Source organism: Comamonas composti DSM 21721 (assembly GCF_000429845.1).
GTDB classification, from domain to species: domain Bacteria; phylum Pseudomonadota; class Gammaproteobacteria; order Burkholderiales; family Burkholderiaceae_C; genus Comamonas; species Comamonas composti.
In genome coordinates this window covers 1-55997 of the sequence record NZ_AUCQ01000029.1, presented here as the reverse complement: position 1 = coordinate 55997, position 55997 = coordinate 1, and the positions used below count along the sequence as shown (strand labels likewise).

The window sequence follows — 55997 nt, the reverse complement described above, 5'->3', positions numbered from 1 at the left end:
GTGGGGACAAAGCGGCGCTCGGCCTGCCACAGCGCGGACAGCTCTTGGGTGCTCTGGTAGACGCCGGTGGACAGGCCGGCCAGATAGGCTGCGCCCAGGGCGGTGGTTTCCACGCAGGCCGGGCGCACCACGGGAATGCCCAGCAGATCGGCCTGGAACTGCATCAGCAGATTGTTCACGCAGGCGCCGCCGTCCACACGCAGCTCGCTGACGGCTGCGCCGCCGTTGGCCACGGCGTCGCGGCTCATGGCCAGCAGCAGGGCCGCGCTCTGGTAGGCGATGGATTCCAGCGCCGCGCGGGCGATATGGGCCATGGTGGTGCCACGGGTGAGGCCGGTGATGGTGCCGCGGGCATCGGGCTTCCAGTAAGGGGCGCCCAGACCGGTGAAGGCGGGTACCAGCATCACGCCGCCGCTGTCGGGCACGGATTCCGCCAGCTGCTGCACCTGGCCGCTGTGCTCGATGGCGCGCAGGCCGTCGCGCAGCCACTGCACCACGGCGCCGCCGACGAAGACGCTGCCTTCCAGAGCGAACTGGGGTGTGACTGTGGCCTGGGCGGCGCTGGTGGTCAGCAGGCCATTGGCGGATTGCTGAAAGTTGCCACCGGTATGCATCAACATGAAGCAGCCCGTGCCATAGGTGTTCTTGGCCATGCCGGCGGAGAAACAGGCTTGGCCGAAGAGGGCGCTTTGCTGGTCGCCGGCCACGCCGCCGATGGCGATCTCGCCGCCCAGCACATCGGCTGCGGTGCGACCAAAGTCGGCGGCCGAGGGCAGGACTTCGGGCAGCAGGCTTTGGGGAATGTGCAGGGCGGCCAGCAGCTCCTCGTCCCACTGGTTGGTGTGGACGTTGAACAGCATGGTGCGGCTGGCATTGCTGACATCGGTGACATGGCGACCTGTGCCTGATGCGCCGCCGGTGAGCTGCCAGACCAGCCAGCTGTCCACGGTGCCAAAGGCCAGATCACCAGCCTCGGCCGCGGCGCGGGCGCCGGGCACATGGTCCAGCAGCCACTGCAGCTTGCTGCCGGAGAAATAGGCGTCGATCAGCAGACCGGTTTTTTGCTGAATGCTCTCGGCCATGCCGGCCTCGCGCAGGGCTGCGCAGATGGGCTCGGCGCGTCTGTCCTGCCAGACGATGGCATGGTGGATGGGCTGGCCGGTCTTGCGACTCCACACCACCGTGGTTTCGCGCTGGTTGGTAATGCCCACGGCGCGGATGTCGCGGGCCGTGAGCCCGGCCTTGGCCAGGGCTTCTTTGGCGGTGCTCAGCTGGGTGCGCCAGATTTCGCGCGGGTCATGTTCCACCCAGCCCGGACGCGGATAGATCTGGGGCAGCTCCAGCTGGGCCGAGGCCACCAGGCGGCCCTGGGCGTCAAACACAATGGAGCGGGAGCTGGAAGTGCCCTGGTCCAGGGCAAGCAGATAGGTCGTCATGATGTGGTGGGTTCAAAGCGGTGCCAAAGGCAGTACGAAGCGGGCCATCTGTGCCTGTTCGCTCCAGCCCTGCTTGGTGTAGAAGCCGCGTTCATAGGAGCTGCGCTGGCGGTTGTTGACCAGCCAGATGCGCAGGCAGTCGCGTTCGCGCGCGGCCTGCACGGCTGCGGCCAGCAAGCCGTGGCCCAGTCCCAGGCTGCGTGCGGACTCGGCCACGAACAGCTCGCTCAGGTACGCCTCCCAGCCCTGGATGATGGCGGTGGGTAGCCAGTGCACGGCGCAATAGCCGCAAAGGCCCTGGTCTGCATGCTCTGCAACGAGCAGCAGGCTGCGATCGGCTGCGGATTCGATGAGCGAGCGCACATGGGCGGTTGCCTGCGCGGGCGTGGTGGCCTCGTACACGCCGAACCAGCCTATGCCGGCCAGCAGGGCGGCTATGGCCGGGGCGTCGGCGCTGCGGGCGGGGCGTATCTGGTGCATTCGGGGCAATCGGCGATCAATCGGCAATTACGCACTGCACCTCGGCCTCGCGCAGCAAGGCATCGAAAGGCGCGGGCGGAGCCGCATCCGTGAACAGGCGATGGATCTGGTTGAGGCGCGCGAGCTCGACCATGGCCTGGCGCTGGAACTTGCTGCGATCAGCGGCCAGCCAGACCTCGCGCGACTGGGAGATGATGGTCTGAGCGACCTTGACCTCGCGCATGTCGAAGTCTCGCAGGCTGCCGTCGGGCTCGATCGCCGAGATGCCGATCAAGGCAATGTCCACCTTGAACTGGCGTATGAAGTCCACCGCCGCCTCGCCCACGATGCCACGGTCGCGCGTGCGCACCACGCCGCCGGCGACGATGACCTCGCAGTCGGCATTGCTGCTGAGGATGGCCGCCACATTGAGATTGTTGGTGATCACGCGCAGGCCCCGGTGCTTGAGCAAGGCCTGGGCCACGGCCTCGGTGGTCGTGCCTATGTTCAGGATCAGCGAGCAGCCGTTGGGAATCGCATCGGCGACGGCGCGCGCAATGCGTGCCTTGCCGGCCGCGTGCAGCACCTGGCGCTGGGTGTGGCCCAGGTTTTCCACGGTGGCGCTGGGGACGCGCACGCCGCCATGAAAGCGCACCAGCAGGCCGGCATCGGCCATCTTCTGTATGTCGCGGCGCACGGTTTGCAGCGTGACGCCCAGGATGTCGGCCAGCTGTTCCACGCTCGCGGATTGGCGGTTGCGGACCTCGTCGAGCAGTTGCAGTTGTCGGGGATTGGTGTTCACGGGCATTCCATCAAAACAAGAGCGGTCGGAGCATGAGCACGCCACAGGAACGTGCTGGGCATCAATCTCCTCGGCGCCACGACCGTGCTTGGCAGGATGAGGCGGTATCGGACGACTTTGTGGCGTGAAAGCTTACATGGACCTGAGTCCGGGTTGCGATCCCATTGCTTCAAACTCATCCCGGCGGCTCGGCAAGGCTCGGCGCGAGCGCGCCGAAGGAGATCGTGGGCATGCTCTGGGCGCGTCCGGTTATAGCGCATTTGCCGCATCAGATCGGGCAGCAAACTGGGTTGATGCATGAAATCGAAAGAAAAGGAACTGTTTTTCGGGGTGCAAGCAAGGGCCAGCGCGAAGAAATCGCCTGATTTCGCTCCAACCCTTCGGGCCAGTGCCTTTGCGGGCGCGCCGCGAGGTGATCGTGAACACGCGCTATGGGTGGCTGTCACTCTTCTTTGAGTAGGGGTGCGGCTGCTGCGATGCTCGCAGTCCAGTGGGGCGGAAGTTACTGATCGAAAAATATCGAAGAAAAAAATACAAAAACGAGCGAGAATATGAGGCGCGGCGGTTGCCGCCAAATTTTTTGCTTTTGCTTCAAGATCCATGTCTCAAGCCGCCTGCCCGTTGCCGACTTCCCGCTCCAGCCTGCTGGAGCGCCTGGCCCAGCCCCAAACCTATGATCTGGCCGTGATTGGCGGCGGTGCCACGGGCCTGGGCGTGGCCCTGGATGCTGCGGCACGCGGCTTCAAGGTGGTGCTGGTCGAGTCGCATGACTTTGCCAAGGGCACTTCCTCGCGTGCCACCAAGCTGGTGCATGGCGGGGTGCGCTATCTGGCCCAGGGCAATATCGCCCTGGTGCGCGAGGCCTTGCACGAGCGTACGACCCTGCTGCACAACGCCCCCCACCTGGCCCAGCCCTTGGCGTTTGTGATGCCTTCATACAAGCTGCTGGATACGCCGTTCTATGGCATCGGCCTCAAGATGTACGACGCCCTGGCCGGCAAGGCGGGCCTGGGCGCCACCGAATTCCTGTCGCGCGCGAGGACTGTGGAATGCCTGCCCACGGTGCGCGAGCAGGGCCTGAAGGGCGGCGTCAAATACTGGGATGGTCAGTTCGACGATGCACGCCTTGCGCTGGCGCTGGCGCGCACGGCGGCACAAAAAGGCGCTTTGCTGCTCAATTACTGCCCGGCCCGGGAGCTGATCTATGAAGACGGGCGTGTGGCCGGGCTGTTTTGCGAGGATGCGGAGACCGGCGCACGCTACGAGGTGCGCGCCCAGTGCGTGGTCAATGCCACAGGTCCCTGGGTGGATGTGTTTCGCGAGCAGGATGCCAGGGCCCAGGGGCGGCCGGCCAGGCCCATGGTCGCGCCCAGCCAGGGCGTGCATGTGGTCGTGGATCGGGAGTTTCTGCCCTCCAAGCATGCGCTGCTGGTGCCCAAGACCGCCGATGGCCGTGTGCTGTTTGCCGTGCCCTGGCTGGGCAAGCTCATCCTGGGTACCACGGATACGCCGCGTCACGATCTGGCGCGCGAGCCCCTTCCTTTTCCTGAGGAGCTGGACTTCATCCTCACCGAGGCCGGTCGCTATCTGAGTCGCCAGCCCACGCTGGCCGATGTGCGCAGCATGTGGGTGGGGCTGCGCCCCCTGGTCAAGCCCCAGGACGACGATGGCGAGAACACCAAGAAGATCAGCCGCGAGCACACGGTGATGTCCAGCCGCACGGGGCTGGTTACGGTCACGGGGGGTAAATGGACGACCTATCGCGCCATGGCCGAAGACGTGCTTGCCGAGTGCTTCTCCATCGGCCGCCTGCCGCGCCGCCAGGCAGGGGTGACCGTGCATCTGCCTCTGGTGGGCGCTGGCGGCGGGGTGGCGCGCGGCCTGGACCAGGCCCAGGGCCTGCATTCCTATGGAACGGAAGCTGGCTGCGTTGCAGAGTTGCCAGGCGGCGAGCGGTGGCTGAGCGAAAGCTTGAGTGAGGCCATGGTGCGTTTCGCGGCACGCCATGAATATGCGCGCACCGTGGAGGATGTGCTCGCGCGTCGCAGTCGCCTGCTGTTCCTGGATGCGCGCCTGGCAGCCGAACTTGCGCCGCGTGTGGCCGAGATTCTTGAACAGGAGCTGGGGCACGACGCCAGGCTGGCTGAATTCCAGGCCCTGGCGGTCCAGTATCTGCCGTTGCAGGTTTGAGCGGCACTGGTGGTGCAAAGGCTTTGATAGCTGCCTGCACCCGCTCTGTCTCGAAAAATGATGCCTATCTTATTGAAACCTAAGACAGACAGGCGCTTTTTGCTTGTAAATTGATAGCGCTATCTGCGATGCCTCAGGGTCGAGTCCGGTGCATGCTGGACACGTCTGGAAAAAGAGGGCTAAGCATTTGACATGCAATGGATTTTGCGCGACAATCTTCTGCTTCACGTATAAAAGCGTGAATTTTCTGCCCAGTGGACGCGTTGAAAAATGGTTTTTGACGTGGACGACGGGCCCAAGACTGACTGGCTGCTAGATCAGCCCTTGAGAAGACTCTGGGGCTGTCGAGCGTTGCTGGAGCAAGTTGGGAATATTTGAAATGATCCAAACAGAATCTCGTTTAGAGGTTGCCGACAACACCGGCGCGAAGTCTGTCCAGTGCATCAAGGTGCTGGGCGGCTCTCATCGCCGTTACGCAAGTGTTGGCGACATCATCAAGGTGAGCGTCAAGGAAGCCGCTCCGCGTGGCCGCGTCAAAAAAGGCGAGGTCTACAGCGCTGTGGTGGTGCGCACCGCCAAGGGCATCCGTCGTGCAGACGGTTCGCTCGTGAAGTTCGACGGCAATGCCGCCGTGCTGCTGAACGCCAAGCTGGAGCCTATCGGCACCCGCATCTTTGGCCCCGTGACTCGTGAACTGCGTACCGAAAAGTTCATGAAGATCGTGTCCCTGGCTCCTGAAGTTCTCTAAGGAAAGCACACCATGAACAAGATTCGCAAGGGCGACGAAGTCATCGTGCTGACCGGCCGTGACAAAGGCAAGCGTGGCGTGGTTGCACTGCGCAAGGATGACACCCACGTGGTCGTGGAAGGCATCAACCTGGTGAAGAAGCACGTCAAGCCCAACCCCATGAAGGGTACCACCGGCGGCATCGTGGAAAAGGCCATGCCTATCCACCAGTCCAACGTGGCAGTCTTCAATGCGGCTACCGGCAAGGGCGAGCGCGTGAGCGTCAAGGTGAATGCCGACGGCAAGCGTGTCCGCGTGTTCAAAGACGGCACTGAAGTCAAGAGCGCCTGAGGAGTAACACATGGCACGTCTGCAAAAACTCTATCGTGAAAAGATCGCGGCTGAACTGAAGGAAAAGTTCGGCTACAAGTCCGTCATGGAAGTGCCTCGTCTGAGCAAGATCACCCTGAACATGGGTGTGAGCGAAGCCGTCGCCGACAAGAAGGTGATGGACAACGCCGTGGCTGACCTGACCAAGATCGCAGGTCAGAAGCCCGTGGTGACCAAGGCCAAGAAGGCCATCGCTGGTTTCAAGATCCGCGAAGGTCAGGCCATCGGCTGCATGGTGACCCTGCGTGGCGTTCAGATGTATGAATTCCTGGACCGTTTCGTCACCGTGGCTCTGCCCCGTGTGCGTGACTTCCGTGGTATTTCGGGTCGTTCGTTCGACGGCCGCGGCAACTACAACGTCGGTGTCAAGGAACAGATCATCTTCCCCGAAGTCGAGTACGACAAGGTGGATGCCCTGCGCGGTCTGAACATCAGCATCACAACCACGGCCAAGACTGACGACGAGTGCAAGGCACTGCTCGCAGCCTTCCGTTTCCCCTTCAAGAACTGAGGTGGCACATGGCTAAGAAAGCTTTGATCGAGCGCGAACTCAAGCGCGAAAAGCTGGCAGCTAAGTACGCTGCCAAGTACGCAGAACTGAAGGCTATCGCCGGTGATGCCAAGCGCACCGACGAAGAGCGCGATGCCGCCCGCCTGGGCCTGCAAAAGCTGCCCCGCAACGCCAACCCCACTCGCCAGCGCAACCGCTGCGAGATCACGGGCCGTCCGCGTGGCACCTTCCGTCAATTCGGTCTGGGTCGCGCCAAGATCCGTGAAATGGCCTTTGCTGGTGACATCCCCGGTGTCACCAAGGCCAGCTGGTAAGCAAGCAGGAGAGATGAAACATGAGCATGAGTGATCCCATCGCTGACTTGCTGACCCGCATCCGTAACGCACAAATGGTCGCCAAGGCCACCGTGTCGGCACCTGCCTCCAAGGTCAAGGTTGCCATCGCGCAGGTGCTGAAGGACGAAGGCTACATCGACGGTTTTGAAATCAAGACCGAAGACGGCAAGGCCGAGCTGCAAATCACCCTGAAGTACTACGCCGGTCGTCCCGTGATCGAGCGCATCGAGCGCGTGAGCCGTCCCGGCCTGCGCGTGTACAAGGGCCGCAACGCCATTCCTCAGGTCCAGAACGGCCTGGGCGTGGCCATCGTCACCACTCCCAAGGGCGTGATGACCGATCGCAAGGCGCGTGCTACCGGTGTCGGTGGCGAAGTGCTGTGCTATGTGGCCTAAGACATTGAAGGAGAAATACTGAAATGTCTCGCGTAGCAAAAGCCAATGTGACCATCCCCGCAGGTGTGGATGTGTCCTTCAACGGTAGCCAGGTCAATGTCAAGGGTTCGGGCGGTGCGCTGTCCCTGAACCAGAATGCCCTGGTGAAGATTTCCAACAACGAAGGCAAGCTGTCCTTCGAGCCCGTGAATGATTCGCGCGAAGCCAATGCCATGAGCGGCACCATGCGTCAGCTGGTGAACAACATGGTGGTGGGCGTGAGCAAGGGCTTCGAGAAGAAGCTGAACCTGGTCGGCGTGGGTTTCAAGGCTTCGGCCTCGGGCGCCAAGCTGAACCTGGCCATCGGTTTTTCTCACCCCGTCAACTTCGAGATGCCTGCCGGCATCACGGTGGCCTGCCCCTCCGCGACCGAGATCGTGATCAAGGGTGCCGACCGCCAGGCCGTTGGCCAACTGGCCGCTGAGATCCGCGCCGTTCGTCCTCCCGAGCCCTACAAGGGCAAGGGCATCCGTTACTCGGATGAGAAGGTCGTGATCAAAGAGACCAAGAAGAAGTAAGGAGCTGCATTATGTTGACCAAGAAAGAGCAGCGTCTGCGTCGTGCCCGCCAGACCCGTATCCGCATTGCCCAGCAAGGCGTGGCGCGTCTGAGCGTGAACCGCACCAACCTCCACATCTACGCCAGCGTGTTTTCGGAAGACGGCACCAAGGTGCTGGCTACCGCCTCGACGGCAGAAGCCGAAGTGCGTGCCCAACTGGGCGCTGCAGGCAAGGGCGGCAATGCCGCTGCTGCTGCACTGATCGGCAAGCGCATTGCCGAGAGGGCCAAGGCCGCCGGCGTCGAGAAAGTGGCTTTCGATCGCGCTGGTTTCGCATACCACGGCCGCGTGAAGGCTTTGGCAGAAGCCGCCCGTGAAGCGGGCCTGCAGTTCTAAGCGGAGCGGATAGAAATGGCAAAGTTTTCCCCCAAGGTGCAAGACGAAGGTCGTGACGACGGTCTGCGCGAAAAAATGATCGCGGTCAACCGCGTCACCAAGGTTGTGAAGGGTGGCCGTATCCTCGGCTTCGCTGCACTGACCGTGGTTGGCGACGGTGATGGTCGCGTTGGCATGGGCAAGGGCAAGTCCAAGGAAGTGCCTGCCGCCGTGCAAAAAGCGATGGAAGAATCCCGTCGCAACATGATCAAGGTGTCCCTGAAGAACGGCACGATCCATCACACCGTGATGGGTCAGCACGGTGCAGCATCGGTGATGCTCAACCCCGCTCCCAAGGGTACCGGCATCATCGCTGGCGGCCCCATGCGCGCTGTCTTCGAAGTGCTGGGCATCACCGACATCGTGGCCAAGAGCCATGGCTCGTCGAATCCCTATAACATGGTCCGCGCGACTTTTGACGCCTTGAAGAACTCCACGACCCCTGCGGAAGTGGCGGCCAAGCGTGGCAAGTCGGTCGAAGACATCTTCGCGGCCTGATCGGAGTCAAGCACATGACAACGCAACAAACCGTCAAGGTGCAGCTGGTGCGCAGCCCCATCGGCACCAAGGAATCGCACCGCGCCACCATTCGTGGCCTGGGCCTGCGCAAGCTCAATAGCGTGAGCGAGCTCAAGGACACGCCCGAAGTGCGCGGCATGATCAACAAAATCGCCTACTTGGTGAAGGTTCTCTGAAAGGGTTGATGATGGAACTCAATAGCATCAAGCCTGCCGCAGGTGCCAAGCACGCCAAGCGTCGCGTGGGCCGTGGTATCGGCTCTGGCCTGGGCAAGACCGCTGGTCGTGGCCACAAGGGTCAGAAGTCGCGTTCGGGCGGCTATCACAAGGTGGGTTTCGAAGGCGGTCAAATGCCTTTGCAGCGCCGTCTGCCCAAGCGCGGCTTCAAGTCGCATCTGCTGAAGTTCAATGCAGAAGTGACTCTGACGGCTCTGGACCAACTCGGTCTGGCCGAAGTCGATCTGGCAGCCCTGAAGCAAGCAGGTCTGGTTGGTGAAATCGCCAAGGTGGTCAAGATCATCAAGAGCGGTGAAATCAGCAAGGCTGTGAAGCTCAACGGCATCGGCGCTACCGCCGGCGCCAAGGCCGCAATCGAAGCTGCCGGTGGCAGCATCGCCTGATTAAAGTTCTGAAAGAAGACATCCGTGGCTACTAGCGCAGCTCAAATTGCAAAAACTGGAAAATTCGGCGATTTGCGTCGCCGGCTGGTTTTTCTGTTGCTCGCGCTGGTCGTGTACCGCATCGGGGCGCATATCCCCGTGCCGGGCATCGATCCAGCGCAGCTGCAGCAGCTGTTCAATGGCCAGCAGGGCGGTATTCTCAATCTGTTCAACATGTTCTCGGGTGGGGCGCTGTCGCGCTTCACGGTGTTCGCACTGGGGATCATGCCGTACATCTCGGCATCGATCATCATGCAGCTCATGACCTATGTGGTCCCTACATTCGAGCAGCTGAAAAAAGAAGGTGAATCGGGTCGTCGCAAGATTACCCAGTACACCCGCTACGGCACTTTGGGCCTGGCGATTTTTCAGTCCCTGGGAATTGCCGTGGCACTGGAAAGCTCGGCAGGCCTGGTTCTGAGCCCGGGTTTTGGCTTCCGCCTCACGGCGGTGGTCAGCCTCACGGCCGGCACCATGTTCCTGATGTGGCTGGGTGAGCAGATCACGGAACGTGGTCTGGGCAACGGCATCTCCATTCTGATTTTTGCTGGTATCGCCGCAGGCCTGCCCAGCTCTATCGGTGGGTTGCTGGAGCTGGTACGCACCGGTGCCATGAGCATCGTGGCCGCGATCTTCATTGTTCTCGTGGTGGCAGCCGTGACGTATTTCGTCGTGTTTGTCGAACGCGGGCAGCGAAAGATCCTGGTGAACTATGCGCGTCGTCAGGTGGGTAACAAGGTATATGGTGGTCAGTCCTCGCACTTGCCGCTGAAGCTGAACATGGCCGGGGTCATTCCTCCCATCTTTGCTTCATCCATCATCTTGCTGCCTGCGACCGTGGTGAATTGGTTCAGTGCAGGAGAGTCGATGCGCTGGTTGAAGGACATTGCTGGCACGCTGACACCTGGTCAGCCCATCTATGTAATGCTCTACGCCGCTGCCATCATCTTCTTTTGCTTCTTCTACACGGCCCTGGTGTTCAACAGCCGGGAGACTGCCGACAATCTGAAGAAGAGCGGCGCCTTCATCCCCGGGATTCGTCCTGGCGAGCAGACGGCACGCTACATTGACAAGATTCTGGTTCGCCTGACCCTGGCTGGCGCGGTGTATATCACCTTTGTGTGTCTGCTGCCCGAGTTCCTGATCCTGAAGTACAACGTGCCGTTTTACTTCGGTGGTACATCGCTGCTGATTATTGTGGTGGTGACCATGGACTTCATGGCTCAGGTGCAGAACTACATGATGTCGCAGCAGTACGAGTCGCTCCTCAAAAAGGCGAACTTCAAGGCGACACTGAATTGAGCTTGTAACGATGCCTGGCAGCTTGGCCGCCAGGCGTCGGTGAACAGAAGTTAGTAGATACCATTCGATCTGCACGGGACAAGGTCCAAAGCGCAGATCACAACGGATGTAAGAGTTTTAGGAGAATGAAATGAGAGTTTCGGCTTCGGTCAAAAAAATCTGCCGTAACTGCAAGATCATCCGCCGCAAAGGTGTTGTGCGCGTGATCTGCACGGACCAGCGCCATAAGCAGCGCCAGGGTTGATAGAAAGTTTGAGGACGAATAATGGCACGTATAGCTGGCATTAACATCCCGCCGCATCAGCACGCTGAAATCGGCCTGACCGCAATTTACGGTATTGGTCGTACGACAGCTCGCAAGATCTGCGAAGCATGCGGCATTGCATATTCCAAGAAGGTCAAGGAATTGACCGATGGCGATCTCGAGAAGATCCGCGAACAGCTGTCTTCCCTGACGCTGGAAGGCGATCTGCGTCGTGAAACCACGATGAACATCAAGCGCTTGATGGACATCGGTTGCTACCGCGGCTTCCGCCATCGTCGCGGCCTGCCCATGCGCGGTCAACGCACCCGCACGAATGCCCGTACCCGCAAGGGTCCGCGCAAGGGTGCAGCGACTCTGAAGAAGTAAAGGGATTGAGAGATCACTATGGCTAAGTCTCCTGCAAACAACGCAGCACAGCGCGTGCGCAAGAAGGTCCGCAAGAACATTTCGGACGGTATTGCTCACGTGCATGCTTCGTTCAACAACACGATCATCACCATTACCGACCGTCAAGGTAACTCCTTGTCGTGGGCTTCGTCGGGCGGTCAGGGCTTCAAGGGCTCGCGCAAGTCGACTCCCTTTGCTGCTCAGGTGGCTTCGGAAGTGGCTGGTCGTGCCGCCATGGAACAGGGCATCAAGAACCTGGACGTGGAAATCAAGGGCCCCGGTCCTGGCCGCGAATCCTCGGTTCGCGCCCTGGGTGCCCTGGGCATCCGCATCACCTCCATCTCGGACGTGACGCCGGTTCCCCACAACGGCTGCCGCCCTCAAAAGCGCCGTCGTATTTAATCTCTAATCAAGCCCACCGCCGCCCAGATGTGTAACATCGCGGGCGGCTCCCGTGTTTGTGCACGGTAGATGACATAAAGGAAGATCAAGTGGCACGCTATATCGGCCCCAAGGCCAAACTCTCCCGCCGCGAAGGCACCGACCTGTTCCTGAAGAGCGCTCGCCGCTCGATCGCCGACAAGTCCAAGTTCGACACCAAGCCCGGCCAGCACGGCCGCACTTCGGGCCAGCGTACCTCGGACTACGGTCTGCAACTGCGTGAAAAGCAGAAGGTCAAGCGTATGTACGGCGTGCTGGAGAAGCAATTCCGCCGCTACTTCGAGGAAGCCGAGCGTCGCCGTGGCAACACTGGCGCCAACCTGCTGTCCCTGCTGGAAGCGCGTCTGGACAACGTGGTGTTCCGCATGGGCTTTGGCTCCACGCGCGCCGAGGCTCGTCAGCTGGTGTCCCACAAGGCCATCCTGGTGAATGGCCAGTCGGTGAACATCCCCTCCTACCTGGTGAAGGTGGGCGACGTGGTTGCCGTGCGTGAAAAGTCCAAGAAGCAAGGCCGCATTGTCGAAGCCCTGCAACTGGCTGGTCAGGTCGGCTTCCCTGCATGGGTGGAAGTGGCTGCCGACAAGGCTGAAGGTACCTTCAAGAAGGCTCCTGACCGCGACGAATTTGGCGCCGACATCAACGAATCCCTGATCGTTGAGTTGTACTCGCGTTAATCCTGAGCTGCGGCATTTCTGTAAAAACGTTCCCCGGCTACGAGGCATCGCACCGGGGTGCTTCACCAGCCTTACCGGTGTAACGAGCCGGGGGTATTGAGAGGAAGTCTGCATGCAAACCAATTTGCTAAAGCCCAAGACAATCAATGTCGAGCAGCTTGGCCACAATCGTGCCAAGGTCGTGCTCGAGCCCTTCGAGCGTGGCTATGGCCACACTCTGGGCAACGCCTTGCGCCGCGTTCTGCTCTCGTCGATGGTGGGCTACGCAGCGACGGAAGTGACCATTGCCGGTGTGCTCCATGAGTACTCGTCCATAGACGGTGTTCAGGAAGACGTGGTCAATATCCTGTTGAACCTCAAGGGCGTGGTGTTCAAGCTGCACAACCGTGATGAGGTCACCCTGTCCCTGCGCAAGGATGGTCAAGGCGTGGTCACCGCGCGTGACATCCAGACCCCGCACGATGTGGAAATCATCAACCCCGATCATGTCATCGCCAACCTGTCGCAAGGCGGCAAGCTGGACATGCAGATCAAGGTTGAAAAGGGCCGTGGCTATGTGCCGGGCAATGTGCGCCGCTATGGCGACGAGTCCACGAAGTCCATCGGCCGCATCGTGCTGGATGCTTCGTTCTCGCCCGTCAAGCGCGTGAGCTATGCGGTCGAATCGGCACGCGTGGAACAGCGCACCGACCTCGACAAGCTCGTGGTGGAAATCGAGACCAATGGCTCGATCACGGCCGAAGACGCAGTGCGCGCCTCCGCCAAGATCCTGGTCGAGCAGCTGGCCGTGTTCGCCCAGCTCGACGGTGGCGACATCGCCAGCGTGTTCGATGCACCTTCGGGCAGCCGCGGTGCCGCGACCTCGTTCGACCCCATCTTGCTGCGTCCTGTGGACGAGCTCGAACTCACGGTTCGCTCGGCCAACTGCCTCAAGGCGGAAAACATCTACTACATCGGCGACCTGATCCAGCGTACCGAGAACGAGCTGCTCAAGACCCCCAACCTGGGTCGCAAGTCGCTCAACGAGATCAAGGAAGTTCTGGCTTCCCGTGGTCTCACGCTGGGCATGAAGCTCGAAAACTGGCCACCCGCTGGCCTGGAAAAGCGCTAAGCGCTATAATCGCTGGCTTTCGCTTTTGGGCGAAAGCACATGTGCATCGGGCAGTACCTGATACGGCTGCCCGAATTAATTTAGACATCAAGGAATAGCACCATGCGTCACGGTCACGGCCTTCGTAAACTCAATCGCACCACTTCGCACCGCCTGGCGATGCTGAAGAACATGATGAACTCGCTCATCGAGCACGAGGCCATCAAGACCACGCTGCCCAAGGCCAAGGAACTGCGCCGCGTGATCGAGCCCATGATCACCCTGGCCAAGGTGGACACCGTCGCCAACCGCCGCCTGGCTTTCGACCGCCTGCGTGACCGCGACAGCGTGACCAAGCTGTTCAACGAACTGGGCCCCCGCTTTGCCAAGCGTCCCGGTGGCTACACCCGTATCCTGAAGATGGGCTTTCGCGTGGGCGACAACGCTCCCATGGCCTATGTGGAACTGGTCGAGCGCGCCGAAGAAGCTGCCCAGGCAGCCGAGTAAATCTGCTACAATACCAGCTTACCGCGCGATGGAGCAGTCTGGTAGCTCGTTGGGCTCATAACCCAAAGGTCGGAGGTTCAAATCCTTCTCGCGCAACCAAGTTGAAAACGCCCGCTGTCCTCAGCGGGCGTTTTTTATTTACGCTAGCAAAAATCTTTGCTTCTCCTTTTCCTCAAAAGAATAGCGGCTAGCGCTCTATGCATAAGGTTTCCAGCTTCTTTTGTATCTGAAAACCTTGTATGACAAGCGGTAGCAGCTACTTTTTTAAAGACCTGCTGCCCTGTTCCCACCACCATGGCTGATCCCTTGCATGCGCCCGGTACGCTGGGCATCGACTTTGGCACTTCCAATTCGGCTGCCGCCTGGCGTGGGCAGCAGGGCCCGGCGCGGCTCTTGCCGCTGGAGGGGCAGGCGCGGGTGATGCCCACGGCCCTGTTCTTCCATGCCGAAGAGCAGGGCACGCATTTCGGGCGCGATGCCATGGCTCAGTATCTGGATGGCGAGCCCGGGCGGCTGATGCGCTCGCTCAAAAGCTTGCTGGGCAGTGCGCTGCTGCAAGAGCGCACGGCGGTACATGGCCGGCCCGTCAGCTACCAGGACGTGATCGGCATGTTTCTGCGCCGCGTGGCCGACAGGGCGCGCGAGGCGCTCGATGGCCGCCTGCCGCAGCGTGTGGTGCTCGGGCGGCCCGTGCATTTCGTGGACGACAACCCGCAGCGCGACGGCCAGGCCCAGCAGGCGCTGGCCGAAGCGGCCCGCTTGGCGGGCCTGGGTGAAGTGCATTTCCAGCTCGAACCGATTGCGGCCGCCCTGGATTACGAGCAGCGCCTGGAGCGCGAGGCCCTGGTTCTGGTCGTGGACATCGGCGGCGGCACCTCGGACTTCACCGTCGTGCGTCTTGGCCCCGAGCGCATGCGCGCGGCCGAGCGCCACAGCGACATCCTCGCGACCAGCGGCGTGCACATCGGCGGCACGGACTTCGATCAGCGGCTGAACCTGGCCCAGGTCATGCCCTTGCTCGGCTACCGGCACACGGGATCCAGCGGGCGCGAGGTGCCCAGTCGCGTGTTCTTCGATCTCTCGACCTGGCATCTGATCCAGTGGCTGTATGCGCCCAAGGCCCTGGCCGATGCGCGTGCGCTGCGCAGCGACTATGCGGACGCGCGCCTGCACCGCCGGCTGATGGCCGTGCTGGAGCAGCGTGAGGGTCACAGGCTGGCCGATGCCGTGGAGCAGGCCAAGATCCAGGCTTCTTCACTGCATGCAGATGCGCCTGTGGATCTGACCTGGCTGGAGCCGGGCCTGCAGGCCCTGGTTTCTGCGCCCATCCTGCACACGCAATTGCAGGCACTGCTGGGGCAGGTCGTGGCTTGCGCGCTGGAGTGCGTGCGCCTGGCCGGTGCCAGACCTCAGGCCCTGGATGCGATCTACCTCACGGGCGGCTCCTCGGCGCTGCGCACGCTGCGCGAGGTCCTGCAACAAAGCTTTCCCGGTGTTCCCCAGATCGAAGGCGACCTGTTTGGCGGCGTCGCATCGGGCCTGGCCTGCGCCTGATGTCTCCGGCCCGTGGGCGCTACTCCTCGGCCTGCTTCAAGGCCAGTGCGGCATCGTAGAGCTGGTTGCGCGGCATGCCCGTGATCTCGGCGGCCAGGCGCACGGCCGGCTTGGTCGGCAGCTCGGCCAGCAGCAGGCGCAGCACCTGCAGGCCCTGGCCCTCATCGCCTTGCACGGCCACGGGGTGCAGCACCACGGCAAACTCGCCCTTGCTGCGTTGGGGCTGGGCCTGAAGCCAGGCGTACAGCTCGCAGGCCGGCATGGTGGCGATCTCCTCGAACTGCTTGCTGATCTCGCGTGCCAGCGTGACCGGGCGCTGTGCGAGGGTGGCAAGGGCCGTTGCCAGATCGGCGATGCGGTGCGGAGCTTCGAGCAGCACGGTGCAGCGCGGCTCGGCTGCCAGGCGCTGCACGGCGGCCTGGCGCTCGGCGCTCTTGGTGGGCAGAAAGCCCTGGAAGACAAAGCCCTCGGCCGAATGCGCAGGTGCCACGGCCCCGGCCACGCTGATGGCTGCGGTGATGCTGGAGGCCCCGGGGAGCGGTATGCAGCGCAGGCCCGAAGCCTGCACGGCGGCACAAAGCCGCGCACCCGGATCGCTGACGCCGGGGGTTCCGGCATCGCTCACATAGGCGATGCGCTGGCCCTGCTGAAGCCGGGCAATGAGCTGCTGCGCGGCCTGGGCCTCGTTGTGCTGGTGCACGGCCAGCAACTGGCTGCCAGGACGCTCCAGCCCGTAGCTGCGCAGCAGGCCCTGGGTGTGGCGCGTGTCCTCACAGGCGATGCAGTCCACGAGTTGCAGCACATGCAGAGCGCGCAGGCTGATGTCGGCCAGATTGCCGATGGGCGTCGCGACCACATAGAGTGCGCCCTGGGGATAATGCTGCTGGGCGGCGGCGTTTCTGGCGGCTTCCAAAGCCAAAGCAAAAGAGGTGCTCAATGGGTTTCCTTGCGAAAAAGCCGGCAGTCGGGGCGAAGGGCGGCAGCGCAGCGCAGCCGGGGCCTGGCCGCCAGACAAGCCGTGACAGAGGACAGCAGGCCGAAGAGCTGGCGCTGGCGCATCTTGTGGCGGCAGGCCTGCGCCTGGTCGAGCGCAATTATCGGACGCCAGGGCGGGGCGGTGGCGAGATCGACCTGATTTTGCGCGACCGCGATGGCTGCCTGATCTTTGTCGAGGTCCGCAGCCGCAGCGGCCGGGACTATGGCGGCGCAGGTGCGAGCATAGGGGCGCTCAAGCGCCAGCGCATCGTGTTCGCGGCCAGGCACTTCCTGCTGCGCTATGGCGCGCCTCCACCATGCCGTTTTGACGTGGTGCTGGTCGAGCCCGCTGCTGTGCTCGGACAATCGCCAGGCCTGCAGTGGCTGCCTGCGGCCTTTGATGCGCCGGGCTGAGCTGACGCAACAAGCGGCAGGTGATGCCTGGCTGTATCAATGGTAAAAAAGGCTTCTCCGCGCAATGCGCGCAGCCGCGCAGTTATCATCGGGCCTCCATGCTTGAGCAACGTATACAACAGCACTTCATCGATAGCGCCGACCTCAAATACCAGGCTTCGCAGGCACTGAGTCAGCCGATAGGCAGCGCAGTGCAGGCCATGCTGGCCTGCGTGACTAGCGGCGGCAAGGTTCTGGCCTGCGGCGCAGGTGCTTCGGCCAGCGATGCCCAGTTGTTCGCCTCGCTTTGCGTTGCGGGCTTCGAGCGTGATCGGCCCGAGCTTGCCGCGCTGGCCCTGGCCTGCGAAGGCGGGCTGCTGGGCACGGTCGGTGCCACGGGCTCGGGCGGCAACGCCACGCAATACCTGGCGCGTCAGGTGCGGGCTCTAGGCCAGCCTGGCGATCTGCTGCTCACCATGTCCGTCAGCGGCAACGATGTGGCGGTGCTGGAGGCCGTGGATGCAGCCCATGAGCGCGACATGATGGTCGTGGTGCTCAGCGGACGCACGGGCGGCGCCCTGGCTGCGCGCGTGCGCGAAACCGATGTCTTGATCTGCGTGCCGCATGACCGTGCAGCACGCGTACGTGAAACCCATACGCTGGTGCTGCACTGTCTTTGCGACGGCGTGGATGCCCAGCTGCTTGGTGACCAGGAGATGCCTTTATGAACTTGCGTTGGACTGTTGCCCCCATTCTTGCCGCGGCCTTGCTGGGGCCGTTGCTGTCGGGATGCGTGGCCCTGGTGGGCGGTGGCGCCGTGATGGCCGGCATGTCGGCTGTGGACCGGCGCACGACCGGAACCCAGATCGAGGATGAGGGCATAGAGCTGCGTGCCGGCAACCGCATAGGCGAAGTCATAGGCAACAAGGCGCACATCAACGTCACCAGCTATAACCGCCAGGTGTTGCTGACGGGCGAGGCCGGCAACGAGGCCGATCGCCAGACCATAGAGCGCCTGGTGCGCGAGCAGTCCACGGTGCTCAATGTGTACAACGAGATCGTGGTCGCGCCCTTCACGTCCACGCTCAGCCAGCGCTCCAAGGACAGCATGATCACGACCCAGGTCAAGGCCAGCCTGCTCAATGCCAAGGACATACAGGCCTCGGCATTCAAGGTCGTGACCGAGGCCAAGGTGGTCTATCTCATGGGCATCGTCACGCCGCGTGAAGCCAAGCGCGGGGCCGAGATTGCGCGCGGGGTCAACGACGTGACCAAGGTGGTGCGCGTTCTGGAAGTCATCTCCGAGGAGGAGATGGCACGCATGCGTCCCCAGTCCGCTGCCGAGACCCGCGACGAAGAGGCCAGCACCGCGCCGCAGCAGTAGCAGATGGAACACAGTAAAAAAGCCGGAACCAGATTCCGGTTTTTTATTGCGTGGTGCACAGTGTTTCAAACGGGTCGGGTCTGAATCCAGGACAGCAAGCCGCTCACAGCGCAGAGATTGGCGCGGTCAGACGCCTGGGATGTCGAGCAAGGGCCGTCCCACAGCGAGGGCATCGCGCCCTCCTGCAGAGAGAGGGGGAAGGCGCGTCAGCGCCTCAGGGGTCACAGCCTCGTCTTCTCCCAAAGCGCGCAGCATCGTGCACGCTGTTTGAGACTGGCATGGCCAGACGCCAGGGATGCCGAGCAAGGGCCGCCCCGCAGCGAGGGCATCGCCCCCTCCTGCAGAGAGAGGGGGAAGGCGCGTCAGCGCCTCAGGGGTCACAGCCTCCTCTTCTCCCAAAGCGCGCAGCATCGTGCACGCTGTTTGAGACTGGCATGGCCAGACGCCAGGGATGCCGAGCAAGGGCCGCCCCGCAGCGAGGGCATCGTCCCCCTCCCGCAGAGAGAGGGGGAAGGCGCTTCAGCGCCTCAGGGGGGGACGTTTATTCCAACCGCTTGATCAGGCTCGACGTATCCCAGCGGCGGCCGCCCAGTTGCTGCACATCCGCATAGAACTGGTCGACCAGGGCCGTGACCGGCAGGCGCGCGCCGTTGCGCTGGGCTTCGGCCAGGACCAGGCCCAGATCCTTGCGCATCCAGTCCACGGCAAAGCCGAAGTCGAACCTGCCTTCCACCATGGTCTTGCCGCGGTTGTCCATCTGCCAGCTCTGGGCCGCGCCCTTGCCTATGACGTCGAGCACCTGGCCCATGTCCAGGCCTGCGCGCTGGCCGAAAGCCACGGCTTCGGACAGGGCCTGGACCAAACCTGCAATGCAGATCTGGTTGACCATCTTGGTCAACTGGCCGGCGCCGCTCTCGCCCATGAGCGTGCAGGCCTGGGAGAAATGCATGGCCACGGGACGCATGCTTGCGAAGGCCGCCTCGCTGCCGCCGCACATCACGGTGAGCCGCCCATTCTGGGCACCGGCCTGGCCGCCCGAGACGGGCGCATCCACGAAGTGCAGCTTCAGCGCGCGGGCCTGGGCATCAAGCTCGCGCGCGACCTCGGCGGAGGCCGTCGTATGGTCCACGAAGACGGCTCCTGGCTGCATGCCCGCAAAAGCGCCGTTCTCGCCGAGCACCACGGAGCGCAGGTCGTCGTCATTGCCCACGCAGCAAAAGACCAGCTGTGCGCCCTGCACGGCCTCGCGCGGCGTGGCTGCATGCCGGGTCTGGCTGCCAAACTCCTCGCACCAGAGACGGGCCTTGGCCTCGGTGCGGTTGTAGACCGTGACCTTGTGGCCGGCCGCAGACAGGTGGCCGGCCATGGGGTAGCCCATGACGCCCAGGCCCAGAAAGGCCAGCGTCATGGGAGGAGTGGAGTCGTAGTCGCGCGCGGCGATGGAAGGCGTGGGCATGGAGTGCTGGGCGAAGAATGGGGTTAGACGATGGCGAAGTGCTCGGTGCCTGCGGCCAGGTCCTGCGACTTGGCGCGCTGGCTGGAGAGCTTGATCTGCAGCCGCAGATCGTTGACCGAGTCGGCATTGCGCAGTGCATCCTCATAGGTGATGAGGTTGGACTCGAAGAGGTCGAACAGCGACTGGTCGAAGGTCTGCATGCCGATGTTGCGGCTTTTCTTCATGATCTCCTTGATCTCGGGGACTTCGCCCTTGAAGATCAGATCCGCAATCAGCGGGGAGTTGAGCATGACCTCGATGGCGGCCACGCGGCCCCGCGCGTTCTGCTTGGGGATCAGGCGCTGCGAGATCATGGCGCGCAGGTTGAGCGACAAGTCCATGAGCAGCTGCGCGCGCTTTTCCTCGGGGAAGAAGTTGAGAATGCGGTCCAGCGCCTGGTTGGCGCTGTTGGCGTGCAGCGTGGCCATGCAAAGGTGGCCGGTTTCCGAGAAGGCAATCGCATGCTCCATGGTCTCGCGGTCGCGGATCTCGCCCATGAGAATCACGTCCGGCGCCTGGCGCAGCGAGTTCTTGAGTGCGGCTTCCCAGCTGTCGGTGTCCAGGCCGACCTCGCGCTGCGTGACCACGCAGTTCTTGTGCGGGTGCACGAACTCTATGGGGTCCTCCACGGTGACGATGTGGCCGTAGGAGTTTTCATTGCGCCAGTCCACGAGGGCGGCGAGGGTGGTGGACTTGCCCGAGCCCGTGGCGCCGACCAGAATGCACAGGCCGCGCTTGGTCATGGCCGTATCCTTGAGGACTTGGGGCAGGCCCAGACTGTCGATGGTGGGCAGGGTGGTGGGGATGGTACGCAGCACCATGCCCACGCGGCCCTGCTGCATGAAGGCGTTCACACGAAAGCGCCCCAGGCCGGCCGGGGAGATCGCAAAGTTGCATTCCTTGGTGCGCTCGAAGTCGGCCACCTGCTTGTCGCTCATGATGGAGCGCGCCAGCGTCAGCGTATGCGCGCCCGTGAGCGGCTGGGGCGAGACCTTGGTCACCTTGCCGTCGATCTTGATGGCCGGCGGAAACTCTGCCGTGATGAAGAGGTCGCTGCCGTTGCGGCTGACCATGAGCTTGAGCAAATCGTTGATGAACTTGCTGGCCTGATCTCTTTCCATTGTCATTTCTCCAGGCGGATCGTGGTCATGAGGGGGTGTTCAGGTCGGAGACTCTTCACTGAGTCTGACGCTGATGGTGCGCAGCCGGAACGAGAGCTTGCGTGCCAGCAGGGCTACCAGCTTGGCGGCCAGGGCGGCGTCCTGATCCATCATCTCGTCCAGGGCTTCGGCGCTGAGAATGCCGACTTCGCAATCGGTGAGTGTGGTGCAGCTCGAAAAGCGCGGGCCTCCATCGAGCAGCGACATCTCTCCGAGGATGTCGCCCGGGCGTGTCTGTGCCAGGCGCGTGCGCTCGCCCCAGGGTTGCTGGCGTTCCACGGCCAGCTGGCCCGAGAGAACCACGGTCATGAAGTTGCCGTTCTCGTTCTGGCGTATCACATCGCGCTGGGGCGCGATCTTCGCGTAGCTGAAATACGTGCCCAGGCGCTTGAGGCTGGCTTCGTCGAACTGGCCGAGGTAGCGGTCGCGTGTCCAGTGCTGCGTGAGCAGGGCGATGCCCCGGCTCGCGTCAAAGCGCGTGGCCCCGACCTCCACAGCCCGGGCTTCCCAGGGGACTGGCGGCGTATGGGGGTCGAAGACCCCGTGCGCGGCCAGCGTGGTCGTGAAAAACGTAGATTCGGGAGCCGGGCTGGATCGGCGCAGGCGAAAAAAGTTTTTCATGGAGCAGGCGTGGGTGTGGAGTGATGGGGCTTAGCCGGGGAAGTTGTCCGGGGTCTTGGCCTTGCTGCGTGCTTCGGCCGGGCTGATGAGATTGCGCCGCACCAGGTCCGTGAGGTTCTGGTCCAGGGTCTGCATGCCGACGTTCTGGCTGGTCTGGATGGTGGAGTACATCTGGGCGACCTTGGCTTCGCGTATCAGGTTGCGGATGGCGCTGGTGCCGAGCATGATTTCGTGGGCCGCAATGCGGCCCTGGCCGTCCTTGGTGCGGCAAAGCGTCTGGGAAACCACGGCCTGCAGCGACTCGGAGAGCATGGCTCGCACCATCTCCTTTTCCTCGGCCGGAAAAACGTCAATGATACGGTCAATGGTCTTGGCTGCGCTCGAGGTGTGCAGGGTGCCGAATACCAGGTGGCCGGTTTCCGCGGCCGTCATGGCCAGGCGTATGGTTTCCAGGTCACGCATTTCGCCCACGAGAATCGCATCCGGGTCCTCGCGCAGCGCGGACTTGAGCGCGGCCGCGAAGGACTGGGTCATGGGGCCGACCTCGCGCTGGTTGATCAGGCACTTCTTGGAGTCGTGCACGAACTCTATGGGGTCTTCCACCGTGAGGATGTGGCCGTACTCGGTTTCGTTGAGGTGGTTGACCATGGCCGCCAGCGTCGTCGACTTGCCCGAGCCCGTGGGGCCGGTGACCAGCACCAGGCCGCGCGGTTTCAAGGCCAGGTCGCCAAAGATGCGCGGAGCGTTGAGCTGCTCCAGCGTGAGGATCTTGCTGGGAATCGTGCGGAACACGGCGGCCGCGCCCCGGTACTGGTTGAAGGCATTGACACGAAAGCGCGCCAGCCCCTCGATCTCGAAGGAGAAGTCGACCTCCAGAAACTCCTCGTACATCTTGCGCTGGGCATCGCTCATGATGTCATACACCATGGCGTGCACGGCCTTGTGGTCCAGCGGGTCCACGTTGATGCGGCGCACATTGCCGTGAACGCGAATCATGGGCGGCAGTCCTGCGGACAAGTGCAGGTCCGAAGCCTTGTTCTTGACGCTGAACGCCAGCAATTGGGTGATGTCCACGAAAGCCCTCTCTTGTTTGATACCCTGGCGGCAATTATGACGACGATTGAAAATCAGCTGCAGCAGACGAACGCAAGAATTACAGATGCTTGCGCCAAGGCAGGCCGTCCGGCCCAAGCCGTGCAACTGCTTGCGGTCTCCAAGACCTTTGCTGCCGAGGCCGTGCTCGCTGCCCTGCAGGCGGGCCAGCAGGCCTTTGGCGAGAACTATATACAGGAAGGCGTGGAGAAGATCGCTGCCGTGCGTGCGCTGTGCGCAGATCTTGCGCTGACTCCGGCCCTGCAATGGCATTGCATAGGCCCGATGCAGAGCAACAAGACCCGGCTGGTGGCCGAGAACTTCGACTGGGCCCAGACCGTGGACCGGCTCAAGATCGCCGAGCGCCTGTCGGCCCAGCGCCCCGAGGAGCTGGCTCCGCTGCAGGTCTGCATCCAGGTGAACGTGGATGGCGGTTCGACCAAGGCCGGCGTTGCGCCGCAGCAGGCGCTGGAGCTGGCCCTGGCTGTGGCACGCCTGCCGCGCCTAGTGCTGCGCGGCATCATGAGCATTCCCGATGATGCTCCTGGATTTGAAGCGCAATGTGCTCTCCACCAAAGGGCTGCAGCGGTTTTTGATGCAATCAAGGCCAGCGGCGGTACGGGCCTCGAGAACTTCGACACCCTGTCCATGGGCATGACCGGCGATCTCGAGGCCGCCATCATGGCGGGCAGCACCATGGTGCGCGTGGGCAGCGGGATCTTTGGAAAAAGGGACTACGCGCGCTAAGCGGCTGCGCCGCACCCCCGCTCTGGCCGCGCGGGAGAGGGGATCGCCTGCATCAAGCGCGCTTCAGGGTCAGGGCCGCTTCATCTGGCATTCGCTGGGCAGCTCGGTCTGCTCCAGGCTGTAGACGGCATCGGTGCGAAAGCCGTAGTTCGTGCCTTCCCAGCCGGCCTTGACGAGCTTGCCGTCCACGGGCGCGATGGTGTTGACCACCTGGGGCAGCAGCAACTGGTGGTCCTTGCCGCGCATGCGCACGGGGCCGAAGATGGTGTCCATCTGCAGGTCTTCGAGAGCGGCGGCGATCTTCAGGGTCTCGGTGGAGCGGGCCTTGGCCATGGCGGCGGCCAGCATGCGCGGCACCAGGTCCATGCGCGGTGCGAGAAAGTCCTGGCCCACCTTGGCCTTGTAGTCCCTGGCGCGGGCTTCGGCCTGTGCGCGGTCCGCCTGGCCCGGATGCCATTCGGCAACCCAGGTGATCTCGCCGACCTTGGCCTGGGAGACCGCCGTCACCGTGCCCGGCATGCCGCCTGCGCTGTGGTTGAAATAGCGCAGGTTGTAGCCCGAGTCCCCGGCCGACTTGAGCAGCAGGCTCAGGTCCTGGCCCCAGTTGCCCGTGATCACACTGTCGGTCTGCAGCTCCTTCATCTTGGCCACATAGGGCGCAAAATCCTTGACCCGGCCTATGGGGTGCAGCATCTCGCCGACGAACTTGATATCGGGCCGGGCCGCGCCCACCATCTGCCGGCCATAGGTGGCCCACTGCTTGCCGTGGGCATAGTCCTGGTTGAGCAGATAGACGTTCTTGATGGCCGGCTGGGTCTTGATGTAGTTGGCAATGGCCTGCATGCGCATGGCCGTGTTGGCATCGAACATGAAATGCCAGTAGCTGCAGGCCTTGCCCGTGAGCTCGGGATCGATGGAGGAGTGGTTGAGCACCAGCACCTCCTTGCCGGGGTTGCGCTGGTTGTAGCGCGAGGCCGCCTGCACCAGGGCCGTGACCACGGACGAGCCCGAGCCGCCCGTGACCACCACGCGCGCGCCCTGGTCTATGGCCGCCTGCAGCGCGCTCTGGCTTTCCTGGGCCGAGAGCTTGCTGTCGAACTGCAGGAACTGCAGCTTGGCGCCGTTGAACAGGCCGCCCTGGGCGTTGATGTCTTCCACCGCGTACTGCACGTGGTTGCGCATGAGCTCGCCCACGTTGGAAAAAGGCCCGGACAAGGGGTCGATGAAGGCGATCTTGAAGGGTGCAGCCGTCTGGGCCTGCAGGGCCGAGGTGCACAGCAGGGCTGCGGCAAACACTGCCGAACGTGAAATCATGATTTGTCTCCTGGTTGTTGTGAGGTCATGCCCAAACCCGGTCGAACCATTGCCCGGCCTGCGCTGGGGTGAACGGTTCGATCCGGCAAATGGAATCAGGTCTTGCCGGCCGCGCTGCGGGAGGCGGCCCTGGGCGAGGCCGCAGCCTTGCCCTCGGCCTTGCTTTCGGCCGGGCTGGGGGCGGCTGGCTTGGCCCCGCCCGGGGGCAGGGCGGCGGTGCGCCTGGTAGTGGGGCGGGCTGCAGGTTTTGCCGCGGATTTGACAGCCGGTCTGGCGATGGGCTTGGCCGCTGCTCCGGTGCTGATCTGCAGCCCCAGAACCCGGGTCGCGAGCCGGGTGAGCTCGGCCACCATCTCGGCCGTGCCCAGGCGCCCGCCGGGGCGGTACCAGTTGTAGAGAAAGCCCGGCAGGCTGCAGGCGGCCTGGGCCGTGATGCGGGTTTCGGCAAAGTCGAAATGCCCGCTGGCGCGGCCTTCCTCAAGCAGCGCGCAGAACTGCTTGTAGAACTGGCGGGCCAGTGCGCGCGAGGCCTTTTCATAGGCGGGGCTGAATGCGGCCTTGGATTCGCGGTAGGGGAAGAAGGCCGCAGGGTGGTGCGCAATCGTGGCCGCAATCAGGCGCTGCAGGCCGTCCACGGCTTTTTCATGGGCCGGGCGCGGGTCGTCGGCCGCAAAGTCCAGCACCGTGAAACAGGCCTCGGTGGGGGCCCAGCACAGGGTCTCGAAGATCTCCTGCTTGTTGCGAAAGTAGTAGTAGACAAAAGGCTTGGTCACGCCCAGGGCCTGCACGATCTGCTCCATCGTGGTGTTGGCGTAGCCGTTGCGGTCGAACAAGGCCTCGGCGGCCTTGAGGATGCGCTCGCGCTTTTCGTCCGATCCTGCCGTGGGCAGGCGCTGGCGACCTCGGGGGGTAACAGGGGGCTTGGGCATGAAATGGTCGGTCAATCGATGATGTCGCACTGGTTATACCAGTTGGTAGCAATCTTCTACCAGACGGTATATATTGGCAAGACGCCGGACCGAAAGCAAACCTATGGCTATCCCTGAGATGGCTGCAGAAAACGGCGAAACGAGACACCCAGGAGACAAGCCATGGCGGACCTAGAGACATTGATTCCCTTGCACCAAGCCCTGCGCCGCAATGCGCGCCAGCAGCCCGAGGCCACGGCCTATATCTGGTATGGAGAGCGCATCAGCTGGCGGCAACTGGACGAGGCCAGCGATGCCTTTGCCGCACGCCTGCAGGCTCTGGGCGTGGCCCGGGGGGAGCCTGTGGCCTTGTTCATGAACAACTGCCCGCAGTACATCGTGGCCCATTACGGCGTGCAGAAGGTGGGCGCCATCGTCTGTCCCTGCGGTCCGCTGAACAAGGAGCATGAGCTCGAGTACCAGCTGAATGACTTGAAGGCGCGCGTCATCATCGCGGCCGACGGCCTGCTGCCCGTGGTCGACAAGGTGCGCAGCAGCACGGCGCTGCAGCATGTGTTCGCGGTGCGCTATGCGGACTGGCTGCCAAAGCAGCCCACGCTGCCGCTGCCGGCCGAGTTGCAGGCGCCGGCCCAGCCCCTGCCCGGCGGCGTGGAATCCTTCTGGGACGTGATGCACAGCGGCGCCAGGCCCGCCCCTGTTGATGTGGCCATGGACGATGTGGCGCTGATGACCTATACCTCGGGCACCACCGGCCTGCCCAAGGGCGCCATGCTGAGTTTCCGGAGCGCGGCCAGCAAGACTGCCGCCGCCTGCCTGGCCACGCAGGTGGGGCCGGACGATGTGCTGCTGGCCGTGGCCCCGCTCTACCACATCGCCGGCATGTCCATGGGTGTGAACATGCCGGTGCAGGCCGGTGCGCCCTGCGTATTGCTGCATCGCTTCGATCCGTTGGCCGTGGCCCAGGCCATAGAGCGCTACCGCGTGAGCTGGTGGTACAGCATTGCGCCCATGAACGTGGCCATCATGCATCTGCCCGGTGTGCAGGACATGGACCTGGGCTCGCTGCGCCGCAATACCGTGACCAGCTTTGGCATCACCTATACCGAGGAGCTGGCCGCCAGGTGGCGCCAGTTCGCGCCCAACTGCGTGTCCTGCGAGGCGGCCTATGGCCTGTCCGAGACCCACACCATGGACACCACCATGCCTGTGGACGCCATACGCTGGGGCACGCACGGCAAGCCGGTGGCGGGCAACGAGATCCGCATCATCGACTCCCTGACTGGGGAGCCGCTGCCTGCCGGTGAAGTGGGCGAGATCATCATCCGCGGGCCGGGCAACTTCAAAGGCTATTGGAACAAGCCCGAGGCCACGGCCCAGACCCTCAAGGACGGCTGGGTGCACACCGGCGACATGGGCAAGATGGACGCCGATGGCTATCTGACCTTCATCGGCCGCTTCAAGGAAATGATCAAGGTCTCGGGCTACAGCGTGTTCCCCGAAGAGGTGGAAACCATTTTGGTCAAGCACCCGGCCGTGGCCCAGGCCGCCGTCATCGGCGTGCCCGATGCCGAGAAGGGCGAGATCGTGCGCGCCTTCATCGTCGCCAAGCCCGGCCAGAGCGTGGATGCCGAGGCGCTGCTGCAGTGGTCCAAGCAGAACATGGCCAATTACAAGGCGCCGCGCGAGCTGCGTTTTATCGATGCGCTGCCGTCCACCGGCGCGGGCAAGGTGCTGCGACGTTTGCTGCGCGATATCCCCTGAGCGCTGGCTGGCTCCTTCCCGAGGGAGGGGGTGAAGACCGCTGGCAAGCGAGGTGCCATGCGCCGCTGAATAGGAAATCGAATGTTTGAAAAAGTACTCATCGCCAACCGTGGCGAAATCGCGCTGCGCATTGTGCGGGCCTTGAACGAGCTGGGCATTGCCAGCCTGGCCGTGTATGCGGACGACGACGCCCAGGCCCCCCATGTGGCTGCGGCGGATGCGGCCCAGGCCCTGGGCGCCAGCGGCCCCGCAGCCTATCTGGATGGTGAGAACCTGCTGCGCATTGCGCGCGCGGCGGGTTGCGATGCCATCCACCCCGGCTACGGTTTCTTGAGCGAGCACGCCGGCTTTGCCCAGGCCTGTGCAGATGCGGGCCTGCGCTTTATCGGCCCCACGCAGCAGCAGCTGGCCCTGCTGGGCGACAAGGCCAGGGCGCGTGCGCTGGCGCTGGAATGCGGCGTGCCGGTGATGCCCGGCAGCAGCGAGGCCGTGAGCCTGCAAGAGGCTCAGGCGTTTTTTGCGGCCCAGCAGGCCGCCGGCGCACCCGGCATCATGGTCAAGGCCATTGGCGGCGGCGGTGGGCGCGGCATGCGTGCCGTGCTCAAGGCCGAGGATCTGCCCGCCGCCTACGCGCGCTGCACCAGCGAGGCGCGCGCCGCCTTTGGCGTGGATGGCGTCTATGTGGAGCGCCTGATGACGGGCGCGCGCCATATCGAGATCCAGCTGCTGGGCGATGGCAGCGAATGGCCCGTGGCCCTGGGCGAGCGCGAATGCACGCTGCAGCGGCGCTTTCAGAAACTGGTCGAAATCGCGCCCAGCCCCAGCCTGAGCGAGGATCTACGTCAGCGCATCACGCGCGATGCGCTGGCGCTGGCATCGCATATCCGCTACGAAAGCCTGGGCACCTTCGAGTTCCTGGTGGACATGGCCTCGCCAGACCTGCCCTATGTGTTCATCGAGGCCAATCCGCGCCTGCAGGTGGAGCACACCATCACCGAAGAGGTGTTCGGCATCGACCTGGTCCAGGCCCAGATCCGCATTGCGGCCGGCGAACATCTGGGCGATCTGGGACTGGACGCCCAGGCCCCGCCCCGCCCACGCGGCTATGCCATGCAGTGGCGCATCAATGCCGAAACCCTGGATGCCCAGGGCACAGCCACCGCAGGCAGCGGCCGGGTCGGCCGGCTGGACTGGCCTGCAGGCCCCGGCATGCGCATAGACAGCCATGCGCGTGTGGGCGTGGCGCCCTCGCCGCATTACGACACGCTGCTGGCCAAGCTCATCGTCCACAGCAGCGCGCCGCACTTTGCGCAGGTGCTGGCACGTTCGCGCCGCGCGCTGGCCGAATGCCGCATTGCCGGTCTGCCCACCAACCTGCCCCTGCTGCAGGCCCTGGCCCGGCGGCCCGAGATGGACAGCCAGAACGTGCACACGCGCTGGCTGGAGCAGGTGCTGCCCGGGCTGGTGGCTGAAGCAGAAAAGATAGCTGCCAGCGCTGACCCTGAAACGAATTCAGACTTGAACCCCTCTGAATTGCCCGCAGGCATTGCGCAACCAGCTCCTGAAAACGCAGTGCTGGCCCCCATGCCCGCACGCGTCGTGCAGTGGAGCGTGGCCGAGGGCGATGTGGTGGCCCAGGGCGCCGAGCTGGGCGTGCTCGAGGCCATGAAGATGGAACATATGCTGCTGGCGCCGCATGCGGGCAGGGTCTCGGCCCTGCTGGCCGAGGCCGGAGGCTATGTGGCCCAGGACCAGGCCCTGCTGGTGCTGGAGGCCGTGGAGGGCGAGGTGGGCACGGCCCAGGCCGCGCAGCAGGCGCAGGACCCGGACCATATCCGCGCCGATCTGCAGCGCGTGGTCGACCGCCACGCCTTCACGCTGGACGCAGCCCGGCCCGAGGCCATGGCCAAGCGCCATGCGCAAGGCGGACGCAGCGCGCGCGAGAACATTGCCGACCTGTGCGACGCCGGCAGCTTCATCGAATACGGTGCGCTGGCGATTGCCGCGCAAACGCGCCGGCGCAGCATCGAAGACCTGGTGGTCAACACCCCGGCGGATGGCATGGTCACCGGCATCGGCAGCATCAACAGCGCGCAATGCGGCGAGGAGCGCGCGCGCACCGTCGTCATGTCCTATGACGCCACCGTGCTCGCCGGCACCCAGGGCATGCGCAACCACGCCAAGACCGACCGCATGCTGGGCGTGGCCCTGCAACAGAAGCTGCCCGTGGTGCTGTTTGCCGAAGGTGGCGGCGGCCGCCCCGGCGATACCGACATGCCCGTGGTCGCCGGCCTGCATGTGCACACCTTTGCGGCCTACGCGGCCCTGTCCGGCCAGGTGCCCGTGGTGGGCATTGCGCACGGACGCTGCTTTGCCGGCAATGCAGCGCTCTTGGGTTGCAGCGACGTCATCATCGCCACGCGCGCCAGCACCATAGGCATGGGCGGGCCGGCCATGATCGAGGGTGGTGGCCTGGGCGTGTTCAAACCCGAGCAGATCGGCCCGAGCAGCGTGCAGCATGCGAGCGGCGTGATCGACATCCTGGTGGAAGACGAGGCCCAGGCCGTGGCTGCGGCCAGGCACTACCTCTCCTTCTTCCAGGGCTGCACTCAGGACTGGAGCGCACCCGACGTGCGCATGCTGCGCCATGTGGTGCCCGAAAACCGCCTGCGCGCCTACGACACGCGCCAGGCCATGGCCCTGCTGGTCGATGAGGGCAGCCTGCTCATGCTGCGCACCGGCTTTGGCGCCGGCATCCACACCGCGCTGGCGCGCATGGAAGGCCGGCCCGTGGGGCTGCTGGCCAACAACCCCTCGCATCTGGGAGGGGCCATCGACGCCGATGCCGCTGACAAGGCCGCACGCTTCATGCAGCTGTGCAATGCGCATGGCATTCCCATGGTCAGCCTGGTGGACACCCCGGGCTTCATGGTCGGCCCCGAGATCGAAAAGACCGCCCAGGTGCGCCATGTGAGCCGGCTGTTCGTCACCGCCGCCAAGCTGCGCGTGCCGTACTTCAGCGTGGTGCTGCGCAAGGGCTATGGGCTGGGCGCCATGGGCATGACGGCGGGGGGCTTTCACGCGCCGGTGTTCAACGTGGCCTGGCCCACGGGTGAATTCGGCGGCATGGGCCTGGAAGGCGCGGTGCGCCTGGGCTATCGCAAGGAGCTGGAGGCCCTGGCCGAAGGCCCCGAGCGCGAAGCCCTGTTCCAGAAACTGCTGGCCCAGCAATACGCGCATGGCGAGGCCCAGAACATGGCGGCCACGCTGGAGATCGATGCCGTCATCGACCCGGCCGACACACGCGCCTGGCTGCTGCGCGGCCTGGCCGGCAGCCGCGTGGCCGAGGCGGCGGGGGGCTTTGTCGATACCTGGTAGGGCTGGTGCCCGAGCGCCTCGCAGTGAGGGCGCTTTCCCCCTCACGCTCGGCGAGAGAGGGGAGGGCGCGCCAGCGCCTCAGGGTGTCAGAAAATCTTTCCAGGGTTGAGCAGGTTCAAGGGGTCCAGCGTCTGTTTCAGCGCGCGCATCAGTGCGATCTCGGCGGGGTTGCGCGACAGGTGCAGATAAGGCTTTTTCTCAAGCCCTATGCCGTGCTCGGCCGAGATCGAGCCCTGCAGCACGGCCAGGGGCTGGTAGACCAGCTGTTCCACGGCGGGGCGGTCGGCTTCGCTGCCGGTGTGGATCACCAGATGCAGATTGCCGTCGCCCAGATGGCCGAAGACCCAGCAGTGATGCGCGGGCCAGCGCTGCGCGAGGGCCGCGCGCAGCTGCTGCACATAGGCCTGCATGGCATCCAGCGGCAGGGAGATGTCGAAGGTCAGCGGCCAGCCATGGCGAGCGGTCTGCATCACGTCATCGCGCAGGGCCCACAGGGCTGCGCATTCGCGCTGCGAGGCGGCGATGGCTGCATCGGCCACGAGGCCGCTCTCCAGCGCCGCTTCCAGGGCTGCGACAAAGCGCTGGTTGTCGGGCGCCTGGTCGGCGCCCTGGGCTTCTATGAGCGCATAGAACGCATGGCCGTGGGGCAGCGGCGGGGCCGAGGCTGCGGGCGGCGTGCTCACGAGCTCGTAGAACTCGCGCCACATGACCTCGAAGGCCGACAGGCCGCCGCCCAGCGTGCGGTCCATGTGCTTGAGCAGGCCGCTCACGGACTCGAAGTCGCGCAGCGCCACCAGGGCCACGTTCTGGCTCGCGGGCAGCTCGCGCAGGCGCAGCACCAGGCGCGTGATCACGCCCAGCGTGCCTTCCGAGCCCAGGAACAGCTGCTTGAGGTCATAGCCCGCATTGTTCTTGATGAGCTGGTTGAGCGAGCTGACCACGCTGCCGTCGGCGAGCACGGCCTCCAGGCCCAGCACCATGTCGCGCATCATGCCGTAGCGGATCACGCGGTTGCCGCCCGCATTCGTGGCCGCATTGCCGCCCAGCGTGGCCGAGCCGCGCGCGCCCAGGTCCAGGGGAAAGGCCAGGCCATGGGGCTGAACGGCTTCCTGCAGCGCCTGCAGCGTGACCCCGGCTTGCACGCGCGCCACGCGCTGGCGCGGGTTGATGTCCTCGATCTGCTGCATGCGCTCCAGCGACAGCACGAGGTGTCCGGGCATGGCATCCGCGCCATGGACCAGGCCTGTGCGCCCGCCCTGGGTGACCACGGGCAGGCGCAGTTCATGGCATATGCGCAGCACGCCCGCAACCTCGTGCGTGCTTGCGGGGCGCACCAGCAGCAGGCATTGCACGCCTTCGGGGCGCATGAAGCCGGCCGGCCTTTGGGCCGCGTCGGCGGCGCACACGATGCCGGCCTCGCCGACGATGGCCAGAAGGCGCTCGCGCAGGAGGTTCAGGTCCATCTCAGACTCCAAGATAGATGCGCCGGATGTGGTCGTCGCCCGCCATTTCGGAGCTGCTGCCCTGGTGGGCGATGCGGCCATTTTCGAGCACATAGATGCGCTGGGCCACGCGCAGCGTGTTGAGCGCGTCCTGCTCGGCCATGAGCACGGCCACGCCCGAGGCCGCGATCGTGCGTATGGCATCGAAGATCTCGATCTTGAGCTTGTGGGCAATGCCCACCGAGGGCTCGTCGAGCAGCAGCAGCCGGGGCCGGCCCATGAGGGCGCGCGCAATGGCCACGAACTGCTGCTGGCCGCCCGAGAGCGTGGACACCATCTGGTCCAGGCGCTCGCGCAGGATGGGAAACAGCGTCAGCACCTTGTCCATGTCGGCCGCGATCTCCTGGCGCGAGCTGCGCAGGTAGGCGCCCAGCTCCAGGTTCTTGCGCACGCTGAGCTCGGAGAACAGCCTGCGCCCCTCGGGGCAGTGGCATATGCCCAGGCCCACGACCTCATGCGCCGCGTAGCCCAGCAGGCTGCGGCCCTCAAGCTTCAGCGTGCCGCTTGCGGCGAGGCTGCGCGAGACGGCCTTGAGCAGCGTGGTCTTGCCCGCGCCATTGGGGCCGAGCACGCCCACGAGCTCGCCGGGCTCCACCTGCAGGCTCACGGACTCCAGCGCCAGGGCCTTGCCGTAAGAGGCGGACAGATCTTGTATGTCAAGCAGTGGCAAGCTCGGCCTCCGTTGTTCCTATGTAGGCTTGCACGACCTTGGGATGGCGCACGATGTCCTGGGCATCGCCCACGGCAATCAGTTCGCCGAAATCCATGGCCACCACGCGCTGCACGAGTTGCATGAATTCGCGCAGCTTGTGTTCGATGATGAGAATGCTCAGGCCCTGCTGCTGGTGCAGCGCGCGGATCAGCGCCGACAGCGGCTCGATCTCGCTGCTGCCAAGGCCTGCAAACGGCTCGTCCAGCAGCAGCAACTGCGGGTCCGTGGCCAGGGCGCGTGCGATCTCCAGACGGCGCTGGTCGCCGTAGGAGAGCAGCTCGGCCGCGGAGTGGGCCCTGTGGGCCAGGCCCACGTGTTCGAGCATGCGCAGTGCGCGCTGCGCGGGCTTTTCGCGCGTGGCCGCACCGCGCGGCGAGTAGCAGGCGACCATCACGTTCTCGAGCACGCTCATGCCCACGAAGGGACGACACAGCTGGAAGGTGCGCGCCAGCCCGAGGTTGACGATCTGGGTCGGCGAGCGCCCCGCGAGGTTGGTGCCGCCGAACAGCACGCTGCCCTCGTCGGGCCGGATGAAGCCCGTGAGCAGGTTGAACAGCGTGGTCTTGCCCGCGCCGTTGGGGCCCAGAATGCCGACGATCTCGCCGCGCCCCACATCAAAGCCCATGCTCTTGACGGCCGTGAGCCCGCCGAAGCGCTTGGTCAGGCCCTGGACCTGGAGAATGCTGCTCATGCCCCTGCCTCCTGGCGCTGGTCGCCGAGCCTGCGCCACAGCGGCGCCACCAGGCCGCTGCGCAGGAAAAAGATCACGAAGATGAGCACCAGCGCATACACCAGCAGCCGGTACTCGCCCACGCTGCGCAGCATCTCGCCGAGCAGCGACAGCAAAATCGCCCCGCCTGCGGCGCCGTAGACCGAGCCCAGGCCGCCCACATAGACCATGGTCACCACGGCCACGAGCATCATCACCGAGAGGATCTGCGGGCTGACCTGCATCTGGTAGCTCGCATAGAGCGCGCCGCCCAGGCCTGCGAACAGGGCGCTGATGACCAGGGCCGCGATCTTGTAGAAGGTGATGTTGATGCCTGCGGCCTGGCAACTGGCCTCGTCGCCGCGAATCGCGCGCAGCAGCAGGCCCCAGCGCGACTGCGCCAGCCCCACCAGCACCAGGGCGCTGAGCAGGGTGATGCCCAGAACGAGGTAGTAGAACTTCACGGAGTCCAGGATCAGCGGCGTCAGGCCCTGGATGCCTTCCTCGCCGCCCGTGATGTCCCACAGGATGAGCAGCATGCGCTGGGCAATGGCCGCCGTGGCCAGCGTGGCCAGCGCAAAGTAGGGCCCCTTGAGGCGCAGCGTGGGAAAGCCGATGACCACGCCCAGCAGGGCCGCCAGGCCCATGGCCGCAAAAATCCCCACCCAGGGCGAGATGCCGTAGTTGGCGTCCAGATAGCCGCTTGCATAGGCGCCTATGCCGATGAACAGCGGATAGCCGAAGTTCTCGCGCCCCGTGAGGCCGGAGAAGAAGTCCCAGCTCATGGCCCAGATCGCATAGATCAGGCAGACGGTGAACACGCCCGTCATGTAGCTGCTGCCCAGCCAGGGAATCGCGGCCAGCAGGGCCAGCGCAAGCGCCAGCAAGATGCCTTGTCGCACGGTGATTTTCATAGGTGTCTTCAGAAAGCGGCGCGCTTGCCGCGCAGGCCTGCGGGGCGCAGCAGCAGGGTCATGACCACGGCGGCCAGCGAGACCACCTCGGTCCAGGAGGAGGAGAACTGGTAGGCAACCACGGTCTCGGCATAGCCGAGCAGCACGGCCGCCATGAGGCTGCCCGGCAGCGAGCCCAGGCCGCCCACGATGACGATCGCAAAGGCCTTGGTCAGCGCGGGCAGGGCCATGGTCGGCGAGGTGGACAGAAAAGGCCCGGCCATGACGCCCGCCAGGGCTGCAAGCGCGGCCGACAGCGCGACCACGCGGCCGTAGACGCGGTTCACGGGAATGCCCATGTACTGCGCGGCCAGCGGGTCCTGCGACAGCGCCAGAATGGCCGCGCCTGCGCGCGTGTGCTGTATCAGCGCCCACAGCGCGGTCAGCGACAGCAGGGCCACGACCAGGGTCAGCAACTGCTGGCCGCCGATGTCGGCATTGCCCAGGCTGAACTTGGCATCCACAAAGGCCGGCACGTTGATGACTTCGGAGCCGAAGCTCACCAGCAGCACCTGCTCGACCACGAGCAAAAAGGCCATGGTGACCATCATCACGGCCATGCTCGATTCGCGCTGGGGGCGTATCAGCCAGCGCTCCACGGCCAGGCCCACGCCGGCCGTGGCCGCAATCGCCAGCGGTGCCGCAAGCAGCAGGGGCAGGCCCAGCAGCACCGCGAACAGATAGCAGAAATAGGCGCCCAGCATGTAGAAGGCGCCATGGGCCAGGTTGAGAATCCGCGCCACGCCGAACACCAGGGTGAACCCCACGGCCAGCATGGCGTAGATGGCGCTGGTGACCGCGCCGTGAACCAGAATTTCCGTCATGCCCGGGCCTGGATCACTTCATCCACTGGGGCTTGACGAAGTCGCCGGTGCGCGACTCCTTGGGCCAGAGAATCACGCGCTTGCCGCCTTCCTGCCACTGCACCCACAGCATGTTCACGAGGCCGGGGCCGGCCTTGACGTCGTGGGCCTCGTCGAGCTGCAGGCGACCCGTGGTGATGGGCATGTCCACCTTCTCCAGCGACTTGATCACGGCCTCGGTGTCCAGCGTCTTGGCGCGCGTGACCGCATCGGCCCAGGCGTGGACTGCGTCGTAGGCACCTGCGCCCGTGTACACGGCCTCGCGCTTGTAGCGCTCCTTGAAGGCGTCGAGGAAGGGCAGGGTGCGCGGCGAGATCGGCGCGCGCACGATGTAGTTGCCCGCAACCTCGGTGACGGCCTTGCCGCCCACGCGCTCGAAGAAGTCCGTGTCCTGGCCCTTGACGTCGATGCCGCCATAGGGCACGGGAATGCGCGCGTCATACCACTGCTTGGCGAGCACGTCGCTGGAGGCGTGGGAGAGGATGACCACCATGTACTCGGCGCCGCTGTTCTTGACCTTGGACAGCAGCGGCGAGAAGTTGGTGGTGCCGGTGTCGAAGGTCTCGCTCATGACCACGTCCAGGCCCTTGGCCGTGGCCGCCTTCTTGAGCACCGGCAGCAGGTCCTGCACCCACTTGGCGCTCTCGCCCACGATGGCGAACTTCTTCATGCCCAGCTCGCCGTGCAGATAGTCGGTCATGTAGCTGACCAGGCCACCGGCCAGGTGCAGGGAGTTGAGCGTGCCTATGCGAAAGATGTACTTGTTGGCCTCGTAGTTCTGCTTGACCTTGGCATTGATCGCGGGCGAGGCCGCGCCCACGTTGATGTACAGCGTCTTGGCGGCCGAGATGTGGGGCATCTGGGCGAGCACCACGCCCGAGGTGTAGCCGCCCACGATGACGTCCACCTTGTCGTCGGCCGTGAGCTTTTTGATGGCGCTGATGCCCTTTTCCGGGTCCTCGGTCTCATCGGCCACGACCGTGGTGATCTGGCGGCCCAGCAGCCCGCCCTTGGCATTGATCTCGTCCACGGCCAGCTGCGCGCCGTCGCGCGTGTCGCGGCCGATCTGCAGCTGCACGGCGGTGCTGATGCCCAGCTTGATGGGCGGCTGGGCCTGGGCCCAGCCCAGGGTGCTGATCAGCGTGGCCGCAGCGGCCAGGCCCAGGCGTTGGAACAAAGGGCGGTGTGTCATGTCTGTCTCCTCGTGGTTTTAGAAATTGATAGCTGCTAGCGCTTGGTATATATGGTTTTCAATACAGAAATGGCCTGAAATCGTTACTGGGCAAGTGGTACCAGCTCCTGTTTATTGATGTCTGGCCTCAGGCCGCCAGCGCCTGGCCGGCCCGGGCCCAGCGCTGGGCAAGCTCGGCGCGCAGGCTGCGGGTCTTTTCCACGCTGGCCTCGCGCACATGGCCGAAGCCGCGCACCTGCTCGGGCCACTGCGCGATCTCGATGGCCGTGGCCAGGTGGCGCGCATCCAGTGCGGCGAGCACACGCTCCAGGTCCTGCTCGTAGTCGGCGATCAGGGCCAGGGCCAGCCGGCGTTCGGCGTTGTGGCGGAACGGATCGAGCAGCGTGCCGCGCAGGCCGCGCAGGCGTGCAAGCATGCGCAGCGCCTTCCAGGTCCAGGGCCCGAGCTCGCGTTTGCGCGGCAGGCCGGTGACCGGGTCCTTGCCCGCAAAAGGCCAGGCGCCCAGGTGAAAGTGCAGGCGGTAGTCGCCCTCGAAGGCCTGCTCCAGCTCGGCGCGGAACTCGGGCGTGCTGTACAGGCGCGCGACCTCGAACTCGTCCTTGTAGGCCAGCAGCTTGTAGTAGTAGCGCGCCACGGCCTGGGCCAGGCGCTCGCCCTGGCCCAGGGCCTTTTCGGCCTCGGCCACGCGCTGCACCAGGTGTGCATAGCGCTGGGCATAGGCGGCGTTCTGCCAGGCGGTCAGGCGCGCGCTGCGGTCGGCCACGATGTCGTCCAGCCGCTGCAGACGGGGCTGGAACTGGATCACGGCCGCAGGCTTGAGCCGGGCCTGCACGTCCTGCAGGTCATGGGCTGCGCGCCGGCCCCAGAAAAAGCTCTGGAGGTTGAAGTCCACGCTCACGCCGTTGAGGGTGATGGCCTGCTCTATGGCCTGGCGTGCCACGGGCAGCCAGCCGCGCTGCCAGGCAAAGCCCAGCAGGAACATGTTGGCGGCAATGGTGTCGCCCATGAGCTCGCGCGCCAGGCGCGAGGCGGCCACGGTCTGCATGTGCTCGCCGGCGACGGCGCGTATGCGCTGCTGCAGGGCCTCGGGGTCGAGCTGCCAGTCGGGGTTGCGCGTGAACTCGCTGGTCGGCGTGAGCCCGGTGTCCACCACGACGCGCGCGCGCCCCGGGCGCAGCCGGGACAAGGCCTCGTCGCCCGCGCTCACGACCAGGTCGCAGCCCACGAGCAGGTCGGCCTCGCCCGAGGCCAGGCGTGTGGACTGCAACTGCTCGGGGTGCAGCCCGATGCGCACATGCGACATCACGGCGCCGTATTTCTGGGCCAGGCCGGTCACGTCCAGCGTGCTTGCGGCCTTGCCGTCCAGGTGGGCAGCCGTGCCCAGGATGGCGCCTATGGTCACCACGCCCGTGCCGCCTATGCCCGTGATCAGCACGCCGTAGGGGCGCGCGGCATCGAGGGTCGCGAGGGCCGGCTCGGGCAGGTCGGCGGTTGTGGCCTCGGGCAGCTCGCGCGCCTGGCCGCGCCGGGGCGCACCGCCATGCACGGTCACAAAGCTTGGGCAAAAGCCTTCGACGCAGGAGAAATCCTTGTTGCACGAGGACTGGTTGATGCGGCGCTTGCGCCCCAGCTCGGTCATGGCCGGTTCGATGGACATGCAGTTGGACTGGGTGCCGCAGTCGCCGCAGCCCTCGCAGACCGCGCTATTGATGAAGCTGCGCTTGTCGGGGTCGGGCAGCTTGCCGCGCTTGCGCAGGCGGCGGCGCTCGGTGGCGCACATCTGGTCGTAGATCAGCACCGAGACGGCCGGGAATTCGCGCAGCTCGCGCTGCACGCGTTCGAGCTCGCGGCGCTGCTCCAGCTGCACGCCCGCAGGCAGTTGCACGCCCTCGTAGCGGCCGGGGTCGTCGGCCACGACCACGATGCGGCCCACGCCTTCGGCGAGCAGCTCGGCCGCGATCTGGGGCACGGACAGCTCGCCGTCCACGGGCTGGCCGCCGGTCATGGACACAAAGCCGTTGACCAGCAGCTTGTAGGTGATGCAGGCCTTGGCGGCCACGGCCTGGCGTATGGCCAGAAAGCCCGAGTGGAAATAGGTGCCGTCGCCGAGGTTGGCAAACACATGCTTTTCCTCGGTGAACGGGGCCTGGCCGACCCACATCACGCCTTCGCCGCCCATGTGGCAGATGCTGCCCGTGGTCTCGGGCCGCTGCAGCGAGGCGATTGCATGGCAGCCTATGCCGGCCAGCGCGCGGCTGCCTTCGGGCACGCGGGTCGAGGTGTTGTGCGGGCAGCCCGAGCAGAAGTTGGGCATGCGCACCGGGCCGGGCGCGCCGCCCGCCTGGGCTGTGCCGGGCCGGGCAGCGCAGCCCTCATCCAGCCCCAGCAGGCCGGCGATCAGCGCGGCGATGGCCGGGGGCGAGAGCTCGCCCGTGGACGGCAGGCCGGGCTGGCCGCGTGTGCGCGCCCACTCGCTGGTCCCATGGTATTTGCCGACCACGCGCGGGCGCGCGGCCTGGGCCGAGTCGAAGAGGATGCTCTTGATCTGGGCTTCGAGCACGGAGCGCTTTTCCTCGATCACGAGCACGGTCTCCAGGCCCTGGGCAAAGTCCTCGATGGCATGCGGGTCCAGCGGCCAGACCATGCCGATCTTGAGCAGGCGTATGCCGCGCGCGCTGGCTGCGGCTTCGTCCAGGCCCAGCTCCAGCAAGGCCTGGCGCAGATCCGCATAGGCCTTGCCGGCGGCGACGATGCCCAGGCGCGGCGCGGGACTGTCGATGAGCACGCGGTTCAGGCCGTTGGCGCGTGCGTACTCCAGGGCTGCGTGCAGCTTGTGCTCGAACAGCCGCACCTCCTGCAGCAGGGGCGAGTCGAAGCGGCGAATGCCCAGGCCGTCCGCAGGCTGGCCTGGCAGAGGCGCGGGCAGGGTGATCGCGGGCCGCTGCGTGCCCACCTGCACGCTGGCCGTGGACTCGACCACGTCCGTGACCAGCTTGAGGCCGACCCAGCAGCCCGCATGGCGGCTCATGGCAAGGCCGTGCAGGCCAAAGTCCAGAATGTCCTGCACATTCGCGGGGTAGAGCACGGGAATGCCCGTGGCGATCAGGATCTGGTCGGACTGCGCGGCCTGGGTCGAAGACTTGGCCCCATGGTCGTCGCCGCACAGCGCCAGGGCGCCGCCCCAGGCCGAGGTGCCGGCCGCGTTCGCATGGCGCAGCACATCGGCGCTGCGGTCCACGCCCGGGGTCTTGCCATACCAGATGCTGAACACACCCTCGTACCTGGAGCCGGCCAGCGCACCCACATGCTGCGAGCCCCAGACCGCCGTGGCCGCGAGATCCTCGTTGACGCCGGGCTGAAAGTGGATGTGGTGCTGCTTGAGTCGCTGGGCATTGCGCCACAGCTCCATGTCGTAGCGTCCCAGGGGCGAGCCCCGGTAGCCGCTGATGAAGCCTGCGGTGTTGCGGCCGGCGGCCTGGTCCATGAGCCGCTGCTGCATGGGCAGGCGCACCAGGGCCTGGGTGCCGGACATGAAGGTCCAGCCTTCCTGGATCTCGTACTTGTCGTCCAGGCTCGCGCCATCCGCGGCCGGGGCTGCAAGGGCTTTGTTCATCGTGTCTGTCGCCCGCCCGTCGAGGGGCGGTGTCTCCATGATTGTTGTTTCCAGGACAGTCTAGAAACCGCATGCACCGCAAGTCACCACCTGTTCGGGTGGTTCAAGGGTTTGTCGCTAGTGCCTGCGCAGCCGCTTGGAGCGTGTTCACGCTCTTAGGCGTCGTCGACCAGGTTCAGCCGCCTGGCCTGGGCGATGGCCTGGGCGCGGTTGCGCGCATCAAGCTTGAGGTACAGGCGCTTGAGATACCACTTGACGGTGTTCTCCGAAAGCCCGAGCTGGGCCGCCATCTCCTTGTTCTGCGCGCCGCGCGCAAGCGCCTGCAGCAGCTGCAGCTCGCGCTCGCTGAAGTCTTCGCAGACCAGCGGCGCCGGGGCGGGTGCGGCCAGCGGCGGCGCATCCTGTGGCGGCTGACCTGCGGCGGCCAGCAACTGCTCCAGATACTCGCGCGGCAGGCCCGTGGGCATGGCTTGCCGGCCGGCGAGCCAGGCCTGGACATGCTTGAGCAAAGGCTGGCCCTCGTCGGCCAGGCTGCGCACAAAGCCTTGCTCGAAGCCTTTGCGCAGGGCCGCGCCCAGGGCCTCGCGCGCATCCGCCTGCCGGCCCAGGGCATCGAGCGCGCAGCCGCGCAGAACCTCGAGCTTGAGCGCACGCCAGCCGCGCTGCGTGGTGCGTGCCTGGGCCAGCTGCCGCTCTATTTCGGGCAGGGCGTGCAAGGCCTGGCCACGGCGCAGCTCCAGCCGGAGCCAGGTGATGTCGCAGGCCTCGGTGTCGGTGGCGAAGTGAAAGCCGGCCTCGCGCTGCATGTCGGCCGGCACCAGGGCTGCGGCCTGCTCCAGGCGCCCTGCAAGACAGGCTAGGCGCACCATTTCCCAGCGGCAGGCGAATTCCAGCCGCCGAAAGCGCCTTTGCAGGGAGCGCGCCAGCGCTTCCTGCAGGATGGCCTGGGCGCCGGCCTCGTCGCTGCGTGCAAACTGCAGGCGGGCGGCTGCGAGATAGGCGCCTATGACGAGATCGGTGGCCAGGTAGTCGTCCTCGTGCGGCGCATGCAGGGCCAGCAGGGCCTGGAGCTCGTCGAGCCGGTTGCTCTCGTAGAGCAGCTCGCAGTACAGGCCCGAGCCCAGGGCTGCGTGCTCGTGGCGCGTGGCCCCGATCGCGGCGCCGGCCGACGAGCCCGCATCCGCATAGCAGGCCATGGCCTGGCGCAGCTCGCCACGCGAGCTCCAGATCGCGGCCCGCAGGCCCAGCGTGGCCGAGAGCCCGAACAGATTGCAGGCGCGGCGGTTGTGCAGGTCGGCCTGGTCGAGCAGATCGAGTGCCTGGTCGAAGTGGTTGAGCGCAATCTCGCCATGGGCGCGCACGTTGAAGATATTGCCCAGCGCGTAGTCGCCGCTGACCAGGGGCAGGTTGCGCGCCGTGATCTCCATGGTCTGGGCCACGTCGTCGGCCGCAGCCGGGATCAGGGCCTCGAGCGCCAGATAGTCCTCCCAGGTCAGGCGGTCGAAGTCGCGCCGCGCGGCCAGCGTGCGCAACTGGCCGAGGCGCACGCGCGCCTCGGCGATCTGGTGGAAATAGGTGTGGGCGCGTCCTGCGGCCCAGACGATGCCCGGGTGCTCGTCGGCGATATGGGCGGGCAGGCGGGCAATCCATTGCTGCAAGGTGGCCAGGTGGCCGCTGCGCACCAGGGGCCTGGCCGCGCCTTCCATCATGGCGGCCGCAAAGGCCGGGTCCGCGCATTCCAGCGCATGGTCTATGGCCTCGATCAGCCGGCCCTGCTGCTGCAGCCACAGCGCTGCCCTGCGGTGCAGCCCGGCGGCCCGGCCCGGGTGAAGAATGTCGAGCCGCTTGCGCAGAAAGTCCTTGAGCAGGGAGTGGTAGCGCCAGGAGTCGCCCGTGCCCTGGCTGAACGGCGTGAGCAACTGCAGCTCGCGCGCCAGGCTCTGCAGCAGCCGCGCGCTGTCCTCGCGCGCGGCCAGCACATCGCAGAGCGCAGGCACCAGGTTGCGCAGAACACTGGTGTCGAGCAAAAAGGCGCGCACTTCCTCGGTCTGCCGCTCGAAGACTTCGCTGGTCAGGTATTCGGCCAGATCGCAACTGCCGTCCTGGGGCAGGTCCTCGAAGCGCACGGCCTCGCCATGCGCGAGGGCCAGCAGGCTCAGGCGCAGGGCTGCGGGCCAGCCTTCGCAACGCTCGGCCATGAGCCTGTGCCAGCCGGCCGGGGCCTGGCTCGGGCTGGGGCGCTGCGCATCGCGCCGGGCCTCGCCCTGCAGCAAGGCCTGTGTCTCCTCTTCATCGAAGCGCAGCTGACGCGCCGACCATTCGACGAGGCCGCCGCCGGCTTTCATGCGCTGCAAGGCCAGGTGCACACTGGGGCGCGTGCTCAGCACCACGCGCAGATTGGGCGGTGCAAAGCGCAGCAGCTGGTGAATGAGCTGTACCGAGGCCGGCTTTTGCAAGGCCTCGAACTCGTCGAGAAACAGCACTCTCTGCCCGGGCAGGCGCCCCACGGCATTGAGCCAGCTGCCCAGGTCGGGAAGATGGGAGCGCGGCTGTGCGCCGAGGCCGTCCGGTGCATGGCTGATGCAGGCCTCCAGGTGGGCCAGCAGGTGCAGGGGGTCATCGTCGCGCGGATCCAGCGTCAGCCAGTGGCAGGACATGCGCCCTGCCTTTTGCAGGTGCGCGAACAGCTGGCCCATGAGCGTGGTCTTGCCGTAGCCGGCGGGCGCGCGCAGCAGCAGCAGCCTCCAGCCCGGCGTCTGCTCCAGCAGGCGGCGCAGCTTGGCGCGCGGCACATGGTCGAGCGCGGGCAGCGGCGGGTGCAGCTTGCCTTCCAGCGCGACGCAGGCAAGAGTGTCGGCAGACGGGGACGAGAGGGCGGGCATGCTGGCGGCTCACAAATCGGCGGTAGGGGCGCGGCCGCGATCTGCGGCCGCCCTGCGATGAGTGTAGCCAAGCCCTGACGCCGGCTCAGGCCCCGCCCAGCGCCTGGTAGAGCGTGGCGTGGTTGCTCAGGCGGTTGAGGCGGTTGTCGGCCACGGAGATTTCGGCCGAGCGGCGTCTTTCCTGGGCATCCAGCCAGGATCTGAGCGGGACGGCGCCTTCGCGGTAGCGGGCTTCATAGAGCTGCTCGGCGCGCCGCGCTTCGGCCAGCGACTGCTCTAGCTGCTCGGCCTGGGCCAGGTATTGCCTGCGTGCCGACAAGGCGTTGTCCACATCGGCCAGGGCCTGGTAGAGGGTTTGCCGAAAGCCCACCACGGCCTGCTCGTAGTCGGCCTTGGCGATGTCGGTGCTCAGGCGCATCTCCGTGAGGTTCAGAAACGGCAGCACCAGGCCTGCGCCCAGCGTGGCCAGGGGGTTGGAGAGCACCTGGCCCAGCGAGGTGCTGGAGCCGCCGAGCGAGCCGGTCAGCGACAGCCGGGGGTAGTAGGACAGGCGCGTGGCATCGGCCGAGGCCAGGGATTCGCGCAGCCTCAGCTCGGCCGCACGCAGGTCGGGGCGGCGCGCGAGCAGCTCGGCCGGCAGGCCTTCGGCCACTTCGGGCAGCGCTGTCGTGGGCAGGGCGCGCGGCGCGCTCCAGCCCGGATCGGCCGGGCCCACGGGGTCTGCGGCCGCACCGTCGAACAGCAGGCTCAGCGCGCTCGCGGCTTCCACGCGCTGCTGCTCCAGCAGGGCCAGGCTTGCACGCTGGCCGGCCAGGCTCTGGCGCGATTCGGACAGCTCCAGCGCCGAGATCGCGCCCGCATCGTACTGGGCCTGCACCAGGGCCAGCGTGCGCTCGGCGTGCTCTATGCTTTTGGCGGCCGAGTCCAGGCGCTGGTGGTAGTAGGACAGGCGCCAGTAGAGCGTGGCCGTGGTGCCGGCCAGGGCCTGGGCTGCGGCCTCGCGGTCTTCGGCGCTGGCCATGGCGGCCCAGCGCGCTGCGTCCTGGGACGCGCCCAGGCGGTTCCAGAGGTCGGCCTCATAACTCACGCCCAGGGAGACGGAGTTGCTGCGCGTGGTGGAGCCGCCATCCACGGGCCGGTTCGCACCGGTGTTGAGGCTGCTGCTCACGCTGGGCCGGTTCTCGCCCAGCCGTGCCTGGAGCTGGGCGCGGCGCACCTTGATGGCGGCCATGGCCAGGTCGTTGTTGCGCTCCAGCGCGGCAGCGATGAGCTGGTCGAGCTGCGGGTCGTTGAACTCCTTCCACCAGGCGCCGGTCAGGGCCTGGGCATCCGCCTGGGCATCGCGGGTGGTGGATGCGCCGGCGGTGGAGCCATGGCTCCATTGCGCGGGCACGCTGAGCGCGGGCGCCTCGTAGGGCGTGCGCAGGGAGGAGCAGCCGGCCAGCAGCAGGGCCAGGGCCAGTGCCGAGGGGATCAGGGGGCGGGAGATCAGGGAGTTCATTCGCGGGACAGGGCTTCCACGGGGTTGAGACGGGCGGCGCTGCGCGCGGGCAGGTAGCCGAACACCACGCCGATGAGCGTGGAGCAGACGAAGGCGGCAATCATGGAGCCGTGCGAGTACACCAGCTGGAATTCGGTGCTGGTGCGCGCAAAGATCTGGCCGAAGCCCAGCGCCAGCGCAATGCCGAGCACGCCGCCCAGCAGGCAGACCAGCACGGCCTCGATCAGAAACTGTTGCTGTATGTCGCTCTGGCGCGCGCCCACGGCCATGCGCACGCCGATTTCGCGCGTGCGCTCGGTCACCGAGACCAGCATGATGTTCATCACGCCGATGCCGCCCACGATCAGCGAGATCACGGCGATGGAGGAGATCAGCAGAGTCAGCGTCTGCGTGGTCGCCTCGATGGTCTGGCGGATGCTGTCGGTGTTGAGCACATAGAAGTCCTTGGTGCCGTGGCGCTGCTCGAGCAACTGGTTGATGCCCTGCTCGGCGGCATTGGTGGAGGCATCGTCGCGCACCCGCACCGTGATGCTGCGCAGATGGTTCTGGTTGACGATGCGGCTCATGGCCGTGGTGTAGGGCACGAAGACGCTCAGCGATTCGCTGTTGCCGAAGGCCGAGTCGCTCTTGGCGGCCACGCCGATGATGCGCACCGGCACGCTGCCCAGCAGCAGCACCTCGCCCACGGGGTCGGGGGTGTTCGGGAACATGGTCTTGCGCGTGTTGTCGTCGATCACGGCGACCTGCTCGCGCCGCCAGACATGGCCCTGGTCGAAGGCGCTGCCCTGGGCGATCTTCACGCCCTTGACGCGAAAGTACTGCTCGCCGGCGCCGGTCACGTTGATCGAGGCCTCGATGTTGCGGTAGCGGCCGGTGACGGAGCTGCTGAGCGTGGGCGTGACGCTGTCCACATAGCCTTGGTGGGCCAGGGCATCGGCGTCGGCGGGAACCAGGGTGCGCACGCGCGCCGAGCGCGTGTCGCCAAAGCCCGAGCCCGAGAAGATCTCTATGGTGTTCGTGCCTATGGAGCTGATGTTCTTGAGCACCTGCTGGCGTGAGCCTTCGCCCAGGGCCACGACGGCGACCACCGAGGCAATGCCGATGATGATGCCGAGCATGGTCAGAAAGGTGCGCAGCCGGTGCGCGTTCATGGCCAGCAGTGCCATCTGGAAGGCTTCCACGAAGCGGTCGCGCAGCGCGCCCAGGCCGCTGCGCGCCGCCGGGCGCTGCGGCAGGGCCGGGGCCGCTGCGCGGGCCGGCTGGCTGGCCATGCGCGCCGTGGGGTGGTCGCCGATGATCTCGCCGTCGCGGATTTCGATAAGACGCTCGGCATGTTCGGCGACCTGCATGTCGTGGGTCACGAGGATGATGGTATGGCCCTCGGCATGCAGCTCGCGCAGGATGTTCATGACCTCCTTGCCGCTGGCCGTGTCCAGGGCCCCCGTGGGCTCGTCGGCGAGGATGACGCTGCCGCCGTTCATCAGGGCCCGCGCAATCGAGACGCGCTGCTGCTGGCCGCCCGAGAGCTGGCCCGGCCGGTGGCCCGTGCGGTCGGCCAGGCCCAGGCGCTCAAGGAGTGCGGCGGCGCGTTCGTGGCGCGCGGCCACGGGCGCGCCCGCATAGACCGCAGGAACCTCCACATTGCCGCGTGCCGTGAGGTCGCCCAGCAGGTGGTAGCGCTGGAAGATGAAGCCGAAGTATTCGCGGCGCAGTGCGGCGAGCTCGTCGTGGCCGAGCTCGCCCGTGGCGCGCCCGGCCACGCGGTAGCTGCCGGCGCTGGGCTGGTCCAGGCAGCCCAGGATGTTCATGAGCGTGGACTTGCCCGAGCCCGACTGGCCGACGATGGCCACCATCTCCCCCGCATGGATGCTGAGGTTGATGTTCTTGAGCACGGCAATCGTGCCCTCGCCTGCGGGAAATTCGCGGTACAGGTCCTGGAGTTCCAGCAAGGGGCGGCCCTGGGCGCTATCGCCAGGGTGGGGCCGGTCGGCCGTGGCCGGGCCGCTCGGGAAGCTGAGGTCGTGTTTCATCGTGCGGGCCTCACAGGCGCATGCGCGGGCCGCGGCGGTTGTTGCCAGGCGCCGGGGCGCCGCCTGCTGCCGAGGATTCGCCGAGCACGATGCGCTCGCCTTCGGCCAGGCCTTCGGTGACTTCGGCGTTCACGTTGTTGTTGATGCCGACCTGGATTCTGCGCAGCTGGGGCTCGCCCTTTTCATCGAGCACGCGCACGGCATAGCCTTCGCGTCCGCGCCGGCCCAGGGCCGAGGCGGGGATGAGCAGCGCATCGCTGGCCTGGGCGCGCACGATGGAGACCTGGGCCGTCATGGAGATGCGCAGCTTGTTCTCGGGGTTGGGCACGTCGAACAGGCCGTTGTAGTAGATGGCCGTGCTGGCATTGCTGGTGCTGCTCGAGCTGCTGCTGGAGCTGCTCTCGGTGAGTATGGCGTCCGTGGCCGGCTCGATGGTGCGCAGCTGGGCGTGGTAGCGCTTGTCGGGCTCGCCGAGGATGGTGAAGTACACGGGCAGCTCGGGGGCGACCTTGACCACGTCGGCCTCGGAGATCTGGGTCTTGATGGTCACGGTGTCGAGCTGGGCCACCTTGATGATGGTGGGCGTGGTCTGGTTGGCGTTCACCGTCTGGCCGGCCTGCACGACCAGGGCCACGACGATGCCGTCCATGGGCGAGAGGATCTTCGTATAGCCGAGGTTGACCTTGGCCGTGTCGGCCGTGATCGCGGCCTGCTTGATCTGGGCCTGCAGCGCCTTGATGTTGGCGCGCGTGGTGTTGAGCTTGGTCTCGGCCGTCTCCAGATCGGCGGGCGAGTTGGCCTCGCTGGCGCGCAGGCGCTTTTGGCGCTGGTGGTTGAGCTCGGCCTCGGCCAGCGAGGCCTGCTGGGCTGCGAGCTGGGCCGTCACGTTCTCCAGCGCAGCCTCGGCATTGCGCACGGTGTTTTGCTGGGTGGTGGAGTCGATCTCGGCGATCAGGTCGCCTTTTTTGACGCGCTGGCCCAGCTCCACGTAGAGCTGCTTGACCTGGCCCGAGACCTGGGCACCCACGCTGACCTGCTTGAAGGCCTGTACCGTGCCCGTGGCCAGGACCGTGTCCTCGATGTCGCCGCGGCTGACCGTGGCCGTGACGAAGCGCGGCTCCTGCTTGGCAGGAAAGAAGGCGAGCTTGGCTGCGTAGGCGATGGCGGCCAGGATCGCGAGAGCCAGAAGAATGCGAAGAGTGCGTGGGATTCTTGTGAACATGGGGCTTGGATGAAGGCCCGGTGCGGCCCATGCCTCACCGGTAAGAGCACATACGCTCTCGTAATGGAATGCAAGTGTGCCAAGTCTGTGTGATCGGCCGATATTTCTGGCGTAAAGCGCGAGTAAACCGCCAGGGATCGGCGCCGGGGCCGGTCGCCACGGTGGCAGGGCGCGGAGCAAAGCCCCGGGCCAGCGTGCTAAGCTGGATCGGTTGTGCGGCCCTCGTCCATCCGGATGCGAGGGCCGCCCGCCTTTGTTTTGCACGGAGAAAAAAACTATGCCCGGCTTGTTGCCCGATATCGATCCCGAAGGCCTGCTTGAATTTTCCGTGGTCTATACCGACCGCGCCCTCAACCACATGTCCAAGCGCTTTGCGGGCGTGATGCAGGACATTCTGTCCACGCTCAAGCAGGTCTACGGCGCGCATACCGCGGTGCTGGTGCCGGGCAGCGGCACCTTCGGGATGGAGGCCGTGGCGCGCCAGTTCGCGAATCGCGAGAAGGTGCTCATCGTGCGCAACGGCTGGTTCAGCTACCGCTGGACGCAGATCTTCGATGCCGACGAAGGCCTGGGAGGCGGCTCCGTGGTCTGCAAGGCGCGCCGTCTTGGCGCCGGCGACCAGGATCCCTGGGCGCCCTGTCCCATAGACGAGGTCGTGGCCGCGATCCGCAGCGAAAAGCCCAAGGTGGTGTTCGCCCCGCATGTGGAGACGGCCAGCGGCATTCTTCTCACCGACGACTATCTGCGTGCCCTGGCCGATGCTGCGCACGAGGTGGGCGCGCTGTTCGTGCTCGACTGCGTGGCCTCGGGTGCCATGTGGGTGGACATGGGCCAGACCGGCGTCGACGTGCTGATCTCGGCCCCGCAAAAGGGCTGGAGCAGCTCGCCCTGCTGTGCCATGGTCATGCTCTCCGAGCGTGCGCGCCAGGCCATAGAGCACACGAAAAGCTCCAGCTTTTCCTGCGACCTCAAGAAGTGGATGCAGATCGCCGAGGGCTACGAGAAAGGCCAGCACGCCTACCACACGACCATGCCCACGGATGCGCTGGTGCGCCTGCGCGATGTGATGCTGGAGACGCGGGCCTACGGCTTCGAGAAGGTGCGCGAGGAGCAGATCGCCCTGGGCGCCAAGGTGCGCGAGCTGCTGGAGTCGCGCGGCTTTGCGAGCGTGGCCGCCAAGGGCTGGCAGGCGCCCGGCGTGGTGGTCAGCTACACCAGCGATCCGGACATCCAAAGCGGCAAGAAGTTTCTCGAACTGGGCCTGCAGACGGCCTCGGGCGTGCCGCTGCAGTGCGATGAGGGGCCGCAGTTCAAGACCTTCCGCATCGGCCTCTTCGGCCTGGAGAAATGGCACCACGTGGATCGCACGGTAGGCCATCTGCGTGCGGCCCTGGACAGGATCGATACCCCCTGAGCGGCTGCGCCGCTTGCCCTGCAACTGGCAGACCGGGGCGATGCTCTTTGCGGCAGGGCGGCGCCAGCCTGGCGTCCCTGATCCGGGGCCGCGCAGTCTTGCCCCGCCCCCTTCGGGGCGCGTGCCAGTGAGGGGCTTCCCGCATGCGGCGCGGCTGCGAAGGCCTGCAGATATCGCCGAGAATTGCGCTTTTGCTTATCCGAGATCGGAGCTTTTGCATGCACCAAACCCTTGCCTCTTTGCTGGCCGCCTGCGGACTGTTGCTGGGCGCTGCCGTTCACGCGGCGCCCGAGACCACGGCCAGCGGCATGATTTATGAAAGCCTCAAGGACGGCACCGGCCCCAGCCCCAAGGCCGGCAATACCGTGAAGGTCCACTACCGAGGCTATTTCCCCGAGACCGGCAAGGAGTTCGACAGCTCGATCGCACGCGGCGAGCCCATAGAGTTCCCGCTCAACCGGGTGATTCCCTGCTGGACCGAAGGCCTGCAGAAAATGAAGGTGGGCGGCAAGGCCAGGCTCACCTGCCCGGCCTCCATCGCCTACGGCGCGCGCGGCGCGGGACGGGTGATTCCGCCGAATGCCACGCTCAACTTCGATGTGGAGTTGCTGGGCATCACGCCCTGATTCGCTTCACGCCTTCCCCCTGCAAGGGGGACGGTCGGCGCCCCGGTCTTGGCGCCTCGGCAGGCTTGCAGCATTGAAGCCGTTTCTGGAGCTCTGATTTCGCCATGGACAATCGCCAACCGCTGGACCCGCGGGCCTATGTGCTCATGCTGAGCCTGTGTCTGATCTGGAGTCTGCAGCAGGTGCTGCTCAAGGCCACGGCCGATGCGATTGCGCCGACCTTGCAGATTGCGTTGCGCTCGGGTGCGGGGGCGGTGCTGGTGTGGCTGTTCATGCGCTGGCGCCGCATGCGCGTGACCTGGGCGGACAGCTGGCGCCCCGGGCTGTTCGTGGGGGCGCTGTTCGCGCTGGAGTTTTTGCTGCTGGGCGAGGCCATCAACCACACCTCGGCCTCGCATGTGGTGGTGTTTCTGTATTCGGCCCCGGTGTTCGCGGCCCTGGGCCTGCATTGCTCGCTGGCCTCCGAGCGGCTCGCACGCCTGCAGTGGCTGGGCATAGGCCTGGCTTTCGCGGGCATTGCACTGGCCTTTCTCGGCGGCGGCCAGGGCGGGGGCGTCAGCCTCAAGGGTGATCTGCTGGCCCTGGGCGCGGGCGCGGCCTGGGGCGCGACCACGGTGGCCGTGCGCACCAGCCGGCTCGCGGGCCTGCCGGCTGCGCAAACCCTGCTCTATCAGCTGGCCACGGGCTTTGCGCTGCTCATGCCTGCAGCCATGCTGCTGGGGCAGACGCGTTTCGAGCCCACGCCGCTGGCCTGGGCGAGCCTGGCCTTCAATGCGGTGCTGGTGTGCTTTGTGAGCTTTCTGATCTGGTTCTGGCTGCTGACCCAGTACCTGGCCTCGCGCCTGGGCGTGTTCTCCTTTCTCACGCCCATCCTCGGCGTCATCCTCGGCGCCTGGCTGCTCAGCGAACCCCTGGCGTCGAGCTTTGTCTTCGGCGCCTTCATGGTGCTGGCCGGCGTGCTGCTGGTCAGCGGCCATGGCTGGTTGGCCAGCCTGATACGGCGTAGCTGAAAACAGGAGCTGGTAGCGCTTGGTACATATGGATTTCAGTACGAAACATGCTTGAAATCCAATGTGGATGAGCGTTTGCAGCTTCTTTTTTCATAGTTATCTCAGAACGTGTTTACGCTCTCAGGCCAGCCCCAGGCGGCGTGCGAGGCGCTGGAGGTTGGCGCGGTCCATTTGCAGCTCGCGCGCGGCGGCGGCCCAACTGCGGTTGTGGCGCTGCAGGCTGGCCTGGACCAGTTGGCGTTCGTAGGCCTGGACGGCGCTGCGCAGGCCTTCCGGGGGAGCGTCCGGCGCAGTCACTGGCGCAGTCACCGGCATGCCGGCTGGCAGGCCCGCTGCCGCTGGTGCGCAGGCGGCCCGGGGCGCTGTCTCTCCGAGATCCTGGGCGCTGAGCGTGAGCATGCGCGGGCGCAGGGCGCCGCGCGGCGCGGCCGGGGTCTGGGGCGCGCGGCTCAGGGCCTGGAGCACGGCGCGGCTGATCAGGTGTTCGAGCTCGCGCACATTGCCCTGCCAGTCGCGGGTGAGCAGGGCGGACTGGGCGGCTGCGTCCAGCCTCAGCCCGCCGAGCTTGAGGCGCGAGCGGTTTTCCTCGAGAAAGCAGCCGGCGAGCAGCAGCACATCGCTGTCGCGCTCGCGCAGCGGCGGCACGGCCAGCGGATACACGTTGAGCCGGTGGTAGAAGTCGGCGCGCATGCGCCCGGCCTCGACCTCGGCGGCCAGGTCGCGGTTGGTGGCGGCCAGAATGCGCACGTCCACATGGTGCTCGCGGTCCGAGCCCAGGCGCTGGAGCTGGCCGCTTTGCAGCACGCGCAGCAGCTTGGCCTGCACGGGCAGGGACAGCTCGCCCACTTCGTCGAGGAACAGCGTGCCCTGGTGTGCCTGCTCGAACTTGCCCTGGCGCTCGGACAGCGCGCCGGTAAAGGCTCCGCGCACATGGCCGAACAGCTCGCTTTCCACGAGGTTGTCGGGCAGGGCCGCGCAGTTGATGCTGATCATGGGCTTGTGCGCACGTCCCGATCGGGCGTGCAGGGCCTGGGCCACGAGCTCCTTGCCCGTGCCGGTCTCGCCGGTGATGAGCACGTTGAGATCGCTGGCCGCGATCAGCGCCATGTTCTTTCTGAGCTCGCGCATGGCCGGGCTCTGGCCCAGCAGCTCGCGCTCGGGCGGCAGGCCCGGGCTGGCGGGCAGGCGCGAGCCCCGGGCCGGCAGGGCCAGCTGGCGCACGCGCTCGGCCGTGGCCACGGTTGCCGAAGCCAGGTTGCCAAAGGCCTGCAGCAGGGCCAGCGCGGCCGGATCGGCAAAGCGCCCGGGCTGCAGCGCATCGAGCGTGAGCAGCCCCCAGGGCGCACCGCCGAGCTGCAGCACGCAGCCCATGCAGTCATGCACGTGCAACTGGTGCAGGACCTGGCCGTGGTTGGCGATCAGGCCGTCATAGGGGTCGGGCAGCGGGCTGTCGGGCGCAAAGCGCATGGCCTGGCCGGCGGCCAGCAACTGGGCAAAGCGCGGGTGCTCGCTCAGGCGAAAGCGCCGGCCCAGCACGTCGGGCACCAGGCCGTCCATGGCCATGGGGCGCAGCCATTCGCCCTCCAGGCGCAGCAGGGCCACGGCATCGGCGGGCAACAGGGTGCGCAAGGCCGCAAGCAGGCGGCGCAGACGCTCGCGCTCGGGCATATCCTGGGCCAGATCCGCGATCAGCGGAATGACGGCGCTCAGCATGTGGGATGTTGTCATATTGACCTTGATTGATGTCAAAAAGTCTACACCCATCATGCAGTCAATATGACTTCATCTGATCCAAGTCCTTGTTTTGCTGCGGGGTGGGGGCGGGCACGGCAATTGCGTCTGCATCTGCGACCTGCTGACTGGCAGGCCATGACCCAAGGAGTTTTTGCATGCTGACCGAGAGCCAACGCGCCATTGTCAAATCCACCGTACCGCTGCTGGAGAGCGGCGGCGAGGCGCTGATCACGCACTTCTACAACACCATGCTGGGCGAGTACCCCGAGGTGCGTCCGCTGTTCAACCAGGCCCACCAGCAAAGCGGTGCCCAGCCGCGAGCCCTGGCGTACAGCGTGCTCATGTATGCGAAGCACATAGACCGGCTGGAGGCCCTGGGCGACCTGCCCGCGCAAATCATCAACAAGCATGTGGCGCTGCAGGTGCAGCCCGAGCACTATCCCATCGTCGGGACCTGTCTGCTGCGGGCCATCCGCGAGGTGCTGGGCGCCGAGATCGCCACCGACGAGGTGCTCGCCGCCTGGGGCGCCGCCTATCAGCAACTGGCCGACCTTCTGATCGCGGCCGAGGGCGAGGCCTACGAGAGCCTGGCCCGGGCCGAGGGCGGCTGGCGCGGCGAGCGCGCCTTCAGGCTCGAAAAGAAAGTGCAGGAGAGCGCCGAGATCAGCTCCTTCTATCTGGTGCCGGCCGACGGCGGCAAGGTGCTTGCGCATCAGCCGGGCCAGTACATAGGGCTGCGATTGATGATCGACGGGCAGGAGCAGCGGCGCAATTACTCGCTGTCGGCGGCCGCCAACGGGCAGAGCCTGCGCATCAGCGTCAAGCGCGAGCCCGGGGGCAAGGTCTCCAACTTCCTGCATGATCAACTGCAGGTTGGCGATACGCTGGCGCTGTTTCCGCCGGCCGGCCACTTCACGCTGCAGCCCGGCGACAAGCCGCTGGTGCTGATCAGCGGTGGTGTGGGCATTACGGCCACGCTGCCCATGCTGGCCACGGCGCTCGAAGGCCGGCGTGCGGTGACCTTCATCCACTGCGCGCGCGAGCGCGCGGTGCATGCCTTTCGCGAGCCCATCGATGCGCTCGCCCGGGAGCATGCACAGCTCACGCGCTATTACTGCTATGACCGGGCCCTGCCCGAGGACGCGGTGCATGGCCAGGGATATCTGACCGAGCAGCGCCTGGGCGAGTGGCTGCCGGCTTCGCGCGATGTCGAGGTCTACTTCCTCGGGCCACGCCCCTTCATGCGCGGACTCAGGCACGCGCTCAGGAATCTGGGCGTGCCCGATGCACAGGTGCGCTACGAGTTCTTCGGCCCGGCCGAGGCGCTGGCCTGATGGCGGCGCACTTCGGGGGCCGGGCCGCAGCTCAGCGGTAGTAGGCCTCGACCGCGCCCTTGAGCTTGATCAGCAGCGGGCGGCCCTTGCGGTCCAGGGTCTTGCCCGCAGGCACCTTGACCCAGCCTTCGCTCACGCAGTACTCCTCGACGTCGAAGCGATCCTTGCCGTTGAAGCGAATGCCGATGTCGTGCTCGAACACGGCGGCCACGTGGTGGGGGCTGCGCGGGTCTATGCTCAGATGATCGGGCAGGGCAGGGCGCTGGTCGGGAGTGGATGCATCGGTCATGGCGGATTCTTTTGATGAGCTGAAAGGAAACCCGCTATTGTGAGGGCAAGCCATGCCCAGGGTTTTTGCCGGGCCCGGCATGGCCTGCCATCCCACTGACTCGCAGCCGTGGCCGTTTATGCTGCGCCCATGCTTTCACCTCAAGAACAAGCGCTACGCACTGCCAAACGCCTGCCCTTGCTGCTGTTGCTGGGCATGGGCCTGGGGTTTGCCATCACCTCGATCGCGGTCGCACACCTGCAACCCACGCCTTTGTGGCTGGCCTGCATCAAGGCCGTGACCGAGGCGGCCCTGGTCGGCGCCCTGGCCGACTGGTTTGCGGTGGCGGCCTTGTTTCGCCGCATTCCGCTGCCCCTGGTGGGTGCGCATACGGCCATCATCGAGCGCAACAAGGACCGCATCGGCAGCAATCTGGCCGGATTCGTGCGCGACAAGTTCCTTGATGCTCCCTCGCTGCTGGCCCTGATCGAGCGCCACGACCCCGCCAAGGCCCTGGCGGCCTGGTTGACCACGCCGGCCAACAGCGCCGCCCTCGGGCGCCAGGTGGCGCGCCTGGCCCTGGCGGGGCTGGAGACCGTGCAGGACCGGCAGGTCGAGCGTTTTCTGAGCCAGTCCTTCAAGGCCTTGCTGGCCCGGCTGGACCTCTCGCGCATGGCCGCCGAGCTGCTCGACGGGCTGACGCGCGATGGCCGCCACCAGGCCTTGCTCGACGATGTGCTGGTGCGTGTCAGCGGCCTGCTGCGCGAATCCCGGACCCATGTGCTGATCGCCCAGGCCATCGTCAGCTGGCTCAAGCGCGAGCATCCGCTCAAGGAAAAAGTCCTGCCCACGGACTGGCTGGGCGAGAAAGGCGCGGGCGCGATTGCCGATGCCCTGGACAGCCTGCTGCAGGAGATCGCCGAAGATCCCGGCCACGGCATGCGCCAGGCCTTTGATACGGGCATGCAAAGGCTGATCCTGCGGCTGCAGACGGATGCTGCCATGGCCGAGCGCGCCGAGCAGTTGCGCCACTATCTGCTGCACGACGAAAAGCTGGCCGCCTATCTGCGCCAGCTGTGGCAGGGCCTGCGCCAGCGCCTGCAGGCCGATCTGGCCGATGAAAACTCCCAGCTGGCGCGCAAGGCCGAAGCCATGGGCCGCTGGCTGGGCCAGTCGCTGGCCCATGATGCCGCGCTGCGCGACTCCATGAACCAGCGCCTCAAGCGCTGGGTGAAGGCGCTCGCGCCCGAGGTCTCGACCTTTCTGGGCCAGCATATTGCCGACACCGTGCAGCGCTGGGACGCGCGCCAGCTGGCCCGGCTGATCGAGCTGCACATAGGCAAGGACCTGCAATACATACGCATCAACGGCAGCCTGGTCGGCGGGGCCGTGGGGCTGCTGCTGTTTCTGCTCTCCCATGCGGGCGAGCTGCTGGCCAGGCTGGGCCTTTAGATCGTAAACACGTTCTTAGAACGTGTTTACGATCTCCTCGGTGCCGCGCCAGTGTCTTTGCGGGATGGGATACAAGGCGCGACACCGCAGCAATAGCCGTGCTATTGCGAGGATTC

The 55997-nt window shown here is 65.8% G+C and carries 53 protein-coding genes, 1 tRNA gene and 1 pseudogene (1 of these 55 running past the window's edge); 31 read left to right on the top strand and 24 right to left on the bottom strand.

All coding sequences use genetic code 11. The features are described 5' to 3' along the window. The 4 genes and pseudogenes from glpK to G486_RS24050 all read right to left on the bottom strand — a co-directional run. Positions 1–1436, bottom strand: a pseudogene (glpK, locus tag G486_RS0114175) (glycerol kinase GlpK); its annotated part reaches 1 nt to the left of the window's first position; the annotation flags it as partial. Between the two features lie 12 nt (positions 1437–1448). Further along, entirely contained in the window at positions 1449–1916 is a 468-nt protein-coding gene (locus G486_RS0114170; RefSeq protein ID WP_034387766.1) for a GNAT family N-acetyltransferase, read from the bottom strand. A 16-nt stretch (positions 1917–1932) separates the two neighbouring features. Then, positions 1933–2697, bottom strand: coding sequence for a DeoR/GlpR family DNA-binding transcription regulator (locus G486_RS0114165; protein WP_027016135.1), 765 nt, complete (start codon positions 2695–2697; stop codon positions 1933–1935). Beyond that, positions 2694–3299: a hypothetical protein gene (locus G486_RS24050; protein WP_156920035.1), complete on the bottom strand. Its 606-nt coding sequence runs from the start codon at positions 3297–3299 to the stop codon at positions 2694–2696. The genes G486_RS0114165 and G486_RS24050 overlap by 4 nt, the downstream gene beginning before the upstream one ends. Between G486_RS24050 and G486_RS0114160 the strand changes: the two genes are divergently transcribed. The 20 genes from G486_RS0114160 to G486_RS0114070 all read left to right on the top strand — a co-directional run bounded on the left by G486_RS0114160 (position 3298) and on the right by G486_RS0114070 (position 15615). Next, the gene (locus G486_RS0114160; protein ID WP_027016134.1) at positions 3298–4887 is read left to right on the top strand and encodes a glycerol-3-phosphate dehydrogenase/oxidase; all 1590 of its coding nucleotides are present in this window, start codon (positions 3298–3300) and stop codon (positions 4885–4887) included. The genes G486_RS24050 and G486_RS0114160 overlap by 2 nt on opposite strands. Before the next feature lie 379 nt (positions 4888–5266). Further along, positions 5267–5635, top strand: coding sequence for a 50S ribosomal protein L14 (gene rplN, locus G486_RS0114155; protein ID WP_027016133.1), 369 nt, complete (start codon positions 5267–5269; stop codon positions 5633–5635). Between the two features lie 12 nt (positions 5636–5647). Then, positions 5648–5965 (top strand): 50S ribosomal protein L24, encoded by a 318-nt coding sequence (gene rplX / locus G486_RS0114150; protein WP_027016132.1) that lies wholly within the window; start codon positions 5648–5650, stop codon positions 5963–5965. Between the two features lie 10 nt (positions 5966–5975). Then, positions 5976–6515 (top strand): 50S ribosomal protein L5, encoded by a 540-nt coding sequence (gene rplE / locus G486_RS0114145; RefSeq protein WP_027016131.1) that lies wholly within the window; start codon positions 5976–5978, stop codon positions 6513–6515. A gap of 8 nt (positions 6516–6523) precedes the next feature. Then, on the top strand, positions 6524–6829 hold the full coding sequence (gene rpsN, locus G486_RS0114140; protein WP_027016130.1) for a 30S ribosomal protein S14: 306 nt from the start codon (positions 6524–6526) through the stop codon (positions 6827–6829). Between the two features lie 20 nt (positions 6830–6849). Further along, positions 6850–7245, top strand: a complete 396-nt coding sequence (gene rpsH / locus G486_RS0114135; RefSeq protein ID WP_027016129.1) for a 30S ribosomal protein S8 — start codon at positions 6850–6852, stop codon at positions 7243–7245. Positions 7246–7268: 23 nt separating this feature from the next. Next, complete coding sequence (gene rplF / locus G486_RS0114130; RefSeq protein WP_027016128.1) at positions 7269–7802, top strand: 50S ribosomal protein L6; 534 nt, start codon at positions 7269–7271, stop codon at positions 7800–7802. Positions 7803–7813: 11 nt separating this feature from the next. Then, the gene (gene rplR, locus G486_RS0114125) at positions 7814–8179 is read left to right on the top strand and encodes a 50S ribosomal protein L18 (protein WP_034387763.1); all 366 of its coding nucleotides are present in this window, start codon (positions 7814–7816) and stop codon (positions 8177–8179) included. Positions 8180–8194: 15 nt separating this feature from the next. Further along, complete coding sequence (rpsE, locus tag G486_RS0114120; protein WP_034387760.1) at positions 8195–8716, top strand: 30S ribosomal protein S5; 522 nt, start codon at positions 8195–8197, stop codon at positions 8714–8716. Positions 8717–8730: 14 nt separating this feature from the next. Next, the gene (gene rpmD / locus G486_RS0114115; RefSeq protein WP_027016125.1) at positions 8731–8913 is read left to right on the top strand and encodes a 50S ribosomal protein L30; all 183 of its coding nucleotides are present in this window, start codon (positions 8731–8733) and stop codon (positions 8911–8913) included. A gap of 11 nt (positions 8914–8924) precedes the next feature. Beyond that, positions 8925–9356, top strand: a complete 432-nt coding sequence (gene rplO / locus G486_RS0114110; protein WP_027016124.1) for a 50S ribosomal protein L15 — start codon at positions 8925–8927, stop codon at positions 9354–9356. Between the two features lie 24 nt (positions 9357–9380). Further along, a complete protein-coding gene (gene secY / locus G486_RS0114105) occupies positions 9381–10697 on the top strand; it encodes a preprotein translocase subunit SecY (protein WP_027016123.1) in 1317 nt (438 codons plus the stop codon). A gap of 130 nt (positions 10698–10827) precedes the next feature. Then, positions 10828–10941 carry a 50S ribosomal protein L36 gene (gene rpmJ, locus G486_RS23615; RefSeq protein WP_003050535.1) on the top strand — a complete coding sequence of 38 codons (114 nt, stop codon included), beginning with the start codon at positions 10828–10830 and terminating at the stop codon, positions 10939–10941. 21 nt (positions 10942–10962) lie between these two features. Beyond that, positions 10963–11328 (top strand): 30S ribosomal protein S13, encoded by a 366-nt coding sequence (rpsM, locus tag G486_RS0114100; protein WP_027016122.1) that lies wholly within the window; start codon positions 10963–10965, stop codon positions 11326–11328. A gap of 18 nt (positions 11329–11346) precedes the next feature. Beyond that, complete coding sequence (gene rpsK / locus G486_RS0114095; protein ID WP_027016121.1) at positions 11347–11751, top strand: 30S ribosomal protein S11; 405 nt, start codon at positions 11347–11349, stop codon at positions 11749–11751. 89 nt (positions 11752–11840) lie between these two features. Then, entirely contained in the window at positions 11841–12464 is a 624-nt protein-coding gene (rpsD, locus tag G486_RS0114090; RefSeq protein ID WP_027016120.1) for a 30S ribosomal protein S4, read from the top strand. A 112-nt stretch (positions 12465–12576) separates the two neighbouring features. Continuing rightward, entirely contained in the window at positions 12577–13575 is a 999-nt protein-coding gene (locus tag G486_RS0114085) for a DNA-directed RNA polymerase subunit alpha (protein WP_027016119.1), read from the top strand. A gap of 102 nt (positions 13576–13677) precedes the next feature. Beyond that, positions 13678–14061 (top strand): 50S ribosomal protein L17, encoded by a 384-nt coding sequence (gene rplQ, locus G486_RS0114080; protein ID WP_027016118.1) that lies wholly within the window; start codon positions 13678–13680, stop codon positions 14059–14061. Between the two features lie 22 nt (positions 14062–14083). Next, positions 14084–14160, top strand: a tRNA-Met gene (locus G486_RS0114075). 195 nt (positions 14161–14355) lie between these two features. Then, positions 14356–15615: an Hsp70 family protein gene (locus G486_RS0114070; RefSeq protein ID WP_027016117.1), complete on the top strand. Its 1260-nt coding sequence runs from the start codon at positions 14356–14358 to the stop codon at positions 15613–15615. Between the two features lie 19 nt (positions 15616–15634). On the opposite strand, the gene rsmI is transcribed toward G486_RS0114070, so the two are convergent. After that, entirely contained in the window at positions 15635–16552 is a 918-nt protein-coding gene (rsmI, locus tag G486_RS0114065) for a 16S rRNA (cytidine(1402)-2'-O)-methyltransferase (RefSeq protein ID WP_027016116.1), read from the bottom strand. Here rsmI and G486_RS0114060 point away from each other — a divergent pair. The 3 genes from G486_RS0114060 to G486_RS0114050 all read left to right on the top strand — a co-directional run bounded on the left by G486_RS0114060 (position 16552) and on the right by G486_RS0114050 (position 18367). Further along, on the top strand, positions 16552–17004 hold the full coding sequence (locus G486_RS0114060; RefSeq protein WP_027016115.1) for a YraN family protein: 453 nt from the start codon (positions 16552–16554) through the stop codon (positions 17002–17004). The genes rsmI and G486_RS0114060 overlap by 1 nt on opposite strands. Positions 17005–17102: 98 nt before the next feature. After that, positions 17103–17711, top strand: a complete 609-nt coding sequence (locus tag G486_RS0114055) for an SIS domain-containing protein (protein ID WP_027016114.1) — start codon at positions 17103–17105, stop codon at positions 17709–17711. Further along, positions 17708–18367 carry a BON domain-containing protein gene (locus tag G486_RS0114050; RefSeq protein ID WP_027016113.1) on the top strand — a complete coding sequence of 220 codons (660 nt, stop codon included), beginning with the start codon at positions 17708–17710 and terminating at the stop codon, positions 18365–18367. Before G486_RS0114055 ends, G486_RS0114050 begins: the two co-directional genes overlap by 4 nt. A 541-nt stretch (positions 18368–18908) precedes the next feature. Here G486_RS0114050 and G486_RS0114045 read toward each other — a convergent pair. Genes G486_RS0114045 through G486_RS0114030 form a run of 4 tightly spaced genes read right to left on the bottom strand, consistent with a single transcriptional unit; the run spans position 18909 to position 22717 of the window. Further along, positions 18909–19823: an NAD(P)-dependent oxidoreductase gene (locus G486_RS0114045; protein ID WP_027016112.1), complete on the bottom strand. Its 915-nt coding sequence runs from the start codon at positions 19821–19823 to the stop codon at positions 18909–18911. Between the two features lie 23 nt (positions 19824–19846). Further along, positions 19847–20983 (bottom strand): PilT/PilU family type 4a pilus ATPase, encoded by a 1137-nt coding sequence (locus tag G486_RS0114040; RefSeq protein WP_027016111.1) that lies wholly within the window; start codon positions 20981–20983, stop codon positions 19847–19849. Between the two features lie 39 nt (positions 20984–21022). Next, positions 21023–21643, bottom strand: a complete 621-nt coding sequence (locus G486_RS0114035; RefSeq protein ID WP_027016110.1) for a cyclic nucleotide-binding domain-containing protein — start codon at positions 21641–21643, stop codon at positions 21023–21025. Positions 21644–21673: 30 nt separating this feature from the next. Next, positions 21674–22717, bottom strand: a complete 1044-nt coding sequence (locus tag G486_RS0114030) for a type IV pilus twitching motility protein PilT (RefSeq protein WP_027016109.1) — start codon at positions 22715–22717, stop codon at positions 21674–21676. Between the two features lie 36 nt (positions 22718–22753). Here G486_RS0114030 and G486_RS0114025 point away from each other — a divergent pair, with 36 nt between their 5' ends. Continuing rightward, positions 22754–23482 (top strand): YggS family pyridoxal phosphate-dependent enzyme, encoded by a 729-nt coding sequence (locus G486_RS0114025; protein WP_027016108.1) that lies wholly within the window; start codon positions 22754–22756, stop codon positions 23480–23482. Positions 23483–23551: 69 nt separating this feature from the next. Here G486_RS0114025 and G486_RS0114020 read toward each other — a convergent pair whose 3' ends face one another. Then, on the bottom strand, positions 23552–24796 hold the full coding sequence (locus G486_RS0114020; protein WP_156920034.1) for a branched-chain amino acid ABC transporter substrate-binding protein: 1245 nt from the start codon (positions 24794–24796) through the stop codon (positions 23552–23554). Positions 24797–24891: 95 nt separating this feature from the next. After that, complete coding sequence (locus tag G486_RS22370; RefSeq protein ID WP_084455290.1) at positions 24892–25725, bottom strand: TetR/AcrR family transcriptional regulator; 834 nt, start codon at positions 25723–25725, stop codon at positions 24892–24894. A 162-nt stretch (positions 25726–25887) separates the two neighbouring features. Between G486_RS22370 and G486_RS0114010 the strand changes: the two genes are divergently transcribed. After that, complete coding sequence (locus G486_RS0114010) at positions 25888–27486, top strand: AMP-binding protein (RefSeq protein ID WP_027016106.1); 1599 nt, start codon at positions 25888–25890, stop codon at positions 27484–27486. An 81-nt stretch (positions 27487–27567) separates the two neighbouring features. Next, positions 27568–30864: an acetyl-CoA carboxylase family protein gene (locus tag G486_RS0114005; RefSeq protein ID WP_027016105.1), complete on the top strand. Its 3297-nt coding sequence runs from the start codon at positions 27568–27570 to the stop codon at positions 30862–30864. Positions 30865–30950: 86 nt separating this feature from the next. Here the strand turns inward: G486_RS0114005 and G486_RS0114000 are convergent, their stop codons facing one another. From G486_RS0114000 to G486_RS0113950, 11 genes are all read right to left on the bottom strand, one after another. Next, positions 30951–32327 carry an FAD-binding oxidoreductase gene (locus G486_RS0114000; protein WP_027016104.1) on the bottom strand — a complete coding sequence of 459 codons (1377 nt, stop codon included), beginning with the start codon at positions 32325–32327 and terminating at the stop codon, positions 30951–30953. 1 nt (position 32328) lies between these two features. Then, complete coding sequence (locus G486_RS0113995; protein ID WP_027016103.1) at positions 32329–33036, bottom strand: ABC transporter ATP-binding protein; 708 nt, start codon at positions 33034–33036, stop codon at positions 32329–32331. Then, positions 33023–33769: an ABC transporter ATP-binding protein gene (locus tag G486_RS0113990; protein ID WP_027016102.1), complete on the bottom strand. Its 747-nt coding sequence runs from the start codon at positions 33767–33769 to the stop codon at positions 33023–33025. Before G486_RS0113990 ends, G486_RS0113995 begins: the two co-directional genes overlap by 14 nt. Continuing rightward, entirely contained in the window at positions 33766–34701 is a 936-nt protein-coding gene (locus G486_RS0113985) for a branched-chain amino acid ABC transporter permease (protein ID WP_034387755.1), read from the bottom strand. The genes G486_RS0113990 and G486_RS0113985 overlap by 4 nt, the downstream gene beginning before the upstream one ends. A gap of 8 nt (positions 34702–34709) precedes the next feature. After that, a complete protein-coding gene (locus tag G486_RS0113980) occupies positions 34710–35564 on the bottom strand; it encodes a branched-chain amino acid ABC transporter permease (protein ID WP_027016100.1) in 855 nt (284 codons plus the stop codon). A gap of 13 nt (positions 35565–35577) precedes the next feature. Next, positions 35578–36795 carry an ABC transporter substrate-binding protein gene (locus G486_RS0113975; RefSeq protein WP_027016099.1) on the bottom strand — a complete coding sequence of 406 codons (1218 nt, stop codon included), beginning with the start codon at positions 36793–36795 and terminating at the stop codon, positions 35578–35580. Between the two features lie 127 nt (positions 36796–36922). Then, the gene (locus G486_RS22365) at positions 36923–40447 is read right to left on the bottom strand and encodes an indolepyruvate ferredoxin oxidoreductase family protein (RefSeq protein WP_245587332.1); all 3525 of its coding nucleotides are present in this window, start codon (positions 40445–40447) and stop codon (positions 36923–36925) included. 116 nt (positions 40448–40563) lie between these two features. Continuing rightward, the gene (locus G486_RS0113965; protein ID WP_027016098.1) at positions 40564–43290 is read right to left on the bottom strand and encodes a LuxR C-terminal-related transcriptional regulator; all 2727 of its coding nucleotides are present in this window, start codon (positions 43288–43290) and stop codon (positions 40564–40566) included. An 85-nt stretch (positions 43291–43375) separates the two neighbouring features. After that, positions 43376–44791 (bottom strand): efflux transporter outer membrane subunit, encoded by a 1416-nt coding sequence (locus G486_RS0113960; RefSeq protein WP_027016097.1) that lies wholly within the window; start codon positions 44789–44791, stop codon positions 43376–43378. Then, entirely contained in the window at positions 44788–46821 is a 2034-nt protein-coding gene (locus G486_RS0113955; protein ID WP_084455285.1) for a MacB family efflux pump subunit, read from the bottom strand. The genes G486_RS0113960 and G486_RS0113955 overlap by 4 nt, the downstream gene beginning before the upstream one ends. 10 nt (positions 46822–46831) lie before the next feature. Beyond that, positions 46832–48043: an efflux RND transporter periplasmic adaptor subunit gene (locus G486_RS0113950; protein ID WP_027016095.1), complete on the bottom strand. Its 1212-nt coding sequence runs from the start codon at positions 48041–48043 to the stop codon at positions 46832–46834. A 277-nt stretch (positions 48044–48320) separates the two neighbouring features. Between G486_RS0113950 and G486_RS0113945 the strand changes: the two genes are divergently transcribed. The 3 genes from G486_RS0113945 to G486_RS0113935 all read left to right on the top strand — a co-directional run bounded on the left by G486_RS0113945 (position 48321) and on the right by G486_RS0113935 (position 51093). Then, entirely contained in the window at positions 48321–49457 is a 1137-nt protein-coding gene (locus G486_RS0113945; RefSeq protein WP_027016094.1) for an aminotransferase class V-fold PLP-dependent enzyme, read from the top strand. A gap of 218 nt (positions 49458–49675) precedes the next feature. After that, positions 49676–50083 carry an FKBP-type peptidyl-prolyl cis-trans isomerase gene (locus G486_RS0113940; RefSeq protein ID WP_027016093.1) on the top strand — a complete coding sequence of 136 codons (408 nt, stop codon included), beginning with the start codon at positions 49676–49678 and terminating at the stop codon, positions 50081–50083. A gap of 104 nt (positions 50084–50187) precedes the next feature. Continuing rightward, positions 50188–51093, top strand: a complete 906-nt coding sequence (locus G486_RS0113935; protein ID WP_027016092.1) for a DMT family transporter — start codon at positions 50188–50190, stop codon at positions 51091–51093. 120 nt (positions 51094–51213) lie between these two features. Here the strand turns inward: G486_RS0113935 and norR are convergent, their stop codons facing one another. Continuing rightward, positions 51214–52821, bottom strand: a complete 1608-nt coding sequence (gene norR / locus G486_RS0113930) for a nitric oxide reductase transcriptional regulator NorR (RefSeq protein ID WP_027016091.1) — start codon at positions 52819–52821, stop codon at positions 51214–51216. 161 nt (positions 52822–52982) lie between these two features. Between norR and hmpA the strand changes: the two genes are divergently transcribed. Then, positions 52983–54161, top strand: a complete 1179-nt coding sequence (gene hmpA / locus G486_RS0113925) for an NO-inducible flavohemoprotein (RefSeq protein ID WP_027016090.1) — start codon at positions 52983–52985, stop codon at positions 54159–54161. A gap of 31 nt (positions 54162–54192) precedes the next feature. On the opposite strand, the gene G486_RS0113920 is transcribed toward hmpA, so the two are convergent. Further along, complete coding sequence (locus G486_RS0113920; protein WP_027016089.1) at positions 54193–54450, bottom strand: DUF3297 family protein; 258 nt, start codon at positions 54448–54450, stop codon at positions 54193–54195. Between the two features lie 129 nt (positions 54451–54579). Between G486_RS0113920 and G486_RS0113915 the strand changes: the two genes are divergently transcribed. Then, the gene (locus tag G486_RS0113915) at positions 54580–55881 is read left to right on the top strand and encodes a DUF445 domain-containing protein (RefSeq protein ID WP_027016088.1); all 1302 of its coding nucleotides are present in this window, start codon (positions 54580–54582) and stop codon (positions 55879–55881) included. The last annotated feature ends 116 nt before the right edge of the window (positions 55882–55997 follow it).

Coding starts and splice junctions, on each gene's coding strand:
- rplO (WP_027016124.1), top strand. CDS start 8,925: ATGGAACTCAATAGCATCAAGCCTGCCGCAGGTGCCAAGCACGCCAAG.
- G486_RS0114020 (WP_156920034.1), bottom strand. CDS start 24,796: ATGATTTCACGTTCGGCAGTGTTTGCCGCAGCCCTGCTGTGCACCTCG.
- rplX (WP_027016132.1), top strand. CDS start 5,648: ATGAACAAGATTCGCAAGGGCGACGAAGTCATCGTGCTGACCGGCCGT.
- G486_RS0113920 (WP_027016089.1), bottom strand. CDS start 54,450: ATGACCGATGCATCCACTCCCGACCAGCGCCCTGCCCTGCCCGATCAT.
- rplE (WP_027016131.1), top strand. CDS start 5,976: ATGGCACGTCTGCAAAAACTCTATCGTGAAAAGATCGCGGCTGAACTG.
- G486_RS0113915 (WP_027016088.1), top strand. CDS start 54,580: ATGCTTTCACCTCAAGAACAAGCGCTACGCACTGCCAAACGCCTGCCC.
- rplR (WP_034387763.1), top strand. CDS start 7,814: ATGTTGACCAAGAAAGAGCAGCGTCTGCGTCGTGCCCGCCAGACCCGT.
- G486_RS0114170 (WP_034387766.1), bottom strand. CDS start 1,916: ATGCACCAGATACGCCCCGCCCGCAGCGCCGACGCCCCGGCCATAGCC.
- norR (WP_027016091.1), bottom strand. CDS start 52,821: ATGACAACATCCCACATGCTGAGCGCCGTCATTCCGCTGATCGCGGAT.
- G486_RS0114050 (WP_027016113.1), top strand. CDS start 17,708: ATGAACTTGCGTTGGACTGTTGCCCCCATTCTTGCCGCGGCCTTGCTG.
- G486_RS0114005 (WP_027016105.1), top strand. CDS start 27,568: ATGTTTGAAAAAGTACTCATCGCCAACCGTGGCGAAATCGCGCTGCGC.
- G486_RS0114060 (WP_027016115.1), top strand. CDS start 16,552: ATGGGTTTCCTTGCGAAAAAGCCGGCAGTCGGGGCGAAGGGCGGCAGC.
- G486_RS24050 (WP_156920035.1), bottom strand. CDS start 3,299: ATGGATCTTGAAGCAAAAGCAAAAAATTTGGCGGCAACCGCCGCGCCT.
- rpmD (WP_027016125.1), top strand. CDS start 8,731: ATGACAACGCAACAAACCGTCAAGGTGCAGCTGGTGCGCAGCCCCATC.
- rplQ (WP_027016118.1), top strand. CDS start 13,678: ATGCGTCACGGTCACGGCCTTCGTAAACTCAATCGCACCACTTCGCAC.
- G486_RS0113965 (WP_027016098.1), bottom strand. CDS start 43,290: ATGCCCGCCCTCTCGTCCCCGTCTGCCGACACTCTTGCCTGCGTCGCG.
- G486_RS0114160 (WP_027016134.1), top strand. CDS start 3,298: ATGTCTCAAGCCGCCTGCCCGTTGCCGACTTCCCGCTCCAGCCTGCTG.
- G486_RS0114000 (WP_027016104.1), bottom strand. CDS start 32,327: ATGGACCTGAACCTCCTGCGCGAGCGCCTTCTGGCCATCGTCGGCGAG.
- rpsE (WP_034387760.1), top strand. CDS start 8,195: ATGGCAAAGTTTTCCCCCAAGGTGCAAGACGAAGGTCGTGACGACGGT.
- G486_RS0113980 (WP_027016100.1), bottom strand. CDS start 35,564: ATGACGGAAATTCTGGTTCACGGCGCGGTCACCAGCGCCATCTACGCC.
- rplN (WP_027016133.1), top strand. CDS start 5,267: ATGATCCAAACAGAATCTCGTTTAGAGGTTGCCGACAACACCGGCGCG.
- G486_RS0113940 (WP_027016093.1), top strand. CDS start 49,676: ATGCACCAAACCCTTGCCTCTTTGCTGGCCGCCTGCGGACTGTTGCTG.
- rpsN (WP_027016130.1), top strand. CDS start 6,524: ATGGCTAAGAAAGCTTTGATCGAGCGCGAACTCAAGCGCGAAAAGCTG.
- rpmJ (WP_003050535.1), top strand. CDS start 10,828: ATGAGAGTTTCGGCTTCGGTCAAAAAAATCTGCCGTAACTGCAAGATC.
- G486_RS0114070 (WP_027016117.1), top strand. CDS start 14,356: ATGGCTGATCCCTTGCATGCGCCCGGTACGCTGGGCATCGACTTTGGC.
- G486_RS0114055 (WP_027016114.1), top strand. CDS start 17,103: ATGCTTGAGCAACGTATACAACAGCACTTCATCGATAGCGCCGACCTC.
- hmpA (WP_027016090.1), top strand. CDS start 52,983: ATGCTGACCGAGAGCCAACGCGCCATTGTCAAATCCACCGTACCGCTG.
- G486_RS22365 (WP_245587332.1), bottom strand. CDS start 40,447: ATGGAGACACCGCCCCTCGACGGGCGGGCGACAGACACGATGAACAAA.
- G486_RS0113945 (WP_027016094.1), top strand. CDS start 48,321: ATGCCCGGCTTGTTGCCCGATATCGATCCCGAAGGCCTGCTTGAATTT.
- rpsK (WP_027016121.1), top strand. CDS start 11,347: ATGGCTAAGTCTCCTGCAAACAACGCAGCACAGCGCGTGCGCAAGAAG.
- G486_RS0113985 (WP_034387755.1), bottom strand. CDS start 34,701: ATGAAAATCACCGTGCGACAAGGCATCTTGCTGGCGCTTGCGCTGGCC.
- G486_RS0113955 (WP_084455285.1), bottom strand. CDS start 46,821: ATGAAACACGACCTCAGCTTCCCGAGCGGCCCGGCCACGGCCGACCGG.
- G486_RS0114010 (WP_027016106.1), top strand. CDS start 25,888: ATGGCGGACCTAGAGACATTGATTCCCTTGCACCAAGCCCTGCGCCGC.
- G486_RS0113990 (WP_027016102.1), bottom strand. CDS start 33,769: ATGAGCAGCATTCTCCAGGTCCAGGGCCTGACCAAGCGCTTCGGCGGG.
- G486_RS22370 (WP_084455290.1), bottom strand. CDS start 25,725: ATGCCCAAGCCCCCTGTTACCCCCCGAGGTCGCCAGCGCCTGCCCACG.
- rpsM (WP_027016122.1), top strand. CDS start 10,963: ATGGCACGTATAGCTGGCATTAACATCCCGCCGCATCAGCACGCTGAA.
- G486_RS0113935 (WP_027016092.1), top strand. CDS start 50,188: ATGGACAATCGCCAACCGCTGGACCCGCGGGCCTATGTGCTCATGCTG.
- G486_RS0114025 (WP_027016108.1), top strand. CDS start 22,754: ATGACGACGATTGAAAATCAGCTGCAGCAGACGAACGCAAGAATTACA.
- G486_RS0114035 (WP_027016110.1), bottom strand. CDS start 21,643: ATGAAAAACTTTTTTCGCCTGCGCCGATCCAGCCCGGCTCCCGAATCT.
- G486_RS0113975 (WP_027016099.1), bottom strand. CDS start 36,795: ATGACACACCGCCCTTTGTTCCAACGCCTGGGCCTGGCCGCTGCGGCC.
- G486_RS0114085 (WP_027016119.1), top strand. CDS start 12,577: ATGCAAACCAATTTGCTAAAGCCCAAGACAATCAATGTCGAGCAGCTT.
- G486_RS0113950 (WP_027016095.1), bottom strand. CDS start 48,043: ATGTTCACAAGAATCCCACGCACTCTTCGCATTCTTCTGGCTCTCGCG.
- G486_RS0113960 (WP_027016097.1), bottom strand. CDS start 44,791: ATGAACTCCCTGATCTCCCGCCCCCTGATCCCCTCGGCACTGGCCCTG.
- rpsH (WP_027016129.1), top strand. CDS start 6,850: ATGAGCATGAGTGATCCCATCGCTGACTTGCTGACCCGCATCCGTAAC.
- G486_RS0114045 (WP_027016112.1), bottom strand. CDS start 19,823: ATGCCCACGCCTTCCATCGCCGCGCGCGACTACGACTCCACTCCTCCC.
- rplF (WP_027016128.1), top strand. CDS start 7,269: ATGTCTCGCGTAGCAAAAGCCAATGTGACCATCCCCGCAGGTGTGGAT.
- G486_RS0114040 (WP_027016111.1), bottom strand. CDS start 20,983: ATGGAAAGAGATCAGGCCAGCAAGTTCATCAACGATTTGCTCAAGCTC.